We start from the raw sequence: 57671 nt of genomic DNA on the forward strand, positions 1-57671 counted from the left end.
GCTGTTTCAACGGTTGGAACTGAATTTGGAACTACAGGGGAATAGGGAATAGCCTGATGATACTGGAAGATGTGGAAAGAAAGTGTGTGTAGCTTCAAAGCAAACAAAGAAGGCCGGCTTGCTACGCGACAATCGTCACAGTGCAAGCCGACCTTTATTCTGGTCTTATCTATATATCTTATACGTTCTTTACCTTAATCAGATACTCAGCGATCTGCACGGCATTCAGTGCAGCGCCTTTTTTGATCTGATCGCCAACGATCCAGAATGTCAATCCGTTTTCATTCGTAAGGTCTTTACGGATACGTCCTACGTAGACAGGATCTTTGCCTGCAAGGAACAACGGCATCGGATAATCCTTTTCTGCCGGGTTGTCCTGAAGCACCAGTCCTTCGCCTTTGGCGAATGCTTCGCGGGCTTCTTCCACAGAGATCGGACGTTCTGTTTCCACCCAAATGCTTTCAGAGTGAGCACGTAATGCAGGAACACGTACACAAGTTGCGCTGACTTTCACGTCAGAGTGCATGATTTTGCGTGTTTCGTTATACATTTTCATTTCTTCTTTGGTATAACCGTTTTCTGTAAACACGTCGATTTGCGGAATCAGGTTGAATGCCAGCTGATAAGCAAACTTCTCTACAGTCACAGGCTCGTTGGCCAATACCTGACGGTATTGTTCGTACAGCTCGTCCATAGCGGCAGCACCGGCACCGCTGGCAGCCTGATAAGTAGAAACATGCACGGTTTTTATATGAGAAAGCTGTTCGATGGCTTTCAGTGCAACTACCATCTGGATAGTTGTACAGTTAGGATTGGCAATGACGCCACGCGGACGCTCCAACGCGTCTGCGGCATTTACTTCGGGCACTACCAGAGGTACATCAGCGTCCATACGGAAAGCGCTGGAGTTGTCGATCATCACAGCACCATACTTGGTGATTGTTTTCTCGAACTCCTTGGATGTTCCTGCACCGGCAGAAGTGAAAGCAATGTCTACTCCTTTAAAGTCATCGTTGTGTTGTAAGAGTTTGACCTCGATCTGTTTACCGCGGAAAGTATAAGTTGTTCCGGCACTACGTTTAGAACCGAACAAAACTAACTCGTCCATCGGGAAGTTTCTCTCATCGAGCACGCGCAGGAATTCCTGTCCTACGGCTCCGCTTACGCCAACAATAGCTACTTTCATCTTTTTCTTTTGTTAAATGTGAATACTGTATTTATCTTCCAGTTCTGACGAATAGGATAGATTTGGCTGCAAAATTATAACATTTTGCCATATAAACCGCATTTTTGTCGAAGAATTATTATTTCAATCTATCTACCTATGAATTGGAGGTATGCGAACTTTTTTGTTCCTTTGCATTGAAATCCTAAAACCACGGACCTATGAACCTGTTTGAATTCAATTTAGCGTTACCAATAACTGATCCGACGTGGGTGTTTTTTTTGGTACTAATTATAATTCTGTTTGCTCCGATGATTCTGGGGCGCCTTCATATACCTCATATTATCGGTATGATTCTGGCGGGTGTGCTGATCGGCGAACACGGATTCCATGTGCTCGATCGTGACAGCAGTTTCGAATTGTTCGGTAAAGTCGGACTTTACTATATCATGTTCCTTGCCGGACTTGAAATGGACATGGAAGACTTCAAGAAAAACCGGATGAAAAGTGTTGTCTTCGGCTTGCTTACCTTCCTGATTCCTATGGCGTTGGGTATATGGAGCAGTATGAGCATGCTGGGGTATGGTTTTCTTACTGCCGTATTGCTTGCCAGTATGTATGCTTCCCATACCTTGATTGCTTATCCTATTATCAGCCGTTACGGGTTGTCCCGTTTGCGCAGTGTCAATATTACGATTGGCGGTACGGCGATTACGGTCACTCTTGCCCTGATCATCCTTGCTGTCATAGGCGGAATGTTCAAAGGCACTGTCGACGGTCTGTTCTGGGTATTCCTTGTGGCGAAAGTAGCCTTTCTGGGTTTTCTCATCATCTTTTTCTTCCCCCGTATCGGACGTTGGTTTTTCCGGAAGTATGACGACAGTGTGATGCAGTTCGTGTTCGTGCTGGCTATGGTCTTCCTCGGCGGCGGACTGATGGAGTTTGTTGGGATGGAAGGTATTTTGGGAGCTTTCCTGGCAGGCTTGGTCTTGAACCGTTTGATTCCTCATGTTTCTCCATTGATGAACCGGCTGGAATTTGTAGGAAATGCCCTGTTCATTCCTTATTTCCTGATCGGTGTCGGCATGATTATTGATGTCCGCAGTCTGTTTACAGGTGGCGAAGCGCTGAAAGTGGCGATAGTCATGACGGTGGTAGCTACTTTCAGCAAATGGCTGGCAGCATGGCTCACGCAGAAGATTTACCGTATGCAGTCCAATGAACGCAGCATGATCTTCGGATTGAGTAATGCGCAGGCGGCAGCCACACTGGCAGCGGTGCTGATCGGACACGAAATCATCATGGAGAACGGCGAGCGGCTGCTCAATGATGATGTGCTGAACGGTACGGTCGTGATGATTCTTTTCACCTGTGTGATCAGTTCGCTGGTAACGGAACGCTCCGCCCGTCGTTTTGCACTGAATGAAGATACGCAGCCGGAAGATAAGGGCGTGAAGAAAACGATGGAACAGATTTTGATTCCGGTAGCCAATCCGGAAACGATTGAGAACCTTGTCAATCTTGCGCTAGTCATCAAAGATACCAAGCAGAAGAATGGCATGATTGCCCTGAATGTGATTAATGACAATAACAGCTCGGAGAATAAAGAACTGCAAGGCAAGCGGAATCTGGAAAAAGCGGCGATGATTGCCGCTGCCGCCGATGTCCCGGTGACGATGGTGAGCCGTTATGATTTGAACATTGCTTCGGGAATTATACATACCATCAAGGAATATGAAGCTACGGATGTAGTGATCGGTCTGCACCGCAAGGCCAATATTGTCGATTCTTTTTTCGGAAACCTTGCCGAAAGTCTGCTGAAAGGTACTCACCGCGAAGTGATGATAGCCAAATTCCTGATGCCGGTCAATACGCTCCGCCGTATTATCATCGCTGTTCCGCCTAAAGCCGAATTTGAAACAGGCTTCTCCAAATGGGTAGAGCATTTCTGCCGGATGGGAAGTATTCTTGGCTGTCGCGTACATTTCTTCGCCAACGAACGTACACTGATGCGCCTGCAACAACTGGTAAAGAAGAAATTCAGCGGCACTCCGACCGAGTTTTCCATGCTCGAAGAGTGGGGCGATCTTTTGCTGTTGACCGGACAGGTGAACTACGATCATTTATTCGTCGTTATCTCGGCCCGCCGGGGTTCTATCTCGTATGATCCTTCTTTCGAACGTCTGCCGGCACAGTTGAGCAAATACTTCTCGAACAACAGTCTGATTATCCTGTATCCCGACCAGTTCGGTGATCCGCAGGAAATTGTATCTTTCTCCGACCCGCGTGGCTACAACGAATCGCAGCATTATGAAAAGGTGGGCAAATGGTTTTATAAATGGTTTAAGAAAAGCTGATGGAAGAGAACTGGCAACAACGGACGGAACTCCTGCTGGGAGAAGATAAAATGAAGCGTATCCGGGCTTCGCATGTACTGGTCGTCGGTCTGGGAGGCGTAGGGGCGTATGCTGCCGAAATGCTTTGCCGGGCAGGGGTCGGGCGGATGACGATTGTAGACGCCGATACCGTGCAGCCTACCAATATGAATCGCCAGCTTCCTGCCATGCACTCTACTCTGGGGATGCCGAAGGCGGAAGTGCTGGCGGCACGATATAAGGATATCAATCCGGATATTGAACTCACCGTCTTATCCGTTTACCTGAAAGACGAGAATATTCCCGAATTGCTGGACTCTGCCAGATTCGATTTTATAGTGGATGCCATCGACACGATCAGTCCTAAATGTTTTCTGATTTATGAGGCGATGAAGCGTCATATAAAGATTGTTTCCAGTATGGGAGCCGGTGCGAAGAGCGATATAACGCAGATACGTTTTGCTGATCTTTGGGATACCTATCATTGCGGGCTCAGCAAAGCAGTGCGGAAGCGTTTGCAGAAGATGGGGGTAAAGCGTAAACTGCCTGTCGTATTCAGTACCGAGCAGGCGGACCCGAAAGCGGTATTGCTCACCGACGACGAACGGAATAAGAAATCTACCTGTGGAACGGTCAGCTATATGCCGGCGGTTTTCGGCTGCTATCTGGCGGAATATGTCATTAAACGAATCTAAGAAGCTATTATGATCAAATTAGAAGGAATAACCAAGAGTTTTGGCTCTTTGCAGGTGCTGAAAGGCATTGATCTGGAAATAAATAAAGGAGAGATCGTCAGTATTGTCGGTCCCAGCGGTGCCGGAAAAACCACCCTGTTGCAGATTATGGGAACGCTCGACGAGCCGGATGCGGGTACGGTAGCGATTGACGGAACTGTCGTCAGCCGGATGAAGGAGAAAGAACTTTCGGCCTTCCGCAATAAGAATATCGGCTTTGTGTTTCAGTTTCATCAGCTTCTGCCGGAGTTTACCGCATTGGAGAACGTGATGATCCCTGCATTTATTGCCGGAGTATCGTCTAAGGAAGCTACCGACCGTGCTATGGAAATACTGGCTTTCATGGGACTCACCGAGCGTGCGTCTCATAAGCCGAACGAACTGTCGGGGGGAGAGAAGCAACGGGTTGCCGTAGCCCGTGCGTTGATCAATCACCCCGCTGTCATCCTTGCGGACGAACCTTCCGGAAGCCTGGATACACACAATAAAGAAGATTTACACCAATTGTTCTTCGACCTGAGGGACCGTCTGGGACAGACTTTCGTGATAGTCACTCATGATGAGGGATTGGCTAAAATCACCGATAGAACGGTACATATGGTGGATGGCACAATTAAAAAAGATTAATAAGGGAACCAAATTTCTAAAAATGGATACCAAATCACTAGAAGGTTGTGTGAGTTCAATCTTTTAGCTATATATTTATAGTCGCTTCTCTACGTAAGTCTGTGAAGATGTCAGTAGAGTGTTTGTTTTGTTTGTGTGTGATGCATTCTTGTCTGGTGTGATAGGAATGCATCTTTTTTTATATATCACAACAAATGTGTTTCTGCCAACCGTAAATAACGTGGGTGCATATCAGTCATAACAAATATAAGGCATGATTCGTTCGAAATCAGCCGAAGTGAATTCCTCGTAAAGTGCCAGTTGCTTCAAATCTCTTAATTTCCCTTTTTTCTTCCGGTATTCCGCAATCACTTTGGCTTGATAGAAGTTGATGTACGGATGGTGCATCATTCGTTCGACACTTGCCTTGTTGATGTTGATCCGGTGAATCTGTGTGGCATCCACAGAGAACCACGACCGGAGCTTTTCCACTTTCAGGCGAATTTCTTCCAACTGCTCTATCTGATAGAACCCTCCTAATAATCTGCGACGGTTCACTATCGACTGCGCAATCCGGCTTCCGATACCCGGAATCTTTTTCAGTTCGGTGGTATCCGCTTGATTCAGGTCGATGATAATCCCCGGATGGTACTTCATTAAAGTATCATGTTGTGCTGTTGCTTGTACTACTAGTAGCCGGCTGGTATCTGGGGAAATCGGCTCTTCGGCAATGCGGATATAGGGGAGAAGAGTGCGGTATTGTTCCTCTGTCAGCCCGTATATCTTCCGAAAGTCTTCCGGGCGCCGGAACCTGCCTTGCCTGTTGCGGTATCGCAGAATGTTGCTTGCCATCCAGGAAGGTAAACCGAGACTGAGGAAAGTGGTGGAGTCAGCCATATTCGGATCGAATGTGGCAAGCCTGATTTCTTTTTTCGGATGGACTGCTGATGAACGGTTGTTTGTATAATCAGGATATTTCTTGCCTGGCTTTAGTTTCTTCACGGAAGAGATAAAATCACTATATTCCTTTTCGGCTTTTACCTGTTCAGCCGGATTGGTTTTCTCCGGTTGAGAGAAAGCCTGCAAGAGTCGGGGGATAGCATATGCCCCTATAACAAGAACGACAAGGACGATAATGCCTTGTCGTTCGGTTTTAGTGAAGTAAAAAAAGTCTTTCCACATTATAGTTTGATAAGCCCTAACTCATTGATAAAGATCAGGGAGATGGCAATCGGTGCAATGTATCTTAATATAAAGATGATCAGTTTATACACAGGAACTTTCAGCGAACCGTCATTGGTGATCTCCGCCCAGACGATTTTCTTGTCGAGATACCATCCGGTAAAGATGGAGATACACAGACCTCCGAGTGTCAGCATGATCTTCGCTGTGACAAAGTCGAACAAGTCAAAGATGCCTAATCCGAAAACCGTGAATCCTTTCATGACTCCCAGCGACAATGAACAGAGGATACCTAAGAAGATACATCCTCCGGTCACCAGTCTGGCCGCCTTGCCGCGTGTGAAGTTGAACTCTTCGTGCAGATAAGCAGTGACTACTTCGTGCAGGGAGATAGTAGAAGTCAGTGCTGCCATTGCAAGCAATACGTAGAACATCACCGAGAAGATATAAGCCAGTATCGGCACTCCGCTAAACGCTTGTTGAAATACATTAGGCAGTGTGATAAAGATGAGGCTCGGACCCGCATCCGGTTGTATTCCTACGGAGAATGCAGCCGGGAAAATAATGAATCCGGCCAATACTGCTACGATCGTATCTATAATTCCTACACTGAATGCGGTCTTGGTCAGGTTGGTTTCCTTACTGAAATAAGAAGCATAGGTGCAGAGACATCCCATTCCCAGACTTAGGGAGAAGAAAGCCTGTCCCATCGCACTCAGAAATACATTTCCGTCTACTTTGCTGAAATCCGGTTTCAACAGAAACTCGATACCGGCACCTGCTCCGGGCAGGGTAACCGAACAGACCACAAGTATCAATATGATAATGAATAGGGTAGGCATCATAATCTTGGAAGATTTCTCAATCCCTTTCTCGACTCCTTTGACAATAATAAAATGAGTAACCGTCAGAAATATAACCAGCCACAAAACTGGTCGCCACGGATTGCTGGAAAACTGTTGGAAAGAAGAGATGAATTCTGTAGGAGTCTTGCCTGAAAAGCCGTTTGTAAGAGCTTCAAACACATACTCCAACGTCCATCCTGCCACTACGGAGTAATAACTGAGAATAAGGAAAGCGGCGAGAACACCCATGCGTCCTACCCAGCGCCAATGAGTGCCGGGAGCTAATTTCTGATAGGCTCCCGCCGTATTTGCCCTCGAACGGCGCCCGATCAGGAATTCGGCAATTAAAATGGGAAGTCCCAAAAGAAAAACGCATCCTAAATAGATCAGTATAAAGGCTGCGCCACCGTGATTACCCGTCTCATAGGGAAATCTCCAGATGTTTCCCAACCCTACTGCTGAGCCAGCGGAAGCAAGTATTACGCCTATTTTACTCCCGAAGTTCGCTCTATCATTTTTTGTCATAAATCTTGTTTTGTCTTACAAATCGTTATAAAATGTACGTATTAAAATGCAAATATAGAAAATGATAGTTATATTTGTACCGAAATTGTAATTTTATTTAGATATGCTATCTTATATTAAGAAATATCCTATTTCGCTTTTTATAATCTTGACTGTGATTTATCTGTCTTTCTTCAAACCTCCTAAAACGGACTTGAGTGAAATACCGAACCTGGATAAATTAGTCCACATCTGCATGTATTTCGGTATGTCCGGAATGTTGTGGCTGGAGTTTCTGCGGGCGCATCGCCGCGATAATGCACCATTATGGCACGCATGGGTAGGAGCATTCCTCTGTCCCATACTTTTTAGCGGCTGTGTGGAGTTGCTGCAAGAATATTGCACGACTTACCGGGGAGGAGACTGGCTGGACTTTGCCGCCAACTCAACGGGAGCGACATTGGCGAGTCTGATCGCCTATTATGTCGTTCGACCGAGAATGAAGAACTAAAAATGGTCTACTGTCGAGCTAAGCTTGATGCCGTTAGAACCTTTGATGAGGATGGTATAGCCTTTAGGCTTGTTGGTTTCCAGTTCCTTTATTACTTCCTGTACGTTCGGGTAGGTCTTGAAGGAATGTTCTGCTGCTGCAAACTGTTCTCCCACTAGCCATACTTCTTCAAAATCACATTCTTTGATGTAGTCTGCTATCTTTTGATGTTCGGCAGCGCTTTCGGCGCCCAGTTCACGCATATCTCCCAAAAGAAGCATCTTGTGAGGTACCTCCATGTTGCGGAAGTTCTGCAAAGCAGCCATCATGCTGGTCGGATTGGCGTTGTACGCGTCGATAATCAGCGTATTATCATTCGTTTTCTTTAGTTGAGAGCGATTGTTTTGCGGTGTATATCCGGCTAAGGCTTCATTGATTTTTGCGGCTTCCACTCCAAAGAAGAGACCGATGGTGATGGCGGCCAGCGCGTTCGGGAAGTTGTATTCTCCGATCAGTTGCGTCTGTACCTGATAGGTTTCACCGGCTTTGCCGGCTTTCCATTCGAAAGTGAGATAAGGGGAATTGCCGGTGATTCGTCCGTTCACGTAAAGGTCATCCTCCGTGCCGTAAGGAATCAGATTCAGTCCCCCGGCTATATTCATCAGATAGGCGTTGTCATGATGGATAAAGACGGTGGAACCTTCTTTCTTACGGAGAAAGTCATAAAGTTCTCCTTTGGTCTTTATCACTCCTTCGAAAGAACCGAAACCTTCCAGATGAGCTTTGCCTACATTGGTAATGATACCACAGTCTGGTTCTGCGATTTCACTGAGAAACTTGATTTCTCCCGGATGGTTGGCACCCATTTCGATGACGGCAAGGTCGTGTTCCGCTTTCAGGCGGAGCAGGGTGGAGGGTACACCGATGTGATTGTTCAGATTCCCTAATGTATAAAGAATGTTGTGGCTTTGCGAGAGTACGGCGGAAATCAGTTCCTTCGTAGTTGTTTTACCGTTGGTTCCGGTGATGCCAATGACCCGGGTACCCAGTTGACGGCGGTGGTAATTGGCAAGCTGTTGCAGTGTTTGCAGACAGTTGTCTACAAGTATATATCGTTGGTCTCCTTCGACCGCATATTCGGGTTCGTCGATGATGGCATAAGCGCAACCGGTTTCCAATGCCTTTCCGGCAAATGCATTTCCATTGAAAGACTCGCCTTTCAAAGCGATAAACAGTGACCCTTCCGGACAGTTCCGGCTATCGGTAGTCACCAATTGGCAATCCAGAAAAATCTGGTAAAGAGCAGAAAGATTCATAGCCTGGGCTTTTATTTTAAACGCTGCAAAGATAGGCTATTCTTTCGGATTTGGTATCGGTTGGAGTCGTTTTTTACTCAGGTATATATCAGGGGAAGAGTCAGCACCATCCGACAGCCGTCCGTATAGAAAGGGTCGATCCGGAGGCTTCCTCCTGACTTCTCGGCAATCGTCCGGCAGATCGACAGTCCGAGGCCCGTACCCTGTGAGAAGGAGTTCATCTTGAAGAAGCGCTCGAATACCGCTTCCTGTTTCTCCTTCGGTATCCCTATACCTGTGTCGGTAATGCTGATTTCAAGTTTCTTTTCTGCTTCCAACACCGAATAAGCTAATTCGATGCTGCCATGATCCGTGAACTTTATCGCGTTATGTATCAAGTTGGTCAGTAACTGTGATATGCGCTCCGGATTGCTGAGTATAATCAGATTCTCCCTTTCCGGCCTGAAATGAAACGCTACGGTATCCCGTTCCTGCATGCCGGCAGCTTCGATGGACATCTGGCAGACTATATTAATATCCGTCCGGATGTCCGTAGGGAGTTTGTCGTATTGGTCGAGTTCTGACAGAGTCAGCACATCGGTAACCAGCCGGAGCAGGTCGTCGGTGTTGGCTTTGATGATGTTGACGAATTCTTTCGTTTCCTCATTGCCATAGTGGTCACTTAATACTTGCGAGAAACCTATGATCGAATTGAGCGGTGTCCGTATTTCATGAGACATACTCTGAATAAAAGTTGTTTTCATCTGGCTGTTCGCTTCTGCCAGGTCTCTGGCTTTGCGCAACTCCTCTCTCGAATGAGTCAGTTCCTCATTCTTAATCTTTAGTTCACTTTCCGAAGTTTTCAGTTTCCGGTTCAGGCGGCCTTCCCGATATAAGAACAGGAAAAGGATACCTAACAGGATAATCAATGAAATAATCAGCGTCGTTTTATTGCTCAACTCTTTTTCTTTCGCCTGGAGCATTAATTCTTTTTTCTCCGCATTGAGCTTTTCCACATTCAGCAGGGTGGCAAATTCACTGCTGGCGAGTCGCTCGTTGGCAATTTTTAAAGAATCGTCCACTCTTATGTATTTTTGCAGGAACTTAATCGCTTCCTCCGGTCTGCCCATCTGCTTGTAGATTTCTCCTTTGATACGGTATTGTTCGCCGTTCATGGCATATTCATTCAGCCGTTGCTCTTCCGCTTCCTGTTTCTCGGTAGCTTCCAGTGCTTTCACGAACTGTTTGCTACGCTGATAGTAGAAAGATTCCGTGCGGTAAAACCTTTTTTTGAGCGAGTCGAGCCTTTTGTCCTGGTCAAACAGCTCCCTGCATTCCTTCAGCATCTTCTCGGCTGCCGGAAAGTCACCGGATTCACTGTAATAATCCACGTATGCCAGCTTTGCCAGTATCTTGTGGCTGGCAGAATTAGCTGTTCTTACCGCTTTTTCCAGAGCTTTTACTGCCAGCTCCGGCTGGTGATGCGTAGTATAGTAACTGGCAAGTTGGGCATATGTATTACTGATGTTATAGTTTTCTAATTTATATTTCTCGGTCAGTTCGATTTCTTTTTGGCGCCATTCGGAGGCCATGACATCAAAGTTCTTGATCGTGTAAATCTGCGACATGATGTTGTAGCAGTACAGAAGTCCGGTCTTGTTGTCTTCTTCCTGTGCCTCTTTCAGCATTTTCTCGGCTTCGTAGAGGGCGATGTTGCTTCTCCCTGTTTTCAGGTAATACAGGATCAGCCGGTTTGCCCAAGCGAAGTAATAGTACTTGGGTTGCAGGGTTTCCTTTGCGAATTGTTTTACCTTACTGGTATGAAAAACCACGCTGTCTTCATTGTTCCCCTGGTAATAATAATAGTCTAACCGGGTAGAGAGAGCCACTGCCTGCATCCGCTGGTCGTTTTGCTCTGCGGCCATGTGGAACAGCGTATCAGACATGCTGAGTACGACAGGCTCCAGCAGATTTTCCTGGCAGCGCTGATAGTAAGCATACAGGGAAGAATCCACGTTATAAACTTCAGCCTCTTTCTGGGCTTTTGCAGGAATAACGATGAACAAAAGGGAGAAAATACATCCTAAGATAATTCGGTACAATTGGCTCATGGCACTCGTTTTCGGTCATTCTATTGATTGCAAATATACGTTTATTTCCTAATTTTAATACGAATACTTGCATTTTTTATCTACATTTGCAACAGTCTAACTGGAATATAATCAAGAATGAAATTGATCTCTCCAACTTATATAAATGTGAAAGGGCGCCTGCTCGATCTGACCACTCCGCAAGTGATGGGTATTCTCAACGTGACGCCTGATTCTTTTTATTCCGGTAGCCGGATGCAGACGCAGGAGGAAATTGCGGTGCGGGCACGGCAGATTATCGATGAAGGTGCTTCTATCATTGATATCGGAGCTTATTCTTCGCGTTCGAATGCCGAACATATCACTGCCGGGGAAGAAATGAACCGCTTACGCACCGGACTGGAAATTGTGAACCGTAACCATCCGGACGCGATTGTTTCGGTAGATACGTTCCGGGCGGATGTAGCCGAGCAGTGTGTGAAGGACTATGGTGTAGCTATTGTGAATGATATCGCTGCCGGTGAGATGGACGACCGGATGTTTGAAACGGTTGCCCGACTGGGAGTGCCTTATATCATGATGCATATGCAGGGAACTCCCCAAAACATGCAGAAAGAACCTCATTATGACAATCTGATCAAAGAAGTTTTCATATACTTCGCACGCAAAGTGCAGCAGCTTCGTGACTTGGGCATGAAGGACATTATACTCGATCCGGGATTTGGCTTTGGAAAGACATTGGAACATAATTATGAACTGATGGCCCATCTGGAAGAATTCAGCATTTTCGAACTTCCGCTGTTAGTCGGCGTTTCCCGGAAATCAATGATTTATAAACTATTGGGAGGAACTCCGCAAGATGCTTTGAATGGAACTACCGTACTGGATACAGTGGCTTTGATGAAAGGAGCGAACATTCTTCGGGTGCATGATGTGCGCGAAGCGGTGGAAGCTGTCCGGATTGTGGAGAAACTAAGATAAATTACTAACTTATAATTAGAACGAATACCGTGTTTTTTGACGTTGGCATAAAAGATTTTATCGATGTACTGCTGGTTGCCCTGCTGTTGTATTACACTTACAAGCTGATGAAGGCATCCGGCTCTATCAAGGTTTTTACCGGCATTCTGGTGTTTATCCTGATCTGGCTGGTCGTTACGCAGATCCTGGAAATGAAACTGCTGGGTTCCATATTCGATACCTTGATGAATGTGGGGGTGATTGCTTTGATTGTTCTTTTTCAGGATGAGATTCGCCGTTTCCTGTTGACATTGGGGTCTCATCGGCATGTCAGTGCGCTGGCGCACTTTTTCAGCGGATCGAAGAAAGAAGCTTTGAAACATGACGATATCATGCCGGTGGTAATGGCCTGCCTGAGTATGGGAAAGCAGAAAGTAGGTGCATTGATCGTGATCGAGCATACCACTCCTTTGGACGAAGTGGTCCGGACGGGGGAAATAATAGATGCGACTATCAGTCAGCGTCTGATTGAGAATATATTTTTCAAGAACAGTCCTCTGCATGACGGGGCAATGGTCATCAGCAAAAAGCGGATCAAAGCGGCGGGTTGTATCCTTCCCGTATCGCACGACCTGAATATTCCGAAGGAACTGGGCTTGCGTCACCGTGCGGCTATGGGTATCTCGCAAAAGTCGGATGCGCATGCCATCATCGTCTCCGAAGAGACCGGATCTATTTCTGTGGCTTATCGCGGACAATTCTACCTTCGTCTGAATGCCGAAGAACTGGAAAGTCTGCTGACAAAAGATAACTGAAACTAAAATATAAGTGAACATGGACAGACGAAATTTTCTAAAAACCGGAGGGATAGCTTTACTCGGCTCATTGACGACAGGTTCTGCTATGGCTCTGGCCACCCCAGGTGCATTGGGCGGCGAAGGAGCTGACAAGAAGGCAACAGTTGCTTTGGCTATGAATCATTTCGGAGTGAGTGAGGCAGACTTGAAAAAAGTGCTCGCTGCAGCATTGGAGAAAGGAGGCGACTACGCCGATCTTTTCTTTGAACACACCATTACAAACAGTATCCGCCTGATGGATGGAGCGGTGAACAACAGTTATTCGAATATAGACTATGGAGTCGGAGTCCGTGTGCTGATTGGAGACCAGAGCGGCTATGCCTACGTGGAGAATATTACATTGGAGGATATGCTGAAAGCTGCCCGCACAGCCGCCCGCATTGCTTCTGCCAACAAAGGCAATAAACCTCTGAATCTCACCGAAAAGGTACTGAAAAAGAACTATTATACCGTAGCTTCCCCTTGGGAGGAAGTGAGTCTGAAGGATAAGATGCCTTATCTGCAAAAACTGAATGACCAGATATTTGCTTTGGACAAGCGGGTACATAAAGTGCAGGCAAGCCAAAGCGACACCACCTCGCATATCTTCTTCTGCAATTCGGAAGGCGTGATGTTCTACGATTATCGTCCGATGGTGACGCTGGGGGCAGTGTGCATCATGGAAGAAAACGGAAGGACGGAGAACGGCTATGCTGCCCGTGCCTACCGCAGAGGGTTCGATTTCCTGTCGGACGAAGTGGTGGACGTTATCGCCCGCGAAGCGGTAGACCAGACCTCTCTTCTGTTCAAGGCCATCAAACCTAAAGGAGGTGAAATGCCTGTAGTTATGGGTGCCGGAGGATCGGGTATCCTGCTTCACGAGGCTATCGGACATACTTTTGAAGCGGATTTCAACCGGAAGAACGTTTCCATATTTGCCGACCAGCTGAACAAGAAAGTCTGCAGCGAACATATCAACGTGGTAGATGACGGTACTATTCCGTTCAATCGGGGGTCGGTGAACTTCGACGATGAAGGTGCGGAAGGACAGAAAACCTATCTGATTAAAGACGGAGTGCTGACCAGCTATCTCCACGACCGTATCAGCGCGAAGCATTACGGAGTGGAACCGACCGGCAACGGACGCCGTGAGTCGTTCCGCAATATGCCGATTCCCCGTATGCGCGCCACATATATGGAGGCCGGAAATGTGAATGAATCGGATATTATATCTTCTGTAAAGAAAGGAATCTTTGTAGATAACTTTACGAACGGTCAGGTACAGATCGGTGCCGGAGACTTTACATTCTTTGTGAAGTCGGGCTACATGATTGAAGATGGTAAGCTGACACAACCGGTCAAGGACATTAATATCATCGGTAATGGTCCGAAAGCTTTGGCGGACATCACGATGGTAGCGACCAACGCAAAGATCGATAATGGTACATGGACTTGCGGCAAAGACGGACAATCCTGTCCGGTAACTTGCGGTATGCCTTCAGCTTTGGTTAGCAAACTGACTGTCGGCGGAGAGAACTAAAAGTAAATGTTTACTTTAAAAAGACGAACCTATGATTACAGACGAAAATAAAAAACTGGCACAATGGGCAATGGACTATGCCCTGAAGAATGGCTGCCAGGCAGCAAAAGTCCTTTTATATTCCTCTTCGAACACTTCTTTTGAGCTGCGCGATGCGAAGATGGACAGATTGCAGCAGGCATCGGAAGGCGGACTAAGCCTTTCCCTGTATGTAGACGGGCGTTACGGCAGTATCTCTACCAACCGCCTGAACCGGAAAGAACTGGAAACATTTATCAAAAACGGAATAGACTCTACACGCTATCTGGCTAAAGACGAAGCACGTGTATTGGCAGACCCTTCCCGTTACTATAAAGGAGGGCAGCCGGATCTGAAACTGTATGATGCCAAATTTGCATCATTCGACCCGGATGATAAGGTAGCCATGGCAAAAGCCGTAGCGGAAGAAGCCTTGGGTAAGGATGAACGGATTATCTCTGTCGGTTCCTCCTACAGTGATGGCGAGAATTTTGCTTATCGTCTGATTAGCAATGGCTTCGAAGGAGAGACGAAAAGCACGTGGTATTCACTTTCTGCCGATATTACGATTAAGGGGGAAGGAGAGGCACGTCCTTCTGCTTACTGGTATGAGTCGTCGCTTTATATGAACGATCTGATCAAGAAAGGAATCGGACAGAAAGCGCTGGAACGTGTGTTGCGCAAACTGGGACAGAAGAAGGTACAGTCCGGCAAATATACGATGGTGGTCGATCCGATGAACTCCAGCCGTTTGCTGAGTCCGGTGATGAGTGCGCTGAACGGTTCGGCTTTGCAACAGAAGAACTCTTTTTTACTGAACAAACTGAATGAAAAGATAGCCGGCGACCGGTTGACACTGACGGACGAACCTCATCTGGTAAAAGCCTCCGGTGCCCGCTATTTCGACAATGAAGGGATTGCTACGGAACGTCGTTCCATCTTCGATAAGGGGGTGCTGAATACTTATTTCATTGATACCTACAATGCTAAGAAGATGGGAGTTGATCCGACTATCAGCGGTTCTTCCATTCTGGTGATGGAAACGGGAGGTAAGAATCTCGAAGGACTGATTGCCGGAGTGGATAAAGGGATTCTCGTGACGGGCTTTAATGGTGGCAACAACAACAGTTCGACCGGAGATTTCTCTTATGGTATCGAAGGCTTCCTGATTGAGAACGGCAAGCTGACACAACCGGTATCCGAAATGAATGTTACCGGTAACCTGATCACTTTGTGGAACTCACTGGTTGCAACAGGAAACGACCCGCGCCTGAACTCCTCCTGGCGTATCCCTTCGCTGGTATTTGAAGGGGTTGATTTTAGCGGATTGTAGACGTCGGGTATCGATAGACTTGGATAATGGTCAAAAGATGATGGTCATTTTATGACCATCATCTTTTGACCATTACTTTTTACTACCCCTCATGTAATTTAGTACATTAATCTGGTTGAAACATTCCATTTCGCGGTATTTTGCTTTATTTCTAACCTTTTTTGAATGATAATTATCCCTGCCGATTTAGGTGGATGCCCTATCTTTGCCGTATACTATTAAAATACTATATTTGGAGTGGACATGAAAAACAAATTAATTGCTTTACTGGTACTTTTTACAGTCATCTTTTTCAGTAGTGCAGAGGCACAGACTACTGCCCGCAAATTTGAGGCAGGCAAGAACACATTCCTGCTGGACGGGAAACCGTTTGTAGTGAAAGCTGCCGAGTTGCACTATACCCGTATTCCGCAAGCCTATTGGGATCATCGCATCGAGATGTGCAAGGCGTTGGGGATGAATACTATCTGCATCTACATCTTCTGGAATATACACGAACAGGAAGAAGGAAAGTTTGACTTTACAGGTCAGAATGATATCGCAGCCTTCTGTCGTGCGGCACAGAAACACGGTATGTATGTCATCGTCCGCCCCGGTCCGTATGTGTGTGCGGAATGGGAAATGGGCGGACTGCCTTGGTGGCTGCTGAAAAAGAAAGATGTGGCACTTCGTACGCTCGATCCTTACTACATGGAGCGTGTGGGCATCTTCATGAAAGAAGTCGGTAAGCAACTGGCACCGCTACAGGTGAACAAAGGCGGAAATATTATCATGGTACAGGTAGAAAACGAATACGGTTCTTATGGCACTGACAAGCCTTATGTTTCAGCCGTACGCGATCTGGTGCGTGAATCCGGATTCACCGATGTGCCTCTCTTCCAATGCGACTGGAGCAGTAACTTTACCAGGAATGCGCTCGATGACCTGATCTGGACCATCAACTTCGGAACAGGCGCCAATATAGACCAGCAATTCAAGAAATTAAAAGAACTACGTCCGGAAACTCCGCTGATGTGCAGCGAATTCTGGAGCGGATGGTTCGACCACTGGGGACGGAAGCATGAAACCCGCCCTGCCAAAGATATGGTACAGGGTATCAAGGAGATGCTCGACCGTAACATTTCTTTCAGCCTGTACATGACTCACGGAGGAACGACCTTCGGACATTGGGGCGGTGCCAACAATCCTGCTTATTCCGCTATGTGCAGTTCTTACGACTACGATGCTCCGATTAGCGAAGCCGGATGGACGACGGAGAAGTATTTCCTCCTCCGCGATCTGCTGAAAACTTATCTTCCGGCTGGTGAAGCATTGCCGGAAGTACCTGATGCACTGCCTGTTATTGAGATTCCTGAATTTCATTTTACCAAAGTAGCTCCGCTTTTCTCTAATTTACCGGCTGCCAGACAGTCAGTGGATATCCAGCCGATGGAACAATTCAACCAGGGCTGGGGAACGATCCTGTATCGTACTACATTGCCCGAAGCCGTGAGCTCAGGCACTACATTAAAAATCACGGAAGTGCACGACTGGGCGCAAATCTTTGCTGACGGCAAACTATTGGCACGTCTCGACCGCCGCAAGGGAGAGTTTACCACTACCTTACCGGCCTTGAAGAAAGGTACGCAACTGGATATTCTGGTGGAGGCAATGGGACGTGTAAACTTTGACAAGTCCATTCACGACCGGAAGGGAATCACGGAGAAGGTAGAACTCCTTTCAGGCGACCGGACGAAAGAACTGAAAAACTGGACTGTCTATAACTTCCCGGTAGACTACTCATTTATCAAGAATAAGAAATACAAGGATACGAAGATATTACCGACTATGCCCGCTTACTATCAGTCATCTTTCAAACTCGACAAGGTAGGTGACACCTTCCTCGACATGAGTACATGGGGCAAAGGGATGGTATGGGTGAACGGTCATGCGATGGGGCGTTTCTGGGAAATCGGGCCTCAACAGACACTTTTCATACCGGGCTGCTGGCTGAAAGAAGGCGAGAATGAAGTCCTCGTTCTTGACTTGAAGGGGCCTGCCAAGGCTTCGATGAAAGGATTGAAGAAACCCATCCTCGACGTACTCCGTGAGAAAGCACCGGAAACCCACCGCAAGGATGGAGAAAAGCTGAAACTGGCAGGAGAGAAAGTGGCGCACGAAGGAGCCTTCACTCCGGGTAACGGCTGGCAGGAAGTACGTTTCGCGGCTCCGGTAAAAGGACGTTTCTTCTGCCTGGAAGCACTCTCTCCACAGGCTAATAACAATATCGCCGCCATTGCAGAATTTGATGTGCTGGGTGCCGACGGCAAACCTGTATCCCGTGAACATTGGAAAATCCGTTATGCCGATAGCGAAGAAACACGCAGCGGCAACCGGACGGCAGACAAGATATTCGACTTGCAGGAATCTACCTTCTGGATGACTGTAGACAATGTCGCTTATCCTCATCAGCTGGTAATCGACCTGAGCAAGGTGGAAACAGTGACGGGCTTCCGCTATCTGCCCCGTGCCGAAAAGAACTACCCGGGCATGATCCGTGAATACCGCGTGTATGTCAAACCGTCTGATTTTAAGTATTAACCCTCAAATGAATATGAAAAAGTATATTTTCCTTCTGGCACTCCTCTTTACAGGAGTGCTGACAGGATACAGCCGGCAATCTGCCTATCTGTTTGTCTATTTTACCGGAAACAGGATGAGTGAGGAAGCCATTCGTATGGCTGTCAGCCCCGATGGATACAATTACTATGCGCTCAACAGAAACCAGCCGGTCATCGACTCCCGCGAGATCAGTTCTACGGGAGGAGTACGCGACCCGCATATCCTTCGTTGTGAAGATGGAAAAACATTCTATATGGTCGTTACCGATATGGTTTCTGCCAACGGATGGAGTTCCAACCGTGCCATGATTCTGCTGAAATCGAAGGACCTGATCAACTGGACTTCCAATGTCGTGAATATCCAGAAGAAATATCCGGATCAGGAAGACCTGAAACGGGTATGGGCACCGCAAACCGTCTATGACCGGGAGGCGAAGAAATACATGGTATACTGGTCGATGCAGCACGGTAATGGGCCGGACATCATCTACTACGCATATGCCAACAAAGACTTCACTGATATAGAGGGGGAACCGAAGCCCTTGTTTATTCCGGAGAATAAAAAGTCCTGCATTGACGGAGACATCATCTACAAAGACGGACTTTACCATCTGTTCTATAAAACGGAAGGACACGGCAACGGTATCAAGAAAGCTACGACCGCTTCTCTGACCTCCGGACAATGGAAAGAATCGGAAGATTACAAGCAACAGACGAAGGAGGCGGTAGAAGGCTCCGGCATTTTCCCGTTGATAGGTACGGACAAGTATATCTTGATGTACGATGTATATATGAAAGGCAAGTATCAGTTTACGGAAAGTACGGATCTGGACCACTTTAAAGTGATTGACCATGCGATCAGCATGGACTTCCATCCGCGTCACGGCACCGTAATGCCGATTACCGACAAGGAACTGAAACGCCTGTTCAAAGCATACGGCAAACCCGATAAGATGTAACCTTGCAAATAAATACCATGAAAAAACTCCTGTTCCACCTTTTTAGTGAATATGCGCTCTTTTTTTGCAGAGATTGTAGTTGCCGGACAAGCCGGAAAGATCTTATCTTTGCCGTTATAATGATCTTATATTATAAATTATACCATGAAACATTTACTTCTGCTATTTAGTGTATTATTAGTATCGTTGCAGCAGCCCCTGTGTGCCGCAACTCATGAGACCACCAGTACCCCCGATTCGGTATCCCTCTTTGCTTACGCCACCCGGGGGGACGACGGACGAAGCGGACTCCGCTTTGCCTGGAGCGTGGACGGGAAGCATTGGTTTGAGATCGGGCCGGGACACGGTTATATTCGTTGTGACTATGGTCGTTGGGGATCGCAGAAAAAGATGCTCGACCCGAATCTGAAACAACTTCCCGGCGGAGAATGGCTCTGTATCTGGAAGTTGAATGACCACGACGGATACGGTCAGGCTAAATCAAAAGACCTGATCTACTGGGAAGCCCAGCAATATCCCCGTACTACATCCGATTTTGAAGGAACCAGAGTCAAAGCAAAGATTGCCGGACAGGAAGAAACGGGAACTGTCAACCGGGTAGCCTGGTCGGTAGTGGACGAACTGACGAAAACTTACGAGCGCAATCAATACCGTAACTCCCTGTATGGCGAACGACCTGTGCAGGACAAAGAACGTTTTGCCGGCTTGAAACCGGTGAAGGCTACCGTCACAGCACAACCGGAAGAAACCAAAGAAATCAGCGACTTACTGATGGGTATCTTTTTTGAGGACATCAACTACTCCGCCGATGGCGGCCTGTATGCCGAACTGATTCAGAACCGGGATTTCGAATACACCCCGTCCGACCGGGAAGGAGATAAGAACTGGAACAGTACCCACTCTTGGAGCCTGAAAGGGGAGAAAGCTACCTTTGCGATAGAAACCTCCGACCCTGTCCATCCGAACAACTCGCACTATGCAGTCCTGAATGTCGACCGCCCGGGAGCTGCGCTGACCAATACCGGTTTCGATGGAATCGCCCTTAAAGCCGGTGAGAAGTATCATCTTTCATTGTTCGGTCGCATCCCCGAAGGCAGTAAAACCAATAAGATACTGGTACGCCTTGTGGATGCCGACGGCACTGTGCAGGGCGAAACGACAGTTACTGTCTCTTCCCGTTCGTGGAAAACTTATCAGGCGGTATTGACAGCGAAGGCATCGGCTGACACCCATCTGGAACTCCAGCCGCAATCAGCCGGTACGGTGGAGCTAGATATGATTTCCCTGTTTCCGCAGAACACCTTCAAAGGCAGAAAGAACGGTTTGCGTGCCGACCTTGCACAGACACTTGCCGATATGCACCCGCGCTTTGTCCGTTTCCCCGGTGGCTGTGTGGCACATGGAGACGGCTTGAAGAACATTTATCAGTGGAAAAATACCATCGGGCCGTTGGAAGCCCGCAAATCTGCCCGTAACCTTTGGGGATATCATCAAAGCATGGGGTTGGGTTACTATGAATATTTCCAGTTCTGTGAAGATATAGGCGCAGAACCGCTTCCGGTGCTCGCAGCAGGTGTTCCTTGTCAGAACTCCGCCTGTCATGGTGATTTGAGAGGCGGTCAGCAAGGCGGTATCCCGATGAGCGAAATGGATGCTTACATTCAGGATATCCTCGACCTGATAGAATGGGCGAACGGAGATGCGAAGAAAACAAAATGGGGTAAAATACGTGCCGAATCCGGACATCCGAAACCTTTTAATCTGAAATATATCGGTATCGGTAATGAAGACCTGATCACCGACATTTTTGAGGAACGTTTCACGATGATCTTTAATGCCATCAAAGAGAAGTATCCGGAGATCATCGTTGTCGGCACGGTAGGTCCTTTCAACGAAGGTACGGACTATGTGGAAGGCTGGAAACTGGCGGACAAGCTCGGTATCCCGATGGTGGACGAACATTATTATCAGTCTCCGGGATGGTTCCTTCACAATCAGGACTTCTACGACAAGTACGACCGTTCCAAAAAGACGAAAGTATATCTGGGTGAATATGCCACCCATATTCCCGGACGCAAGGCGAATATGGAGACAGCTCTGACCGAAGCACTCTATCTGACAGCGCTGGAACGCAACGGGGATGTGGTACACATGACTTCCTATGCTCCCTTGCTGGCAAAAGAAAGACGCACGCAGTGGAATCCGGACCTGATTTACTTCAACAACCGGGAAGTGAAACCGACAACAGGATACTATGTGCAGAAACTGTACGGTCAGCATGCAGGCGATCATTATATTCCTTCACAAATCAGTCTGGACAATCAGGACAGCCGTGTGAAACTTCGCGTTGGGTCTTCCATCGTTCGTGACAGCAAGACCGGTGATGTGATTGTGAAGCTGGTCAATATGTTGCCGGTCAGCATAGAGACGGAGGTTCAGTTACCGGGAATTGACGGTATCCAGTCTTCCGCTACGCGCACTGTATTGGCAGGTGCACCGGAGACTACTCCGCTTCCGGTGACAGATACGATAGAGGCAGGGGCCAACTTCAAACAGCAACTGCCGGCTTATTCGTTCACGGTCATCCGCTTGAAGACACAAAAGGCTAAATGATAAGGTAATAAACAGGTTTTCAATAGAGGTTTGTCTATTTGTTACGGCTAGTCTGATTCTCTTTCATTCGATTGAAGGAAATCAGACTAGCTTTTTTTGTTAAGGGGGGGAGGAAGTCATGGTAAGTAGGAGGAAGAATTATACCATGTAGTTCCAAGATTAGTTTCAGGCGGGTGAAACTAAAGTTTCAAATAGGAGAAACTCTAGTTTCAAGCATTGGAAACAATAGTTTCATACCTTAGAAACTAAAGTTTCAAGCGCTTGAAACTTTCTGGAGCACCTGTCGCTTTGCTTCAATCAACCGCATGATTGGTTTTAATCAACCGGTCAATTGTTAATGGGTGACATCTCAGGTATTAATAGCCTGAGAATGGTATAACACTTGGAAAGTGACAATAAGAAGGATGATATGCGGTATTATCACTCTATTATCACCGGCTATTGTCACCGATAAATATTTTGTAATCAGTGACTTATACCTAAAAGTGATAAGTGACAATAAGAAAACGTGTTTTATTCTGAAGAGAGAAGTATGTAGTTTGCCATTATTTAGGCACGGATTACACGGATTAACACGGTTTTTAATAGTCTATCCAATCTCTTAAAACCGTGAAATCCGTGTAATCCGTGCCTAAATATTTGTTACTTGTCAATTTATAACTTTGCAACCACCTTCTTTCCTCTGTAAGAAACGGACTTGTCGAATGTAGCTGAGTCACCGTCACCACAGCCTTTTCCCGGTTCCACTACTATCAAGTTGAACTTACGGTTCTTCAGCATTCCCTTGTAGCTGCCTTGTCGGTCGTCAATGGTTAGTGTACGGTCTTGGTCGTTCCATTTCAGAGTGATGGTGGAATAGGCACCCTTTTCGTAATTGTAATTGTCGAACTCATCTTCGTAAAGGGTAAATTCAGCATCTGCTCCCGGATAAATACGGATGGTCAGATTATCCCATTTCTTTTCCGTAGAGTATTGTACAGCGGGCCCCCAGGGGAGGATAGAACCGGCACGAACGTAGATCGGCATAATGTCAATCGGTACTTCACGCTGGAGTGTCTGTCCGCCTTCCAGTGTTTGTCCGGTCCAGAAGTCGAACCAGCGGGCACCTTGGGGAAGGTAAACATCGGTTTTTCCGATCCTGCTCATGTCTTTCTGGTGACCGTTCTGTTTTTCGTCTTGCCAAGTATACAGAGAATCTGTTACCGGGCGAACCAGGAAATTACGTCCGAACATATACTCAGTGTCCATATCGAGCACCTTTTTGTCTTTCGGGAAGTCCATCATAAGCGGGCGCATGATGCTGCCTGCCTTGCTGGTCACTTCCCAGGAAGTGCTGTAAATGTAGGGTAACAGGCGGTAACGTAAATGAGTGTATTTTTCCAGTGCGTCATAAGACCAGTCGCCCTTCTTGCCGAACTGGTATATCTCCACGGCTACCGGGCTGGAGTTGTGCGAACGCATGATAGGCTGGAATACTCCCCACTGATACCAGCGGACGTGCAATTCATGATAAGCGATGTTGTTGACATTATTGTTATATCTCCATGCGAAGAAGCCGCCTAAATCTGTGTTCCAGTAGGGGATGCCGCATAATGTATAGTTCAGTCCTGCAGCTAACTGCTTGCGCATCACGTCCCAGGTCGAAACGACGTCACCGCTCCATGAATGCGAAGCATAACGTTGCTGTCCCAAGAAAGAAGAACGGGTGAGCAGGAATACGCGCTTGTCGGAAGTGGTGGCGCGTTGGTGTTCGTATACCCCTTTGTTGGACATTAAGGGGAAGGCGTTGTGTACTCTGCGGAAAGACCCCAGATAGGTCTGTGTATTGAAGTCCTGGTCTTTGATATCCATATGGTCCGGTTCGGTGGAGTCGAGCCACCATGCATCCATACCCAGATCGAAGATGTTCTTTTTCATCGCCGCCCAGTAGATATCCCGTGCTGCCGGATTATATGGATCGTAAGGTTTGACTCCGGCTTTGGGCGGCCACGTCTCGAAGTGGAGCAGTGCTTTCAGACTGTCCATCTTCTGGTACATTTCCGTCCACGGTCCGAAGGAGGCCCATACTGAGATCATGATATGTGCGTTCTGCTTGTGTACATAGTCTATCATCTCTTTGGGGCTTTTAATGCGGGGAGTTCCGTAGTTGGCGTTCTTGTCCTCTCCGTTGGGGAGGAACTTCATGTATTCCGGATCACCCATTTTGTTGATGTAGCGGGGATTCTGGAATTTCATGGAATTCCAGTTTTCGTTGCAACCCCAGTATTGCCAGTCCTGGATAATTCCGTCCAGAGGAACTTTCAGTTCACGGTATTTGTCTACGACTTCGCATAGTTCATCCGGACTTTTGTAGCGTTCGCGACATTGCCAGAATCCGAGAGTCCAGAGAGGATACAAAGGAGCTTGACCTGTCAGGTCGCGTACTCCGGCTATGACTCCGTCGGCGTTGCCGCCGTAGATGAAGTAGTAGTCGGCACAGTCACCGACTTCCGAGTCGAAGGAAGTCTCTTGCGGGTTGTCGAGGAAGGTGGTGGGAGAGTAATTGTCCCAGTAGAGGGCATAGCCTTTGATAGAGTGAATGAAAGGAATGCAGATACTCATGTTCTGGTTGCGGAGGAAGAGTTTCTGATTACGCTGGTTCACTTTCCCTGTCTGCTGCTGCCCCAAACCGTAGATGACTTCGTCTTTATCCAGCAAGAAAGCCTGCCGGACATTGTACGACGGAACGCCGGCATCGTTGAAAGGAGTAAACTGCGTTCCGTAGTCTTTGTCTGTCAGCAGTCGTTGTCCTGCCGTATCGAAGAAGTGGATACCACCTGTTGCGGGGTTCACTTCCACTTGGATGGCATTGCTGCTCAATGTCACATTTTTCCCCTTTTCACCGAAAGAAACCGAGGTCTGTTCCGGTGTTTTGGTGACGACGAGGCTTTCCTTGTCGGAAGCCGTTTCGCTTAGTGTTTTATATACCCGGACGATAGTAGGCGAATAGAATTCTATACTGACGTCCATCCCTTGTGCTGCATACTTGATGCCTTGGGAGGTGCGTTGTACGTTTTGTGCCGTACCGTTTGCGGCAATGATCGTTGCCCATGCCAGCAGGATGCCTGTTTTTCTAAGATTCATTTTCATGGTTTTCAAAAGTGCTTTATGATACGGCAAAGGTAGGGCAGAAGGGCTTCTCGCTGACAATAGCCAGGTTGAAACAAACAACAATCAGGTTGATTTCTTCGCTTTCTCCGCATATTCAGACGGACGGCACCCGTACATTTCCTGAAAACATTTGCTTAGGTAGCTGGAACTGCTGAAACCGGTACGCTCCGCTATTTCAGTTACGCTCAGTTGGCCTTCGGCAAGCAACTGTGCTGCCCGTTGAAGACGGATGTTACGGATGAACAGGCTGGGAGACTGGTCGAGCAAAGTCACTAGCTTGCGGTAAAGTCCGGTACGTTCCATGCAGAGGTCACGGCTCAGTTGCTCTACGGAGTAGCCGCTTACGTCAAGGTTCTTTTCCACCAGTTCGATGGCCTGTACCAGGAAGGCTGAGCCATTATCAGATGCTGTCGCGTTCGTATCGCAGGCAGGATGGGGGCAGTCCTTTTTCTCCGAACGGTTTTTCTGTTCGGCCTCATAGTTATTGCATTGTTCTATCAGGTTGCGGATACGGAGCAGCAGAATTTCTTCTTTATGTTGCTGTTCCATCTTTTTCTTTGTCTGATAGATATAGAGGCGGATGCTGCCTGAGACGATCAGTAATAGGGCGACTGTATACAGAACGTAGGCAGTAGTCGTTTTCCACCAAGGGGCGTGGATGGTGACCTGTATCTTTGTGATGTTTTCGTTCCATTGCAACAGGTTGTCGGATGCGGCAACCTTGAATGTATATTCTCCGGGTGGCAGATTGGTGTAAGATGCCTGCAGGATACCATTGCCGACGGTTGCGTTCCCTTGTCCGCTTGCGAAGGCGTTCATCCATTGTTTGTCGATTCCTTCCAGTTGGTAGCGGTAATAGGTACGTTCACTGTTCACGTAGTTCAGTGCCGAACATTCGAAGGTCAGAAAGTTCTGGTTGTAGCCCAGTTCTATCTTCGTGGTATAAGGAGCAGCTTGGGGCAGGATGATGCGGTTTCCGTACCTTTCTCCCGTGTTGACTTTCTCACCATATAGACGCAGGGTGGTGAAGACCGGTCTGTAGGGCAGTCCCGGAGTGGCGAGTTCCTGGTCGGGGCAGAAAATGGTAAAGCCGTCGATGCCTCCGAAATAAAGTGTGCCGTCGGAAGATTCGAAGACGGCTCCTTGCATATATTCTCCTTCCAATGCGCCGTCTAACTGGTTGAAATTGGTAAAACCGACCTCCTGATTCTCCGGATGGACATGAATACGCGAAATACCATTGCTGGTAGTCACCCAGATATTGTTATTCTTATCCTCGATGATTGCCTGCACGAAGTTGTTGCTCAGTCCGTTTTCACGATAGAAGACACGGGGGGAGGCTGTGTGGTCCGGCGTTTGCCCGTTATCAGTGAAAAGCTCCAGTCCGTCGGCTGTTCCTGCCCATGTCCATCCTCGTGAATCGGTGCATAAAGCGGTGTACGATTGGTTTCTGTACGATTGGTTTCCACTTCCCCGGTTCAGCGCTCTTGCAGTTTCTGTAGAAATCGATGAGGCTGATACAGGCACTAGGATACGGGCACCTTCTTTGTCGGTCGTCAGCTGATAGATTTTAGAATGACTTTTCAGATAAATGTGGTGGTCGTCGTCTTCCGCAAAGGCTTCGACGGTTACATCCTCTTCCGGTGATACGGGGAAAGAAGTACGGCTGACGTTCAGCAGTTTGTGCATGGCAGGGTGATGATAGAGCAATCCCCGATTGAATGTGCCGACCCACAATCCGCCCTGAGCATCCTGAAAGATAGTGCTGACTTCGGTCGAAACGAGCTGCCCTTTCTTTGTTTCCAGTACGGGAATATACTGTTGTTCCCCGTTTTTGAGGTCGATGATCCAGAAACCGTGGTAACAACTGACGTATGCTTTCTCGCTCTGTGGGGTGACGATTAAGGTGTTGAGCGTGTAGTCTTGCTCGAACAGCTTTTGCCATGTCCGGTTTTGCGGATTAAAGTAGAATAGTCCTCCTTTGCGTCCATTGCGCAACTGGTAGAATCCTTTCTCGCTTTTAACGACAAGAGAGGTATACCCGAAGTTCTCCCGTTCGGATGCGGGGTAAGCTGCCCGTTCGTACAGTCGTTTGCCGGTTTTCGGATCGTAGCATGCTACTTCGCCCGTGTGATAGAATAAATAAATCGCGCGTTCGTCTGAATTTACGTCTTGTAGCTTTCGCTGCTCATGCTCCGGCAGAGACATGCGGATGCCTGTTTTCAGTTCCTGCAATGTCCGGGAAGTAAGCAGCCAGATACGTCCCGAATGGTCAACGAAAAGGTCTTCTACCGGTTCGTGTATATCTCTTTCCCGAAAATAAGAGTCGAGGTCGGCAATGTATTCTTCTTGAGGGAGATGGATGCACATCAGTTTATGACGATCTTTGATCCACAGAAGAGAATCCCCGCATTGATAGATGCGGTAGTATCCGTCATACTGTTTCAGCGGATAGACGTTTTCTGCCTTGCGGTGGAGGTAGCTGAAATGCACGCCGTCATACAGATTGACGCTCCCGTTGGTGGTAAACACCATTCTTCCGTCGGGTAGCTGGAGCATGTAGCGTATTTGGTTGTCACTCAATCCTTGAGCCGTATTGACCGACGTAAACAGAAAGTCGCCGGCACTCACAGTCAGCGTCATCCTGATACATAGGATGAGGAATAGGAGTATTCTGGTGTTTTTCCGGTTATTTGCCGTCATTAGGATACGGATTATGGTTATCGATGACAAAGATAGAAAAAGTCGGGATTATACTTAGTCAAACGATTCTTTTTATAAGGAGTTTCGGGAGGGGATGTCTGTATATCAATCAAAGAGGGGGGAGAAATCATGCAAACGCCTGAAGCCTGTGTGCGGAGATAATTATATTTCCTATTTTTGCTTTCGGTATAATAGGAAAGCATTTTAATTATAAAACGAAGAATAATATTATGAAGAAACTTGTAAGTGCTTTGGTGGCAATTCTTGGTATGGGTACTCTTGCAGCGCAGGATGTAGTTGTAAAGGGACCGGACGGAAAGTTGCAGTTGGCGGTATTTGCTCAGAACGAGACGAAACCTTGCTATTCTGTCAGTTATAACGGACAAACGATGCTGGAGAAGTCCCCTTTGGGTATGGATACCAATATCGGTGATTTTACGAAGAATCTCAAACTGGCCGGACATTCCGTTGACAAGATCGACACTGTCTACCGGCAGACGCGTATTAAGGTCTCCGAAGTACATTACCGTGCGAATGAACTGACTTGTCATTTCGAGAATGAGAAAGGGCAGAAACTTGGAGTTGTCTTTCGGGTGAGTGATCATGATGTGGCTTTCCGTTATACTTTGCCGCATCAGGGTGGAAGAGCCAGTGTGACGGTGAATGAGGAAAAGACAGGTTTCCGCTTTCCCGAACAGACTACTACTTTCCTGTGTCCGCAGAGCGATGCGATGATAGGCTGGAAACGTACGAAACCCAGCTATGAGGAAGAATATAAGGCAGATGCTCCGATGAGCGAACGTTCGCAGTATGGACATGGATATACCTTCCCTTGTTTGTTCCGTGTAGGGGATGCCGGCTGGGTACTGGTCAGCGAGACGGGTGTGGACAGTCGCTATTGCGGTTCCCGGTTGAGTGACGTGAGCGAAGGAAATCTATATACGGTTGCTTTTCCGATGGCGGAAGAAAATAATGGCAACGGGACGGTCGCTCCTGCTTTTGCATTGCCCGGTGCTACTCCGTGGCGTACGATCACGGTGGGAGATAATCTGAAACCGATTGTAGAAACGACTGTTCCGTGGGACGTGGTAAGTCCGCTTTATGAAACGGAACATGAGTATCGTTTCGGTCGCGGTACATGGAGCTGGATTCTTTGGCAGGACGGAAGTATTAACTATGATGATCAGGTGCGTTATATTGATTTGGCTTCGGTGATGGGATATGAGTACGTGTTGATAGACAACTGGTGGGATACGAGAATCGGACATCAGCGTATGAAGTCACTGGTTGAGTATGCACGTAGTAAGGGAGTGGAATTATTCTTATGGTATAGTTCTTCCGGTTATTGGAATGACATTGAACAGGGACCGGTAAACCGGATGGACAATGCGATCATCCGTAAACGTGAAATGAGATGGCTGCAAAGTTTGGGTGTGAAGGGAATCAAGGTCGATTTCTTCGGAGGTGACAAGCAGGAGACGATGCGGTTGTATGAAGATATCCTGAGTGATGCGGACGATCATGGATTGATGGTTATCTTCCATGGCTGTACATTGCCTCGCGGATGGGAACGTATGTATCCGAACTATGTAGGTAGTGAAGCGGTGCTGGCATCGGAGAATATGGTGTTCAACCAGCATTTCTGCGATGAGGAAGCATTCAATACATGCCTTCATCCGTTTATCCGCAATACGGTGGGATCGATGGAGTTTGGCGGTTGTTTCCTGAACAAGCGTCTGAACCGTAATAATGACGGCGGTACGACGCGCCGGACTACGGATGTGTTCCAGTTGGCGACTACCGTTCTGTTCCAGAATCCGGTTCAGAACTTTGCATTGGCTCCGAACAATCTGAACGATGTTCCGGCTGTCTGTATGGACTTTATGAAGCAAGTACCCGCAACATGGGATGAAACACGGTTCGTCGATGGTTATCCGGGTAAATATGTGGTGTTGGCACGTCGGCATGGAGATATCTGGTATTTGGCGGCTGTGAATGCCGGAAAGGAACCGTTGAAACTGAAATTGGATCTGGAGATGTTTGCCGGAAAGACGGTGGCTCTTTATAAGGATGACAAGAAGGGGGAGCCGCAACTTACATCGCTGAAGGTGAAGGAGAATGGTAAAGTGCAGCTGGAGATTCGGTCGCAAGGAGGTGCTGTACTGGTAGCGCGTTGATATTTTTTTCATTATGTGAAAAGAAACAGACGAATCTTGCTGTGTTTCAATAAAAATACACTATCTTGCGGTAATTGTTTAACCTTTAAATATGATAGTTATGAACACAAAATTATTCGGTCTGTTTCTCGTATTATTGGTATGCCTGCCTTCGTTTGCCCAGCAGAAGCCTGTGGAGAAGGTGGATAGTGATGGAGTTTATCTGATGCCCGATCAACTGCCGGAATTTCCGGGAGGGATACAAGCTATGATGAAGTTTCTGTCTACAAACATCAAGTACCCTGTGGAAGCACAAAAGAAGGGGATTTCCGGTCGTGTGATTGTGCAGTTCGTCATTATGGAAGACGGAACATTGGATCAGGCCAAAGTTATAAGAGGAGTCGACCCCTTGTTGGACGAAGAAGCGTTACGTGTAGTGAAATCAATGCCTAAATGGAAACCGGGAATGGATAGAGGTGAGGCGGTGAAAGTACGTTTCACTGCTCCGATCATGTTTAATCTGTCTAAAAAGGATACACCGAGGCCTAATTTCCCCGAACTTGTGGTGCCGTTGGGACAGGAAGTGGAAAACAGGTCTTTGCAAGGAGTATGGCAAAGTTGCTCCGTACAGCCGGGCGAACATGGATATAAAATACTGTTATTTCCTGTATTAAAGATTGTGTCGGCTGACCAAACATTCATGAATATAATGACAGCCGGTATGGATGGCAAGTCAAATGCAGTTATTTATTGTCAAGGTGAGTACAGTCTGCCGTCGGATAACACTTATGTGGAAATGGTGGACAGATCGCTTGATCCTACTTTTACACAAGGAACAAAGAATGAAATCAGTGTGGAACGACTGCATGATAATCTAATCAAATTATCTTTTACGGTTCCGGGACAGGAAAGAAGATGGACGGAATATTGGTTCCGGGTTCCTTCGCCGAATGTGAGGATATTGGCTGATTGATTTTTTCCTCTGTTTATATAAGATTTTGCTTGTCAGGCGACGTAGGCTTGAAAACTGCGTGGAAATGAAGAATGAAGAATGATGAATGAAGAATGAAGAATTGGCTGCGCTATCATGCTGCAAAGTAATTCTTCATTCATCATTCTTTATTTCAAAACGTTCGTATTAATTCTTAAAGAATCCGTTATCCTCCCATACTCCTGCTTCCTGTAGCTGTGTTGAAGTGGCACTTACATCGATGGGTAGCCATACTTCCATATCACCTTCACCACGGTGCGCCCAGGCATAATATGGAATTAGAGTGAGTTCTACGTCTTTAGCTACCAACTTTCCTGCCATGTCATAGCTTAATGCCTGTGCATCGGTTGTTAGTTGATTGATACCGTAAAGTAACTCAGGTTTTTCTGTTACTTTGAATTGCGGATGTTGGTTGAGAAGTACGCTGTGTATATTGAATCTGTTGTCCGGCCATTCTGCACAATACACGATGGGCCCGCGTTCAACGGCAACGCGACCGCGGTCGGCTTCTACCTTCGGATTTGCTTTTACTATTCGGGGAAGCATATCGAAATGTACTTCTACTACATCTCCTTTTTTCCATTTGCGGGCGATACTGAGATAGCCGTTGTTCACGTCGCTTTCTACTGGCTGTCCGTTGACGGATACCCGGTAAACCGGTTTTTGATTGTCAGCGTAAGCGTACAGGTCACCGGGCAGTACATTTCCACGTACCCAACCGGGAATACGGAGCTTCATCGTAAAGTTCTGATTGCCTTGCGCTATTTTCAGACGGATGTCTCCCTTCCATGGGTAATCGGTTTCCTGTTCCAGAATAATCTTTTTCTTATCCACTTTCAGCTCGGCCTTGTTAGAGAGGAAGAGGTTCACGTATACCTGATCGTCCTTCACGGCATACACATATCCCGGTAACGACGGGATGAAACGGCTGACATTGGAAGGGCAGCAGGCACAACCGAACCAAGGTTTGCGACTGTATTTTCCGCTGGAAGACAGTGGGTTGGGGTAGAAAAAAGAACCTCCGTCCAGTGATACACCCGATATCAGACCATTGTACAAAGTGCGTTCCAGCACATCGAAATACTTGGCATCTCCATGAAGCAGGAAGAGACGGTAGTTCATATACACATTGCCGATAGCCGCACAAGTTTCGCAATAAGCGGACAGGTTGGGGAGTTCGTAGTTGTTACCGAATGCTTCGCCTGCGTGACGTGCACCGATACCTCCGGTTATATAAATCTTTTTAGAGACGATGTTGTCCCAGATTTTGTCAATCGCTTTAATATAGCTGCTATCGCCGGTGATGGCTGCCACATCTGCCATGCCGGAATACATATAAACGGCACGCACGGCATGTCCTACGGCTTCATCCTGCTCTACTACGGGTTTGTGTGCCTGACTGTAAGCGTCTTTCCGGCTTGTGTATCCACGGGTATCCAGGAAGAACTTTGCCTGATCGAGATACTTTTTATCTCCTGTCACCATGTAGAGCTTGACTAGAGCCATCTCGGCTATCTGATGTCCCGGTACATATTTCTTTTGTTCGGGCCCGTTGCCGATTTCGCGGCAGACACAATCGGCATATTTAATGGCAATATCAAGGAAGTTTCGCTTTCCGGTAGCCTGATAATGCGCTACGGCTCCTTCGACCATGTGCCCCAGATTGTAGAATTCATGGCTCAGGTTCTCTACGGCTACCCAGCGTTCTTTTCCTGCCCAGTTGTGCGGATGCTTCGGGTTCATGGTACGGGCGGTATAGAGATAGCCGTCCGGTTCTTGGGCTCCGGCAACAATGACGAGTATACTGTCGATGTATTTTTGCAGCTTCTTGTCCGGATAGGTCTGCAGGGAGTAACTGGCTCCTTCTATTGTTTTGTATACGTCGGTATCGTCGAAAGAGAATCCTTCTACTTTATATGTATCGCTGGGATGGGCCGCTTTTATAAAGTTTTCGTAACGCCCTGTCTCTTCGCATTTGCTGAATGCCAGAGGAATAGTTACTTCACGGCTCGCCTGAAGGCGCTGTCCCCAGAAACTGTCCGTCACTTTGACGGAGGTAAAAGGTACAGGGTCAATAGGATACCCATGATTAATTTGTGCATTTCCTGTGATGCAGAGGCAAGTCAGGAATGTTGCAGTCAGAATGTTTTTCATCTTGGTATTATTTTAGAATGAATAGCTCGTTTCTTTGTTATGGGGTGGGAACGACCGGTTTGATTGTTCCGTCCGGATTGAATTCCATCCGGTCGATGCATACTTCACGGTGCCAGCCCGGTCCGTCTTTCAAGTGATTCTTGTTGATACGGTGGTATACGATATACCATTTATCTTTTCCGGGTATTTGCAGGATAGAATTGTGGGCAGGGCCGTAGATCTCTTTTTCCGGATTCTGGATGAGTATGATCGGTTCTTTGGCTACCTCAATCGGGGCGAGTGGTGACCGGGCAGTGCCGTAAGCCACATGATAGTTCGGTGAACCGGTATCGTCAACAGACCAGAAGAAATAGTAAACTCCTTTTCTGTAAATCACGTAAGGTGCTTCACGGTAGGCATAAGTTTGCAGGGTTCCCCCTTTGGGCGTTAAAACTTTGATGGTCTCTTCTTTGATGGACAGCATATCGTCGTTGAGTTCGGCTCCTGCCATATAACCGTTGCCCCAATAAAGGTAGCTTTTGCCCGATACAGGGTCGGTGAATACATCCACATCAATCTGCTGTCCTCTTCCTGTGGGGGAGGAGGTGATAATTGGTTTACCCAGATCGGTGAAAGGTCCGGTAGGGGAATCTGCTACGGCGACCCCTATCTGTTTGCCTTTGTTGGTCGTTGGATTGGCACTGTAATAGAAGAAGTATTTATATTTTCCGTCTATTTTCTTTTCTTCGATACAAGGAGCCCAGGCATTTCCATTTGCCCAGGAGACATTTTTGCCCATCTCAAGAATAACTGTTTCTTCTTTCCACGTCTTTAAATTCTTCGATGAAAAGACCTTAAAATAACTTCCGCCCCATCCCGGAAAACCATCGCTGGTAGGATAAATATAATAACGTTTTGTCAGATGGGAATACAATACTTCGGGGTCGGCATGGAATCCGGGCAGAATAGGATTGCCTGATTTTTTATTCTGTGCTACGCCTTGCATTGTTCCGATAAGGAACAAACTAAATAGAATAATTCTGATGAATGAATGTTTCATGATAGGTAGATATAATTATTAGTTCGTATGCTACAAAGATAGGTCTTATCTGAATAAAAGAAGGGTCACATATCTGTCAAAGGGGGATAATTATCATTCATAATAGAAGTTGTGAACTAAATTTAGACTTTAATGAACGGTATTCGGATATCCTTTTGATTATAAAGCACTATTTTTGCACTGATCTAAAAATATATTATTACTATGAGAGCGAAACTGATTTTACCTTTTCTGATTTTATACTTATTCTGTCATTTATGGCCGGCACAAGGGCATGAAGTAACTGCCGAAGGAGCCTGGTGCTGGTTTGCCGATCCGCGGGCTTTGCATTATGAAAATAAAAAAGGTACGATAAACAAGACATATATCGGTTATATTGATGTACATGGCAATATTAAAGCTATGCAGTATGACTTTAAAAAGAAGCGGCAGGATGAGGTGTTGATCCGCTCTTATTTTCAGCCGGATGACCATAATAATCCGACGTTTCTGGTATTGCCGGACGAACGGATCATGATCTTTTATTCGCGCCATACGGATGAGTCTTGTTTCTATTATCGTATCTCCCGCACTCCCGGAGACATAACGACACTGGGAGATGAAAAGGTGATTAAAACGAAGGATAATACCACTTATCCGTCTCCGTTTATCTTGTCGGATGATCCGGAGCATATCTATCTGTGTTGGCGGGGGATTGGCTGGCATCCTACTGTTGCCCGCTTGTCGTTGCCCGATCAGGATGATCAGGTAAAGGTAGACTGGGGGCCTTATCAGATAGTGAAGTCTACAGGTGCCCGTCCTTATGCCAAGTATATGTCGAATGGAAAGGATAAGATTTATTTTGCTTATACGACCGGACATCCGGACAATGAGGAACCTAATTTTCTGTATTTTAATTATATCGACATCCGCTCTTTGCAGCTGAAGGATGTCAGGGGAAATATTCTTTCGGCTATTGCCGACGGTACCTTTAAAGTGAACAAGACGACTGACTATGTACGCCGGTATCCATCTACTTTGGTCGATCATTCGTCGGCGCGTGATTGGGTGTGGCAGGTTGCTTCGGATGAGAATAATCATCCGGTTATTGCCATGGTACGTATCAGCAGTGATAAGAACTCCCATGATTACTACTATGCGAAGTGGAACGGGCACGAATGGAAGATGACATTTCTAGCCAATGCCGGCGGTCATTTTCATCAGACCCCTAATCTGGAAAAATGTTATAGTGCCGGTATGGCTATAGATCCGTCGAATACTAATCATGTGTATTGTTCGCTGCCTGTGGAAGGAAAACAGGGGAAAGTCTACGAGATTATAAAATTTGTGTTGAATGAAGACGGGGAGATTGCTTCTACAGAAGCAGTCACGAAAGACTCGCAGTATAATAATGTCCGTCCTTATATAATACCTGGTTCGGAAGATTCACCTTTGAGACTTACGTGGATGTTCGGCAATTATTATGATTGGATTGTCAGCTCACGTTATCCGCAAGGTTACTGCACGGGAATTGCTTGTGATTTTAAAGGCTTTCCGGATGCAAAGAAGAAAAAGAATCTTGTAACGGAGAAGAATTTCAAGTTCAACCCGAAGAAGGCTTTTACACTGGAACAAACGGTCACTCTTGATGCCGCTCATTATCAAGGCACACTTTTGCAACTGGGTGATCTTGAGTATTATCTGGATGGGAAAACGATGAAGCCGGAAGTGAGATATAAAGGAAAGGTGTATACCAGTTCCAATATACTCGGAACATCTGATTGCTGGAAAACAACTTCGCGCAGTACAGGTGGCAAGTGGTACACTCCACAAAAGTATGAAAGCTTCAAGCTAAAGTGGGAGTATAATAAAGGTGTATTATGTGTATATATTAACGGACTGTTGGATCAAAAAATAGAAATAAAATGAGAAGGAGAGCTTTAAAAAATAGTGTGGCAGGAATTCTTGCATTGTTTGTTCTCCCTTTGTTGGGGGGATCAGTTGCTGCACAAGAAAATGTGTTTACCGTACAGCAACCGGATTATCAAAGAAGTCCTTATACAGGAATGACACGCCAACACTGGATACAGGCGGGCGAATATTTGCTGCAAGGTGCATTCAATTATATTCATACATTGGACGATCAGATGTACTTTCCGAAGCAACTGGACAAAACATATCCCAATAATGACGGACAAGTTCCGGTTGCCAAGCTGGAGGGACTGGCACGAACCTTGTTTGTGGCTGCTCCTCTTTTGAAAGATAACCCGGATTTAGTGATGAACGGAATAAAGGTGGCAGACTATTATCGGCATCAATTGGTGAATCTCTCTAATCCGAAAAGTAAGAGTTATATTCCTCATCGTAAGGGAGGTCCCAGTCAGACTTTACTTGAGTTAGGCTCTTTGGCTATTTCAATGAAAGCAGCCCAGGCTATTTTGTGGGACCCGTTGACGAAATCACAAAAGGATTCGCTTGCTGCGACCATGCTGAGTTATGGAGAGGGACCGACTATCGGTTCCAACTGGATGTTCTTCAATGTGTTTATCTTAAGTTTTATGAAAGATCAGGGCTATGTCGTGAATGATGATTATTTAGAATCAAACTTAAAGAAACTCCTGGCACGTTATCGTGGAGAAGGCTGGTACAACGATGCTCCGGCTTATGACTATTACAGTGCATGGGCATACCAGACCTATGGCCCTATCTGGGCGGAGATGTTTGGGAAGAAGCAGTATCCTCAGTTGGCACAGCAATTCTTGGCAAATCAACATGATATGGTAGCTAACTATCCGTATATGTTCAGTCGGGATGGTAAGATGAATATGTGGGGACGAAGTATCTGCTATCGTTTTGCGTCAGTTGCCCCACTTGCTTTGCTTGAATATGATCAGAGCGGTGAAGTAAATTATGGGTGGATAAGAAGAATAGCATCTTCTACTTTATTACAATTTCTGGAAAGACCGGAATTTCTAGAAGATGGTGTTCCGACAATGGGCTTTTACGAGCCTTTTGCTCCTGCCGTACAGATCTATAGCTGTCGTGGTAGCGTATACTGGTGTGGTAAAGCTTTCCTAAGTTTGTTGCTGCCGGAAGATGCTGAGTTTTGGACTGCTAAAGAAAATACTGGCCCTTGGGAAAAAGAGCTGAAAAAAGGAAATGTGTATAATCAGTTTCAACCGGGAACCAATTTGCTAATAACGAATTATCCGAATAGTGGTGCTTCCGAGATGCGCTCATGGTGTCATGAAACGGTTGCAAAGGACTGGCAAAAGTTCCGTAGTACAGAAAACTACAATAAGTTGGCTTACAACACGGAATTTCCGTGGATGGCGGACGGAAATAACGGGGAAATATCCATGAATTACGGAACAAAGAATAAGAAAGGTGAATGGGAGGTATTACGGCTTTATACATTCCAGAGTTTTAAAGATGGTATTTACCGTCGTGATGCTGTGCTCGAAACAGATAGTACTGTAAAGTACCAACTGGCTGATATTCCGCTGCCAAACGGAATACTGAGAGTGGATAAGGTTTCAGTATCTGAGCCGACAGAGATATGTTTAGGACATTATTCTCTTCCCCGTCTGAATACAAATATCCAAGAAACATCCCGGAAAGTAGATAGACAGGAAGTGCCAGTTTTGTCTAATGGAGAATATGAGCTTGCAATGATACCATTGGCTGGTTGGAATAAAGTATATACAATGTATCCGGAGGGATTACATCCGGTAAGTAATCAGTGTGGCTTGATTATGACTTCTGATAAACTAACTGACAGTAAAATCTATGTAATGCTTCAATTATGGAAAAAGAATGATGGTAAGAATACCTTTTCCAAGAAGGAATTGAGTCCTGTCAAATCTATTCGTATCTCGGAGGATAAGAAACAGGTAATAATTCAATTATCTGCAAAAGAAACAAAAACAATTCTATTTCAGTGATATTATAAAAATGAAAGAAGAGACAGTGGAGGCATGCTTTCACTGTCTTTTTTTGTAGGAATAATTGCTATTAGTGGTTGCTTACTAAGGCGAATTTTCCTTCAAAATGTTCTACTTATCAGTATATCTGTCTATACTATTATTTAGTCGTTGTTTATTAATCTTTTTATTCATAATTTTGGTCGTATATATAAATTAAGATTATTATATTTGCGTTTGAACGAACAAAATCTGGTTATATGAAAAACACAAGAATTACTACTTTCTTATATAAGTTAGGCTTCTTCATTTCATTCATGCTCTTTAACTTCACTTTGCTGTCGGCAACTGAAGAAGTTATCTATAACTTGAAATTTAAGCAACTTTCCGCTCCACATTCACTGCCAACCAATGAAGTTCAAAAAGTATATCAAGATAGAGATGGATTTATTTGGTTCGCTACTCGTAATGGATTATGCCAATATAATGGATATGAAACGACGCTTTATAAATCCAATCTTTATTCTCCGGATTTATTGACCACTAATAGCATCACTTGCCTGGTTGATGATAATAATAATAATCTTTGGATTGGTACATCGGAAGGATTGAATGTGATGGATAAGAGAACAGGAGAGATCAAAAAGTACAAAGCGCCATCCATATCTAATAATGTAGTGTCTGCACTATGTGTGACTCGTGATAATACTCTTTGGGTAGGTACTGATAATGGCTTATGCCGCTATGTTCCGGAGAAAGACACTTTTGTTGTCTGTGGAGATGAATTTGGAGATGGCAGGCTACGATATGTTACAATCAAATCTTTATTAGAAGATTCAGATGGCGATCTTTGGATTGGAACTTGGGCACAAGGGTTATTTCGTTATTCTCCATCTACAGATAAAGTAGTAGTATATCCCAAAATTAATGAGCAATATTCTTCTCATGTTATTTATGAAGATAGTAATAAAGATATTTGGGTAGGAAGCTGGGGCTATGGACTTTTTAAACTACGGAATCCTAAAGATATGGAGAATGTGTCTTACCAAAGTTTCCTGCATGAAAATGGCGATGATTCAAGTTTATCCGATAATATAGTATATGATATAGCTGAAGATATAAATACTCATACTTTATGGGTTGGTACACGCAGTGGATTAAGTATTTTAAGACTTGATGAGTCGAGTTCCTTTATTAATTATAAATCAGGGAAATCTGATTATCGTATTCCTTCTGACGAAGTAAATTCAATTATGCGTGATAGTCAGAAGAATATGTGGATAGGAGCCATTGGCGGTGGAGTTTTGATGGCTGATACACGGCAACCTGCATTTGCTTTGCATACACTTAATTTCGGTGATGAAGATATTCCGGTAACTTCTGTTCGTACGTTATTTGCCGATTCAGATCAAAATTTATGGATTGGAGTTGGAACTTACGGATTAGCGCGTAGAGAGTATGTGACGGGCGAACTAAAGATGTATTCACATATACCGGAATTTTCAGGTGTAAAAGATTTGCCTTCTCTTTTTGCGGTTGTTCAGCGTAAAAAAAGTGGTGATATCTGGTTTGGTATGTATAACGGAGGAATTTACGTCTATCGGAAAGGCGAGAAGGTGAAGCACTTAACAACGAAGAATAGTGCTTTTCTCACTTCAGATTGTGTATCGGCTTTATATGAAGATTATGAAGGGAATTGCTGGATTGGTACGCGTGGAGGAATAGGAGTCCGTTTATCTGATGGTACTGACTATCGCTTCGAAACAATGAATTTTAATGATAGCTTGTCTGCTGGATGGATATATGTAAGAGATATCGTGCAGGATATGGATAACAGTGTTTGGTTGGCTACATCCAATTTTGGTGTGATTCATATAACGGGAGATGTTCGGCAACCTTCAACGCTGAAGTATGAGAATTATAGTTTTCATAACCGTAAATTAATCACGAATACAGTTCTCTGCATGCATATTGACCGTTTTGGACGATTATGGGCGGGGACAGAGGGAGGAGGATTATACCTTTATAATCGTAGCACGGGACAGTTTGAAGAAAAGACACGGACATATAGCATTCCGGGAGATGTTATCGTTAGTATAGAAGAAGATAAAAGTGGAAATTTATGGCTGGGAACAGTTTCCGGACTGGTGAAACTTTATGTGGTTGCTGTTGGAAATGATTTTTCGACTCGTATATATACTTCTGCTGATGGACTACAAGATAACTTTATTGTCAATTCGTCTTGTAGCCGTGATGGAGAACTCTTCTTTGGAGGCCATAAAGGCTACAATAGTTTTTTTCCCGATAAAATGGAAATCCCATCTCAGGAAACTAATTTCCTGATAACAGATATTAAAATATTCAACCACTCTTTTAAAAACTTGCCGGTTGAGCTACAGCAGAAGATTTCTCCGGTAATGCCTACCTATACAAGTAAGATTGAACTTCCCTATAAATACAATAATTTTAGCATTGAATTTGCTGCTCTTACTTACAAGAATCCTGAACTGAACAGGTATGCTTATCGTCTCCAGAACTTTGACCGGGATTGGCAGTATACGGATGCAGATCGTCGTTTTGCCTATTATAACAATCTGCCAAGTGGAACGTATACGTTTCAACTGAAAGCAACGAATGAAAACGGAGAATGGAGTGGTTATGTACGTGAATTCACAGTGGTAGTCCTTCCTCCGTTTTGGGCAACTTGGTGGGCTTATCTATTATATATGGTATTGGTATTGGTTATTGGTGTCTTAATTTACCGTACAATTAAAAAACGTATATTGCTTCAGAATGCCTTACGGCTTCGTGAAATGGAGAAGGCAAAGGCGGAAGAATTAAATCACGCTAAGTTGCAGTTCTTTACTAATATTACCCATGAATTATTAACTCCATTAACAATTATTTCGGCAACAGTTGATGAGTTGAAAACACAGGCACCTAGTCATAATGACTTATATACTGTAATGAATAGTAATATTCAGCGACTAATTCGATTGTTACAACAAATTCTTGAATTTCGTAAAGCGGAAACTGGTAATTTGAAGTTACGAGTCTCTCCAGGAGATCTTGCTGCTTTTGTAAGAACAGGGACTGAAAGCTTTAAGCCTTTAGTGAAAAAACGTAAGATACATTTTTCACTTCTTTGTGACCCTGAATCTATTGTTGGTTACTTTGATATAGATAAGTTAGATAAAATCATGTATAATTTATTGTCAAATGCCGCTAAATATAATAAAGAAGATGGATTTATCCAAGTAACTTTATCTTATGATGAAGAAGATAGAGAGTTTGTGTTATTGAGGGTTAAAGATAATGGAAAGGGTATCTCAAGAGAGAAACAAGCAACTCTTTTCAAACGATTCTATGAGGGGGATTATCGTAAATTTAATACTATTGGTACGGGCATCGGACTTTCATTAACAAAAGATTTGGTTACATTGCATGGGGGAACAATCTCAGTAGAAAGTGAGGTAGATCATGGTACCGAGTTTATTGTACGAATCCCTATTGAGCGTTCTTATTATGATGAAGAGCAAATTGATGACGAAGTTATTTCTTTGAGGCAAACAGCTATTGATTACGAGGATACACCGGAAGATGTTATTGCTGAAGTCCAAGAATTGGCGACAAAAGCCAATTCCATATTGTTAGTGGAAGATAATGAGGAATTACTAAACCTGATGACAAAACTATTGGGCCGCGAATATAATGTTTTCACTGCGGAAAATGGGAAGGAAGGTATTATAGTATTAGAAAATGAAGATGTTGATTTAATTGTATCTGATATAATGATGCCTGAAATGGATGGGATAGAATTTTGTAAATATGTGAAAGGGCATTTGGAGATTAGTCATATACCGGTCATTTTATTGACTGCTAAGAATAAGGAAGAGGATAGAGCGGAAGCTTATGAAATTGGTGCGGATGCATTTATTAGTAAACCTTTTAATTTGACAGTTCTTCATGCACGTATTCGCAATTTGTTAAAGTATAAAGCACGAATGGCACATGATTTTAAAAATCAAATTGTATTTGAAGTGAAAGATTTAAATTATACCAGTTTGGATGAGGATTTTATTCAACGTGCTATTAATTGTGTAAATAACCACTTAGAAGATCCCAACTTTGATCAAGCGCAATTTGCGGATGAAATGTTAACTAGTAAATCTACTTTATATAAAAAGTTGAAGTCTTTAGCAGGTTTGAATACTTCTTCTTTTATACGTAATGTTCGTTTGAAAGCAGCCTGTAGGATTATGGAAGAAAAAGGGATCAATATTCGTGTTTCCGAATTAGCTTATGCAGTAGGTTTTAATGATCCTAAGTATTTTAGTTCTTGTTTTAAAAAGGAGTTTGGTATGTTACCGTCTGAATATATTGAACGATTTATTATCGAGAAAGAAAAAGACTAAGTAAAATTGCCTTTTGAATTATCTTTTTTAAGTTTATTGTAAACCTCTCTCTGTATCAGAATGAGGTAGTGTGTTAATAATAAAGGATATTATCTTCAGGTACACAAATTGTTTCGTAGGGCTGTGGTCTTTCTTTCGGAGACTATACTTCTATGAAAGATTGATTATAGTGCTTCTTTCGAAGGAGTATAATCATACGAACTAAAATATGGACTTGAAGATATTAGAGTAGACTTGATTCTAAGTTAATTATGCTATAATTAGATATGTAGATATATTAGTGAACTATGTTTTTGCTGTAATATAACAGGGGAGAATATAAATAAACCTTCTATGTCGAATTATAATTCAAATATGTCGAATATCTCAAATTCGACCTTGTAGAGCTATCTTTAGAGTAAAGTGCAGATGTTCGCACCTATATTTGCATTGTGATAACGGAGAAATATCTCAATACTACTTTCAATCATTTTTTCGGTAGAATAGAAAATAACTTTATTAACCTTTTAAAAAAAAATAGCATGAAAAGAAAGAAATCCAGTATGAATGTGGGGTATGTACTTAAGACGGTCTTATCCACATTTAGTGTTTTATTTTTAGTCGGTCTTCTTTTTTCTTGTAAGGAGGACTATGCTTATGTTACTCCGACTTATGTCAGTACAGCCTATGATTCGAGTAAACCTGTGGAAATAACTGCAATATTACCTGATTCTGGTGGATATAAAACTCCTTTTGTTATAAAAGGAAGCAATTTTGGCAATGACTTATCAAAAATTAAGGTAATTTTTAATGGTGATCGTGAAGCTGTACTCGTCAGTACAAACGGAGAGACTTTATATGGGATTATGCCTAAACAAGAGGATGGCTTTAATGAGGTAGTTGTTACTGTAGACGGAAAGGAAAGTAAATCTCCACAAACTTTTCGTTATGTGAAAGTGGAGCAGGTATCTACAGTTGCTGGCAAATCGGGAGTTGGAGGCTATACAGATGGGACATTGATTGATTCACGTTTTGGGAAGATTTCTGGTATTGCTTCAGTGGTAGGAAATAACTTGATAGTTTGTGAAGGAGATGATGGACGTGTTCGTATGGTTTCTATTGATGACAACAAGGTTTCAACCCTGTTCTCAGGTTTTAAACTAGGTCAACCTGCTGTCACAAAAGATCGTACTAGAGTTTATGTTATTCAAACAGTTAGCCCTCATGCTATTTATTATTTTGCGAGGGAAAACTCATGGACTTCTAAACGTTTGACTTCTGGAATAGCAAACGTCACAGGGCAAATTCATTCTTGTGCGTTAGATAATGATGAAAAATATCTTTATTTCCGCGACCATAATGGTAAATTTGGAAGAGTCGAAATTGCTAATCCGCAGAATGTTGAAATTTTGAATTCAAATTGTGGAAAGGTTGATAAAGAGACTTCTTACTTGGCATTTAATCCTGTTGAAAACTGCTTTTATCTTTCTCTACAAAATGCGCAAGGGATTTATAAAGTTTCTCATGATGGGCAAACTGTGGAGGATTATGCCGGATTTAATTCGATTGGCGGGAAAGATGGACCTCGCCTGGAAGCTACATTGAGAAACCCGGCAGGTATTACTTTTGATAAAAGTGGTAACTTATATTTTTGTGATTCGCAGGGTTATACTTTACGAAAAATTTCTCGTATTGATGGAATGCTTACTACTGTTGCTGGACAATATCAGAAAAGTGGCGGCGTTGATGGATTACCTTTAGAATCTACTTTTAATTATCCTTATGTTGTTTGTATGGATGATGAAGAAAATTTCTTTATCGGTGAGCGTTGGGGATGTGTAGTGAGAAAATTTGCAGTAGAATAATCTTAAATTAAAATATATATGAAACAATTATTAATTGTTATTTCGCTTTTGTTTTCATGTATTTCGATGTCGTGGGGACAAAATGGATTTATGGTCGCTGGAACAGTGATGGACGAAAACGGTGAACCTTTAATAGGGGTAAGTGTGGTTAATCAAGCAAATACTTCCCAAGGAACAGTCACTGATTTGGACGGTAAGTTCCGTTTACCGAATCTTCTTAATAAAACAACATTGCTTTTTACTTATGTAGGTTTTAAAAATGAGAAGTATGTTGTAACAGGCAACAAAGAGCAAATCAAAATTGTAATGAAAGCCGATGTTAGTGACCTGGATGAAGTTGTAGTTGTTGGACAGGCTAACCAAAGAAAGGTTTCTGTGACGGGGGCAATTACAGTGGTGAAACCGGAAATTCTGGACCAACCAGGTACTTCTATCTCTAATATGTTAGGTGGAAATGTCCCAGGTATTATTGCTGTGACTCGTAGTGGTGAGCCTGGAGATGACTTTTCAGAATTCTGGATTCGTGGTATTAGTACTTTTGGAGCCAATGCCTCTGCTTTGGTATTGGTGGATGGTGTAGAAGGAAATATAAATGATCTTGACCCTTCAGATATAGAAAGTTTTTCTGTATTGAAAGATGCCTCCGCAACTGCTGTGTATGGTGTACGTGGTGCGAATGGAGTGGTGGTAATAACAACAAAAAGTGGTAAGGCGGGAAAGCTGAGAATTAATTTTAAAACAAATTTGATAATGAGTGAGTCTGCACGTATGCCAGAATATGCAGATGCTTATTCGTACGCTCAATTAGCAAATGAAGCTCGTCTTTCTCGTGGTAAAGATCCTATCTATTCTGATGTCGCAATGGAATTGATTCGTACAGGCATGGATCAGGACTTGTATCCTAATGTGAACTGGAGGGATGTGATTTTGAAAGATCATGTATGGCAGAATCAACATTTTTTAAGTGTTGCTGGTGGTGGTACTGCAGCTCGTTACTATATGTCATTGAGTATACAGAATAAAGATGCAGTTTTTAAGCAGGATAAATCAGCAAATAAATATGATACGAACGTTAGCTATCATAAGTATTCATTTTTGGCGAACATGGATGTAAACTTGACAAAAACAACCAATTTGGGGCTTAAACTAAATCAAGTGATTGTAAATCAAAATGCTCCGGGGTTTGGTGATAATAATGATGCTTTGTGGCAAGCACAGGCAAACTTGACTCCACTTACAACTCCGGTCAAATACTCTGATGGTTCATTGGCTACTTATGGAGCTAATGCTGATGAACTTTCTCCTTATGTTCAATTAAATTATACGGGATTTAAAGAAAATAGACGTTTAAATACGGGATTATTGGTAACTCTGAAACAAGATTTATCTTTTATAACAAAAGGCTTAGATATTAAAGGTGTGTTTTCTTACAATGGTGAATCGCAGCATAATATTACTCGTACAAAGATGCCAGATCTTTATTATGCTGATGGTAGAAATGCTGATGGAAGTTTGAATTTGAAAAGGACTCGTGAGAAGAAAGATTTGTCTTTTGGTAAGGATGTTTATAGCGCACGCTCCTATTATTGGGAATTAACAGGAAACTACAACCGTACTTTTGGTGAGCATAGAATTGGTGGATTGGTTCTTTTTTATTTGCAAAGTAATTCAAATTCAGATGCTAATGATAATTTGGCAGCGATTCCTACACGTTATGAGTCTTTATCTGGTCGTGTAACTTATGGTTTTAAGGATACTTATTTTGCAGAATTCAATATTGGCTATACGGGTTCTGAACAGTTTCCGACAGGTGAACGTTTCGGCTGGTTTCCAGCGGTCTCTGGTGGTTGGGTTCCTACTCAATATGACTTCCTAAGAGAAAAAATCCCGTTTTTGAATTTCCTTAAAATACGTGCTTCTTATGGTTTGGTAGGCAATGATCGTATTGGAGGTAAACGTTTTCCATATTTAACAACTATTTATTCAGGAATGTCAGGAACTTCCTGGGCTAGTGGCGGGGTTTTAGGAGAAGACCAAATTGGTACTGACGGCTTGACTTGGGAGACCGCCCATAAATTTGATATTGGTATAGATGCTCATTTATTTCATGAGAAAGTACAGTTTACTGTTGACTATTTCAATGATAAACGTACTGGAATATTCCAACAACGTGCTACTATTCCAACTGAAGTAGGATTAGTCAATTTTCCATGGGCCAATATGGGAAGTATGAGAAGTCATGGCTTTGATGGTAACATTTCTTTTGATCATGCATTTAATAAAGATTGGAGAATGACTTTACGTGCCAATTTTACTTACTCGCGAAATAAAGTTACTAATTGGGAAGAATCAGGTATTCGTTATCCTTATCAATCGCGAATTGGCATTCCTAATGGTGTACAAAGAGGTTTGATTGCCTTAGGTTTATTTAAAGATGAAGCTGATATTGAAAGTAGTCCCAAGCAGACTTTTGAGAGTGTAGTTCTACCGGGTGATATCAAATATAAAGATGTGAATAATGATGGAGTTATTAATTCTGATGATGAAGTGCCACTTTCGTATTCTGCAACTCCTGAATTGCAATATGGATTTGCTGCAGAAATTAGATGGAAGAAATTTTCATTAAGTGCTCTTTTCGAAGGGGCTGGGCACAGCAATTATTTTTATGGTGGTACTGGTTTTTATCCTTTTGCATGGGAAAGCCGAGGTAATTTGTTGAATATTGTAACAGAGCCATCTAATCGCTGGACTTCACGTGAAATTTCTGGAAATCCTTCAACAGAGAATCCAAATGCTCGTTTTCCTCGTTTAACATATGGAGAGAATAAGAATAATAATCGTGCATCTACTTTTTGGTTAGCAGATAATCGTTACTTGCGTTTTAAGAATCTTACGGCACGTTATTCTTATGCACATCCGTGGTTGAGTAACGTTATAGGAGTAAGTGGTATTGACATAAGTTTTATTGTTAATAATATATGTACATGGGATGATATTAAGTTATGGGACCCGGGACAGGCTAGTGGTAATGGAACTAAATATCCTATTCAGCGTACTTATACATTGCAGTTGAATTTTAATTTTTAATGAGGACAAAAAATATGAAAAATATAAGAAGTATAGTTATTGCAGGCATTACTGCTGTCATGGCTTTTAGTGTGTGTTCTTGTGACTCTTATCTGGATGTAGATCGCTATATTTATGATATGACTAGTCTTGATTCTATATTTAAACGTAAATCTTTGCTCGAGCAATATATAAATGGTGCTTCTATGTATTTACCGCGTGAAGAAATCTTGTGGTGGAAAGGTGAAGATCCTTTTGCGTTAACTACTGATGAAGCTTTTTGTTCTTTTAAAATGACTCCTGTTGATTATGCTCAGGGTAAAATCGATCGTTTTAGTAGTTCATATGATTATTATAATAGATTTTATAAAGGTATTCGGCGTGCCAATCAAGTAATTCAACGAATTCACGAATGCGAAGATATCTCGGAGGTAGATCGTCGTGATTTTACCGGACGTGCTCACTTCTTACGTGCTTATCTATATTATAGTTTATTGAGACAATATGGTCCTGTACCCATTTTGCCGGATGATCCGTTGCCGACTAATGGTTCGACTGAATCTTTAAGTTTTCCTAGAGGAACTTATGATGAATGTGTAGATTATATTTGTGAGAATTTGGAATCTGCTGCTGCCATGTTGTTAGATGAACGTCCAGATGTATCTACTTATCGTGTTCCTACAAAAGGTGCTGCATTGTCTATAATTTCTCGTATTCGTTTAGAGGCTGCTAGTCCGTGGTTTAATGGTAATCCTTATTATTATGATTTTATTCGTCATATAGATGGTGTGCCATATATTTCTCAAACAAAAGATTTACAGAAATGGGGAATAGCTGCTGCGGCAGCAAAAAGAGTGATCAATTTAGATAAATATGCTCTATTTACAGTGCCAAAAGATGCAGATACACCAGAACTACCTAAAAATGTGCCAAATGGAAATTTTCCTAATGGTGCTGGAGACATTGATCCTTTTAGATCTTATAATGATATGTTTACAGGTGAAGAGCTAGCGTTGAATGTTTCAGAATATATTTGGACAGCTGGTTTTAATAATGATGTTTTATATGTTGCCTTTCCTGCAGTAATGGGAGGAGGTAATGGATTGAATGTGAGCCAGCAATTAGTGGATGCCTACAAAATGGTTGATGGGTATGATATTAATGAATCAAGTCAAGAATATCCTTATCCTGTTGAGGCAGAAGCATGGAAACCTATTGGAAATAATGGGAAAAGTTTTTCAGGTTATCAAATGCCTGCTCAGGTTGCAAAGATGTATGATAATCGTGAAATGCGTTTTTATGCTACTATTGCTTTTAATCACCGCTATTGGGAAGCGAGTTCCTATGCTGGTACTGAACCTAACAAGAAGAATCTGGAGGTGACTTACTATATTGATGGCACTGGGGCTGCTTGGGGAGATCATCCTGACGATAAGAGTTTTAGTGGCTATAATTGTTGTAAATATGTTCATACTTCGGATAGTCCAAAAGGAGGTTATAGAAGTAAATACTTCCCCCTTATTCGTTATGCTGAAATCTTGCTTAACTATGTAGAAGCCATGAACGAGATGGAAGAAGGGGTTGTGTATACAGATGAGGATAATAATATTACGGTGAAAAGGGATAAGGATGAAATGAGAAAATATTTCAACATGATTCGTTTCCGTGCTGGTTTACCAGGAGTAACAGATGCAGAATTAAATGATCCTGCAAAAATGCGTGAGATAATAAAAAGAGAGCGTCAAGTAGAATTTGCTTTGGAAGGTAGGCGCTTTTTTGATTTACGTCGTTGGGGAGACTTGACTAAGAATGTAGGTACTTTTTATGGTATGAATGTGAATGCAAAAAGTAGTAACAGAGAGGCATACCATAAGCGGACGGCAATGACTTGGCAATACTCAATTTATACTATATCCAATAAATTGATGTTCTATCCGATTATTCAGACCGTAATGGATAAAAATGTGAAACTTGATCAAAATCCAGGATGGTGATCAGAATGATAATGTTAAACTATAAAAGAACGAAAAATGAAACTATTTAATTATACAAGATGCTTGTGTCTCAGTTTTTCTCTACTTGTATTAGCTTCATGTAATGTTGAAAATCCAATAGATGGAGAACAATATATAAAGCAGGTTTATTTGGTTGGTGCTTATGATAAACTGCAAGGAAAGGAGGTTGCTTATGGTAGTGAACGGGAGATATTTGTGTCTGTGGCAATAGGGGGAACTGTTTCTCTAGATCATGATGTAACTATAAGACTGGAGCAAGCAGACTACATTAATATTGATAATTATAATAAGAAAAATGTGGTAGGAGATGATATCCCTTATGAAGCTATGCCTCAAGAGTTATACAATATTCCTTCATGGGAAGGCACTATTAAAGCTGGAGAAGAGTATGTACGTATTCCTATCCATATTTATGCAGATCAGGTAAATTGTGATAAGCGTTATATTATTCCGTTGAGAATAGCAGAAGTGAGTGATTATGAACCAACCCCAACTGATACAGTTTTAATGGTGAATCTCAAAATGGTCAATGAATACTCAGGAACATATATCATCAGTGGAACAAATGTCAGATATGAAAATGATGAACCAATCGTAAGTGAAACATCTTCTTTAAATACACCGCGTACAATGATTGCGGTCGACCAGTATACAGTTCGTCTATTTCATAAAGTTGAATCGGAAGAGTTAACTAATGCTGATAAAGCAGCGATGAAATTAATTGTTAATCCGACGGATAATACGGTTACAATAGAACCTTGGAAAGATCTTCCTATTCTTAAAGGAGGGGGGACTTTTGATGTAGAGAAGCATACATTTACTATTTGGTATCATTATATGGAGAATGGTAAAGAATATCGAACAGAAGCTACTATCGTAAAGAATAAAAGCTAGTAGATGACTCTATGTAAGGTACATCTAGGAAATAGGTGTACCTTACTATAACAGCACAATTTGGCTTTGTTGATAATTTCTAAATTTTTATATTGTGAAATTGAGATATGTTACTTCTCTAAGTTTTTTGTTTATGACGATGATAGACATATCCGGATATTTGTCGATATAAAGTGCATGCTAGATCTAGTCTATAAATCGTTCAAATAGAATCGAATATCGGTCATTTAGGTAGGCTTTATTTAAAGTTCGACCTAATTGCATGATTTCTGTACCTTTATTTATTATTGAACTCTTATTTTTGTCGATAATGAATACTACTAATTTATCTTTCGGAGGATAAATTAATCAATAGGTTTTGGAACCCCAAAGAAAAACAGACTTGTATGAAGATAGTAAAGATTGTAAATTTAATGATGGGCTTGTCATTTTCACTATGTACATTAGCGGAGAATGATTGGCGATTAGTTTGGAGTGATGAATTCGAAACGGATGGTCCTTTGGATTCTTCTGTGTGGAACTTTGAACAGGGATATGCACGTAACGAAGAAGCCCAATGGTATCAACAGGATAACGCAATCTGCAGAAATGGATATCTCATAATAGAAGCTCGAAAGGAGAAAGATAGAAAGAATCCCCTTTATGTAGCAGGAAGCAAAGACTGGCGCAAAAAACGAGAGTTTGTAGAATATACTTCTTCGTCAGTCACTACTGCCGGGAAAAAAGAGTTTTTGTATGGGCGTTTTGAAATAAAAGCACGTATTCCGGTGGCGAAAGGTGCATGGCCTGCTATCTGGGCTTTGGGACGTGATATGGAATGGCCTTCATGTGGTGAAATTGACATTATGGAGTATTACCAAATCAAAGGAGTACCTCATATTCTTGCAAATGCTGCATGGGGAACAGATCGGCAATGGCATGCAAAATGGGATAGTCAGGCAACTCCTTATTCACATTTTACCGATAAAGATCCGGATTGGGCTTCAAAGTTCCATATCTGGCGAATGGATTGGGATGAAGAAGCGATCAAACTCTATCTGGACGATGAACTTTTAAATGAGATACCTTTAAAGAATACCATAAACGGTAAAATAGGAAAGGGAACCAATCCTTTTACAAGACCACAGTATCTTTTATTGAACTTAGCCATTGGAGGCATTAATGGAGGACCGATTGATGAGGCCGCCTTGCCAATGAAATATGAGATTGATTATGTCAGAGTCTATCAGAAAGAGAAAAAAATAGCTTCTGGAGAAGTCTGGAGAGATATGGATGGTGAGCTGATCAATGCACACGGCGGAGGGATACTTTTTCATGAAGGCAAATACTACTGGTTTGGAGAACATCGCCCGGCTACTGGTTTCGTCACAGAAAAAGGCATAGCCTGCTACTCATCCACTGATTTACTTAACTGGAAAAATGAGGGAATTGTTTTTGCAGTTTCCGAAGAAGCAGGAAGCGATATTGAGAAAGGATGTATCATGGAGCGTCCGAAGGTTATTTATAATAAGAAGACCGGAAAGTTCATCATGTGGCTGCATCTCGAACTGAAAGGACAAGGATATGGACCTGCCCGTACGGCTGTTGCTGTAAGTGATTCGCCTGTCGGACCATATCGCTTTATTCGTTCCGGGCGTGTGAATCCCGGCATTTATCCTTTGAATATGACTAAGAAAGAACGCAAGCTAAAATGGAATCTTGAACAATATAAAGAATGGTGGACACCAGAATGGTATGAAGCAATTCGGAAAGGTATGTTTGTGAAACGTGATCTGGAAGGTGGACAGATGTCCCGGGACATGACTTTGTTCGTAGATGATGATGAAAAAGCTTATCACATTTATTCTTCAGAAGAGAATCTTACTTTGCAAATTGCGGAATTAACAGACGATTATCTCAACCATAGTGGTAAATATATTCGGATTTTTCCCGGTGGACATAATGAAGCTCCTGCTATATTCAAAAAGGATGGGATTTATTGGATGATAACATCCGGCTGTACAGGATGGGACCCTAATAAAGCTCGTTTGTTGACTGCAACTTCTATTCTTGGAGAATGGAAGCAACTTCCAAATCCTTGTATAGGCGAAAATGCAGATAAAACATTTGGCGGACAGAGTACCTATATACTTCCTTTACCGGATAAAAAACAGTTCCTTTTTATGGCAGATAACTGGCGCCCGAAGAGTCTGGAAGACTCACGTTATATCTGGTTGCCTATCCAATTTAATGAAAAAGGTACTCCTTTTATCGAATGGGTTGATAGGTGGAAAATCGATTGATATCGTATATAATAGAACTTGAGTTCAATGGGTAGATAAAGTGAAATAAGGTAAAGAATTTCCCAAATAGCTTATAATTCGTGAATATTGGTCGTTTTTTGGTCCCTTTTTGACACAATTCTGAACCCTTTTCTTTAATGTATCCAGTATCTTTGTGGGCGAGAAATCTTAAATAATATCATGAATAATTTGAAAGTATGGTGTATATAGTTAGATTCTTATTGCCGGTAGTCATGTTTATAGGGCTGCTGCCGATACAAGCGCAAGCGCAGAAAAATACAAGTTTCATACCCGGTGAAGTATGGAAAGATACGGATGGTAACCCTATTAATGCTCATGGTGGGGGACTGCTTTATCATGAGGGCACTTACTATTGGTACGGAGAGTATAAAAAAGGAAAAACGATATTACCGGAATGGGCTACATGGGAATGCTATCGTACAGATGTGACGGGAGTAGGTTGCTATTCTTCCAGAGATTTACTGAACTGGAAATTTGAAGGCATTGTCCTGCCGGCAGTAAAAGACGATCCGAACCATGATCTCCATCCGTCTAAAGTATTGGAACGCCCCAAAGTAATTTATAATAAGAAGACTGGTAAGTTTGTGATGTGGGCGCATGTGGAGAGTGCAGATTATAGCAAGGCGTGTGCAGGAGTGGCTGTTTCCGATTCTCCTGCCGGGCCATTTACTTATCTGGGAAGTTTCCGTCCGAACGATGCAATGAGCCGTGACCAGACCGTATTTGTAGATGACGACGGACGAGCTTACCAATTTTACTCGTCAGAAAACAACGAGACTATGTACATCAGTCTCCTGACGGATGATTATCTGAAACCAAGCGGACGTTTTACACGTAATTTCATAAAAGAATCTCGTGAAGCTCCGGCAGTTTTTAAGTATAATGGTAAATATTATATGTTAAGTTCCGGTTGCACAGGGTGGGACCCGAATATTGCAGAAATTGCTGTTGCTGACTCCATTATGGGCACATGGAAAACAATAGGCAATCCTTGTACAGGACCGGATGCGGATAAGACCTTCTATGCACAGAGTACATATATGCAGCCGATAATTGGAAAGAAGGATGCATATATTGCCATGTTTGACCGTTGGAAAAAGAAGGACCTGGAAGATTCACGCTATGTATGGCTGCCTGTATTGATAAAGAACGGAGCGATTACGATACCCTGGCATGAAAAGTGGAACTTGGAAATCTTTGATAAATAGAAGAAATAGATGATGAAACGGATACTACTACTAACTTTCTTGCTGATCTCTGTTTCTGCTGTGTGTCTTTCACAGAGATTGGTGGAAGTGGCTAAGGGATATAGTTGTACTTCTGTCAATACAGCGGTATTCCGTAACAATTCCTTGGTGACACATAAGGGGGAGCAGTATATTAGCTACTACGATGCCGAAGGGTATCTGGTACTTGGCAAACGGAAGCTGAAATCTAAAAAATGGACAATACACCGTACACAATACAAAGGTAATGTAAAAGACGCTCATAATATTATTAGTATGATGGTAGATGGGGAAGGATACTTGCATGTTTCTTTCGATCATCATGGGCATAAGTTGAATTATTGCCGGGGGATAGCTCCCGGCTCTCTGGAGTTAGGAGAAAAAATGCCGATGACCGGGGTAGATGAAGGTAATGTCACTTATCCGGAATTTTATCCTTTATCCGGAGGGGACTTGCTGTTTGCCTATCGTTCCGGTTCTTCCGGTCGCGGAAATCTGGTGATGAATCGTTATTCTTTGAAGAATCATGCCTGGACTCGTGTACAGGATGTTCTGATTGATGGAGAGAATCAGCGGAATGCTTACTGGCAACTGTATGTGGACGAGAAAGGAACCATCCATCTGTCATGGGTATGGCGCGAGACTTGGCATGTAGAGACCAATCATGATCTTTGCTATGCACGTTCTTTTGATAATGGGGTGACTTGGTATCAATCGAATGGAGAAAAATATCAGCTTCCTATCACTGCTTCAAACGCAGAATATGCCTGTCGCATCCCTCAAAACAGCGAGTTGATTAACCAGACAAGCATGAGTGCCGATGCCGATGGAAAACCTTATATTGCAACTTACTGGAGAGAACCGGGGAGTGATGTTCCTCAATACCGTATTGTCTGGAATGATGGAAAAACATGGAAGTATCGTCAGGTGACTGATCGTAAAACTCCGTTTTCATTGAAAGGAGGCGGCACGAAGATGATTCCTGTTGCCCGTCCCCGCATTGTAGTGGAGGATAAAGAGATATTCTATATTTTCCGTGACGAGGAACGGGGAAGCCGTGTGTCGATGGCACATACAACCGATGTCAGCCATGGTAAATGGTCGGTAACGGATTTAACTGATTTTTCAGTGGATGCCTGGGAACCGTCTCATGATACCGAGCTATGGAAGGAACGGCGGAAACTGCATCTGTTTGTACAGCATACCCGCCAAGGAGATGGTGAACGTACGGCAGAAATCGAGCCGCAAATGATTTATGTGCTGGAAACAAATACGAATACAAATAAATAAAGATATGAGAAAAATATACGCAACGTTATTATCGGCATTCCTCTTAGGAAGTCTGGTGTGTGCTGGTTGCACAGATAAAAATAAGACTGCTTCGAAAGAAGTTATTGATATCATTCATAAAGTAAATGGCTATTGGCAAACAAACCATCCGGAGCATGGGCGTTCTTTTTGGGACAATGCCGCTTATCATACCGGAAATATGGAAGCCTATTTCCTGACGGACAAGCCGGAATATCTGGAATATTCGAAAGGGTGGGCGGAACATAACGAATGGAAAGGTGCCAAGTCTGATAATAAAGCCAACTGGAAGTACAGTTATGGTGAAAGCAATGATTATGTACTTTTCGGCGATTATCAGATTTGTTTTCAAACTTATGCCGATTTATATAATTTAGAGCCGGATACAAACAAGATTGCCCGCGCCCGTGAAGTGATGGAATATCAGATGAGTACCCCTAATAATGATTATTGGTGGTGGGCAGATGGCTTGTATATGGTGATGCCTGTAATGACAAAACTGTATAACATTACTAAGAATCCACTCTACCTGGAGAAGTTGCATGAGTATCTTGCTTATGCTGACAGTATCATGTATGATGCAGAAGCCGGACTTTACTATCGGGATGGAAAATATGTATATCCTAAGCATAAAAGCGTAAATGGAAAGAAAGATTTTTGGGCTCGTGGAGACGGGTGGGTGCTGGCTGGACTGGCAAAAGTCTTGAAAGATCTTCCCGAAACAGATAAATATCGTCCGGAATATGCAGATCGTTTCTGTACATTGGCAAAGTCTGTTGCTGCTTGTCAGCAACCTGAAGGATATTGGACACGCAGTATGCTTGATCCTCAACATGCACCGGGACCTGAGACTAGCGGGACAGCTTTCTTTGCTTATGGATTGCAGTGGGGGATTAATAATGGTTTTCTCGATTCCCGCCAATATCAACCTGTCGTAGACAAAGCGTGGAAATATTTGTCAACAGTCGCTTTACAACCTGATGGGAAGATTGGCTATGTGCAACCTATTGGTGAGAAAGCTATACCGGGACAAGTAGTAGATGCAAATTCTACTTCTAACTTTGGGGTCGGCGCTTTTCTGCTGGCCGCCTGCGAACGGGTGCGCTATTTGAATGGCGACAAATAGAACTTCTCGGGGCAGGAGCATATTTCAATTCAGCATTAAATTCATATAAGGTTGGAACGATTGAAATACTCTGTCGGTTAGTTCGCTGATATTCATTTTGATATGTGCACCGGGTAAACGCTCGGTGCTATACATACATTTCCCGTTGCATAAGTAATAATAACCATTGTTTACGGATAACTGTTTATCCAGCACTTCCAGCTGCATCTCATCTTCCGGGAATGCCGATGCATATAATTGCATCACTTCTTTGGCGTTGATTATACGTGCCATACCTAGCGGAGATAGCGTCAGTGAACTATCCGGAGGAAGTAGCTGAAGCATCTCTTTGCATCCTGTATGTTGCTTAATGTGATGCAATAAGCTATGTTCGGCATCTTTAGTCTCTGCAAAAAGTTCATTGATAACAATTTGCTTTTCTCCTCTATATACGATAGCCATACCGATGATCCGGTTCTCTTGTCTGGCTATAAATAAAGCTCCGTTACCCAGAATCAGGTCGGCTATAATAACCTGAAAATCTTCGAAAGTATGCTGAATACAGCAGGGGCGTTCAGTTAGTTTCTTATTTAGATATTGATAAACTTCCTCTTGACAATTGATTTCTGCTGTAACTGTAATCTCTTTCGAGGGGATAAATTCAGGAACAGTAAATTCTCTGGTCGAATACCGGAATACAGGAGCGTATCCCATCCGTGCATAATAATCGAATAACCACGGTTCAGCAGGAATCAATGTACTGAAATGCGTTCCGTTGCGAAGCATCCGTGCAAAAGCCTGGGAAAGTAATTCGCGCATCACTCCGTTTCCGCGGAAATCCGGATGAGTGCATGCACCCGAAACATAAGAGGTCTGTACTGTATTTCCACAAAAAGTCATGGGATAAGGGATCATCTGGAGAGCAGAAATCACTTCGTCCCCGCTTTCAATAGTCACATTTATTTCATTTTTATAGCGCAGTCTGAAATACATTTCGACGAATTCTTCACTATCGTCGAAACATAACTGCCATAATGCCTTAACCTTTTCTTTTGTCGTCATACCTTATATTATTACCATCTGATTATGTCCATTGGGTGATCTTTCAGACAAGCCATATACTTTTCAAGAATAGTCACCGGCTGATAAGACAGCTTTGCCTTGCGCAAACCTTCAAGACCTAAGTCTTCTTCCCGGTTGATATAGATATACTGTTCGGGAATGTGATTGGCGAACTCATTATTAATCATGGCAT

At 43.7% G+C, this 57671-nt stretch carries 35 protein-coding genes (1 of these 35 running past the window's edge); 24 read left to right on the plus strand and 11 right to left on the minus strand.

Annotated features, from left to right (window positions below; genetic code table 11):
- Positions 1-178 precede the first annotated feature (178 nt).
- A complete protein-coding gene (locus tag HMPREF2794_RS11945; RefSeq protein ID WP_070751579.1) occupies positions 179-1186 on the minus strand; it encodes an aspartate-semialdehyde dehydrogenase in 1008 nt (335 codons plus the stop codon).
- Positions 1187-1386: 200 nt separating this feature from the next.
- Between HMPREF2794_RS11945 and HMPREF2794_RS11950 the strand changes: the two genes are divergently transcribed.
- The 3 genes from HMPREF2794_RS11950 to HMPREF2794_RS11960 are packed head-to-tail and all read left to right on the plus strand — an operon-like array spanning position 1387 to position 4901.
- On the plus strand, positions 1387-3522 hold the full coding sequence (locus HMPREF2794_RS11950) for a cation:proton antiporter domain-containing protein (protein WP_010536317.1): 2136 nt from the start codon (positions 1387-1389) through the stop codon (positions 3520-3522).
- Complete coding sequence (locus HMPREF2794_RS11955) at positions 3522-4235, plus strand: tRNA threonylcarbamoyladenosine dehydratase (RefSeq protein ID WP_070751580.1); 714 nt, start codon at positions 3522-3524, stop codon at positions 4233-4235. The genes HMPREF2794_RS11950 and HMPREF2794_RS11955 overlap by 1 nt, the downstream gene beginning before the upstream one ends.
- 9 nt (positions 4236-4244) lie before the next feature.
- A complete protein-coding gene (locus HMPREF2794_RS11960; protein ID WP_010536319.1) occupies positions 4245-4901 on the plus strand; it encodes an ABC transporter ATP-binding protein in 657 nt (218 codons plus the stop codon).
- Positions 4902-5132: 231 nt separating this feature from the next.
- Here the strand turns inward: HMPREF2794_RS11960 and HMPREF2794_RS11965 are convergent, their stop codons facing one another.
- Positions 5133-6062: a ComEA family DNA-binding protein gene (locus HMPREF2794_RS11965; RefSeq protein WP_070751581.1), complete on the minus strand. Its 930-nt coding sequence runs from the start codon at positions 6060-6062 to the stop codon at positions 5133-5135.
- Positions 6062-7432 carry a sodium-dependent transporter gene (locus HMPREF2794_RS11970; RefSeq protein WP_070751582.1) on the minus strand — a complete coding sequence of 457 codons (1371 nt, stop codon included), beginning with the start codon at positions 7430-7432 and terminating at the stop codon, positions 6062-6064. Before HMPREF2794_RS11970 ends, HMPREF2794_RS11965 begins: the two co-directional genes overlap by 1 nt.
- A 103-nt stretch (positions 7433-7535) precedes the next feature.
- Between HMPREF2794_RS11970 and HMPREF2794_RS11975 the strand changes: the two genes are divergently transcribed.
- Positions 7536-7922 (plus strand): VanZ family protein, encoded by a 387-nt coding sequence (locus tag HMPREF2794_RS11975; RefSeq protein ID WP_022300878.1) that lies wholly within the window; start codon positions 7536-7538, stop codon positions 7920-7922.
- Here HMPREF2794_RS11975 and murF read toward each other — a convergent pair.
- Both murF and HMPREF2794_RS11985 read right to left on the minus strand, forming a co-directional pair.
- Positions 7919-9217: a UDP-N-acetylmuramoyl-tripeptide--D-alanyl-D-alanine ligase gene (gene murF / locus HMPREF2794_RS11980; RefSeq protein ID WP_055269106.1), complete on the minus strand. Its 1299-nt coding sequence runs from the start codon at positions 9215-9217 to the stop codon at positions 7919-7921. The two genes, HMPREF2794_RS11975 and murF, sit on opposite strands and share 4 nt — an antisense overlap.
- A 77-nt stretch (positions 9218-9294) precedes the next feature.
- Complete coding sequence (locus tag HMPREF2794_RS11985) at positions 9295-11307, minus strand: tetratricopeptide repeat-containing sensor histidine kinase (protein WP_070751583.1); 2013 nt, start codon at positions 11305-11307, stop codon at positions 9295-9297.
- A gap of 117 nt (positions 11308-11424) precedes the next feature.
- Here HMPREF2794_RS11985 and folP point away from each other — a divergent pair, with 117 nt between their 5' ends.
- From folP to HMPREF2794_RS12020, 7 genes are all read left to right on the plus strand, one after another.
- Complete coding sequence (gene folP / locus HMPREF2794_RS11990) at positions 11425-12267, plus strand: dihydropteroate synthase (protein WP_070751584.1); 843 nt, start codon at positions 11425-11427, stop codon at positions 12265-12267.
- 29 nt (positions 12268-12296) lie between these two features.
- Positions 12297-13061, plus strand: coding sequence for a diadenylate cyclase CdaA (cdaA, locus tag HMPREF2794_RS11995; protein ID WP_010536326.1), 765 nt, complete (start codon positions 12297-12299; stop codon positions 13059-13061).
- Between the two features lie 19 nt (positions 13062-13080).
- Positions 13081-14622, plus strand: coding sequence for a TldD/PmbA family protein (locus HMPREF2794_RS12000; RefSeq protein WP_070751585.1), 1542 nt, complete (start codon positions 13081-13083; stop codon positions 14620-14622).
- Positions 14623-14653: 31 nt separating this feature from the next.
- Positions 14654-15973, plus strand: coding sequence for a TldD/PmbA family protein (locus tag HMPREF2794_RS12005; RefSeq protein ID WP_010536328.1), 1320 nt, complete (start codon positions 14654-14656; stop codon positions 15971-15973).
- Between the two features lie 243 nt (positions 15974-16216).
- On the plus strand, positions 16217-18553 hold the full coding sequence (locus tag HMPREF2794_RS12010; protein WP_070751586.1) for a beta-galactosidase: 2337 nt from the start codon (positions 16217-16219) through the stop codon (positions 18551-18553).
- A 7-nt stretch (positions 18554-18560) separates the two neighbouring features.
- Positions 18561-19532, plus strand: coding sequence for a glycoside hydrolase family 43 protein (locus HMPREF2794_RS12015; RefSeq protein WP_070751633.1), 972 nt, complete (start codon positions 18561-18563; stop codon positions 19530-19532).
- Positions 19533-19676: 144 nt separating this feature from the next.
- On the plus strand, positions 19677-22145 hold the full coding sequence (locus HMPREF2794_RS12020; protein WP_070751587.1) for an alpha-L-arabinofuranosidase C-terminal domain-containing protein: 2469 nt from the start codon (positions 19677-19679) through the stop codon (positions 22143-22145).
- Positions 22146-22799: 654 nt separating this feature from the next.
- Here HMPREF2794_RS12020 and HMPREF2794_RS12025 read toward each other — a convergent pair.
- Entirely contained in the window at positions 22800-25274 is a 2475-nt protein-coding gene (locus tag HMPREF2794_RS12025) for a glycoside hydrolase family 31 protein (protein ID WP_083312068.1), read from the minus strand.
- 84 nt (positions 25275-25358) lie between these two features.
- On the minus strand, positions 25359-27998 hold the full coding sequence (locus tag HMPREF2794_RS12030; protein WP_070751588.1) for a two-component regulator propeller domain-containing protein: 2640 nt from the start codon (positions 27996-27998) through the stop codon (positions 25359-25361).
- 230 nt (positions 27999-28228) lie between these two features.
- Between HMPREF2794_RS12030 and HMPREF2794_RS12035 the strand changes: the two genes are divergently transcribed.
- Both HMPREF2794_RS12035 and HMPREF2794_RS12040 read left to right on the plus strand, forming a co-directional pair.
- Positions 28229-30175 carry a glycoside hydrolase family 97 protein gene (locus HMPREF2794_RS12035; protein ID WP_070751589.1) on the plus strand — a complete coding sequence of 649 codons (1947 nt, stop codon included), beginning with the start codon at positions 28229-28231 and terminating at the stop codon, positions 30173-30175.
- A 100-nt stretch (positions 30176-30275) separates the two neighbouring features.
- Positions 30276-31127, plus strand: coding sequence for a TonB family protein (locus tag HMPREF2794_RS12040; RefSeq protein WP_055269173.1), 852 nt, complete (start codon positions 30276-30278; stop codon positions 31125-31127).
- Between the two features lie 165 nt (positions 31128-31292).
- Here the strand turns inward: HMPREF2794_RS12040 and HMPREF2794_RS12045 are convergent, their stop codons facing one another.
- Both HMPREF2794_RS12045 and HMPREF2794_RS12050 read right to left on the minus strand, forming a co-directional pair.
- Positions 31293-33299 (minus strand): glycoside hydrolase family 127 protein, encoded by a 2007-nt coding sequence (locus tag HMPREF2794_RS12045; RefSeq protein WP_010536335.1) that lies wholly within the window; start codon positions 33297-33299, stop codon positions 31293-31295.
- Positions 33300-33336: 37 nt separating this feature from the next.
- Positions 33337-34338: a family 43 glycosylhydrolase gene (locus HMPREF2794_RS12050; protein WP_070751590.1), complete on the minus strand. Its 1002-nt coding sequence runs from the start codon at positions 34336-34338 to the stop codon at positions 33337-33339.
- 204 nt (positions 34339-34542) lie between these two features.
- On the opposite strand from HMPREF2794_RS12050, the gene HMPREF2794_RS12055 reads away from it, so the two are divergent.
- The 11 genes from HMPREF2794_RS12055 to HMPREF2794_RS12105 all read left to right on the plus strand — a co-directional run bounded on the left by HMPREF2794_RS12055 (position 34543) and on the right by HMPREF2794_RS12105 (position 56437).
- Positions 34543-36246 (plus strand): BNR repeat-containing protein, encoded by a 1704-nt coding sequence (locus HMPREF2794_RS12055; protein WP_070751591.1) that lies wholly within the window; start codon positions 34543-34545, stop codon positions 36244-36246.
- Positions 36243-38261 (plus strand): exo-beta-galactosidase/exo-beta-(1,6)-glucuronidase, encoded by a 2019-nt coding sequence (locus HMPREF2794_RS12060; RefSeq protein WP_070751592.1) that lies wholly within the window; start codon positions 36243-36245, stop codon positions 38259-38261. Before HMPREF2794_RS12055 ends, HMPREF2794_RS12060 begins: the two co-directional genes overlap by 4 nt.
- A gap of 239 nt (positions 38262-38500) precedes the next feature.
- Positions 38501-42655: a hybrid sensor histidine kinase/response regulator transcription factor gene (locus HMPREF2794_RS12065; RefSeq protein ID WP_070751593.1), complete on the plus strand. Its 4155-nt coding sequence runs from the start codon at positions 38501-38503 to the stop codon at positions 42653-42655.
- A 521-nt stretch (positions 42656-43176) separates the two neighbouring features.
- Positions 43177-44499, plus strand: a complete 1323-nt coding sequence (locus HMPREF2794_RS12070; protein ID WP_070751594.1) for an IPT/TIG domain-containing protein — start codon at positions 43177-43179, stop codon at positions 44497-44499.
- 18 nt (positions 44500-44517) lie between these two features.
- Positions 44518-47586 (plus strand): SusC/RagA family TonB-linked outer membrane protein, encoded by a 3069-nt coding sequence (locus HMPREF2794_RS12075; RefSeq protein WP_022301195.1) that lies wholly within the window; start codon positions 44518-44520, stop codon positions 47584-47586.
- Positions 47587-47600: 14 nt separating this feature from the next.
- Positions 47601-49559 (plus strand): RagB/SusD family nutrient uptake outer membrane protein, encoded by a 1959-nt coding sequence (locus HMPREF2794_RS12080; RefSeq protein WP_010536343.1) that lies wholly within the window; start codon positions 47601-47603, stop codon positions 49557-49559.
- Between the two features lie 36 nt (positions 49560-49595).
- Entirely contained in the window at positions 49596-50474 is an 879-nt protein-coding gene (locus HMPREF2794_RS12085; RefSeq protein ID WP_010536344.1) for a BT_3044 domain-containing protein, read from the plus strand.
- A gap of 386 nt (positions 50475-50860) precedes the next feature.
- Positions 50861-52756 carry a family 43 glycosylhydrolase gene (locus tag HMPREF2794_RS12090; protein ID WP_070751595.1) on the plus strand — a complete coding sequence of 632 codons (1896 nt, stop codon included), beginning with the start codon at positions 50861-50863 and terminating at the stop codon, positions 52754-52756.
- Between the two features lie 197 nt (positions 52757-52953).
- A complete protein-coding gene (locus tag HMPREF2794_RS12095) occupies positions 52954-53985 on the plus strand; it encodes a glycoside hydrolase family 43 protein (protein ID WP_070751596.1) in 1032 nt (343 codons plus the stop codon).
- A 12-nt stretch (positions 53986-53997) separates the two neighbouring features.
- Entirely contained in the window at positions 53998-55293 is a 1296-nt protein-coding gene (locus HMPREF2794_RS12100; protein ID WP_070751635.1) for an alpha-l-rhamnosidase, read from the plus strand.
- Positions 55294-55297: 4 nt separating this feature from the next.
- The gene (locus HMPREF2794_RS12105) at positions 55298-56437 is read left to right on the plus strand and encodes a glycoside hydrolase family 88/105 protein (RefSeq protein ID WP_010536348.1); all 1140 of its coding nucleotides are present in this window, start codon (positions 55298-55300) and stop codon (positions 56435-56437) included.
- 24 nt (positions 56438-56461) lie between these two features.
- Here HMPREF2794_RS12105 and HMPREF2794_RS12110 read toward each other — a convergent pair whose 3' ends face one another.
- On the minus strand, positions 56462-57478 hold the full coding sequence (locus tag HMPREF2794_RS12110) for a GNAT family N-acetyltransferase (RefSeq protein ID WP_022301191.1): 1017 nt from the start codon (positions 57476-57478) through the stop codon (positions 56462-56464).
- Positions 57479-57489: 11 nt separating this feature from the next.
- Positions 57490-57671 carry the 3' portion of a DUF2156 domain-containing protein gene (locus HMPREF2794_RS12115; RefSeq protein WP_022301190.1) on the minus strand. The gene runs 736 nt beyond the window's last position, so 182 of the gene's 918 nt are visible here — the last part of the coding sequence; the start codon falls outside the window, past its right edge; it ends in the stop codon at positions 57490-57492.

Origin of the sequence: Bacteroides sp. HMSC067B03 (assembly GCF_001811315.1) — a bacterium.
Taxonomy (GTDB): Bacteria; Bacteroidota; Bacteroidia; order Bacteroidales; family Bacteroidaceae; genus Bacteroides; species Bacteroides faecis.

Coding starts and splice junctions, on each gene's coding strand:
- HMPREF2794_RS11945 (WP_070751579.1), bottom strand. CDS start 1,186: ATGAAAGTAGCTATTGTTGGCGTAAGCGGAGCCGTAGGACAGGAATTC.
- HMPREF2794_RS11950 (WP_010536317.1), top strand. CDS start 1,387: ATGAACCTGTTTGAATTCAATTTAGCGTTACCAATAACTGATCCGACG.
- HMPREF2794_RS11955 (WP_070751580.1), top strand. CDS start 3,522: ATGGAAGAGAACTGGCAACAACGGACGGAACTCCTGCTGGGAGAAGAT.
- HMPREF2794_RS11960 (WP_010536319.1), top strand. CDS start 4,245: ATGATCAAATTAGAAGGAATAACCAAGAGTTTTGGCTCTTTGCAGGTG.
- HMPREF2794_RS11965 (WP_070751581.1), bottom strand. CDS start 6,062: ATGTGGAAAGACTTTTTTTACTTCACTAAAACCGAACGACAAGGCATT.
- HMPREF2794_RS11970 (WP_070751582.1), bottom strand. CDS start 7,432: ATGACAAAAAATGATAGAGCGAACTTCGGGAGTAAAATAGGCGTAATA.
- HMPREF2794_RS11975 (WP_022300878.1), top strand. CDS start 7,536: ATGCTATCTTATATTAAGAAATATCCTATTTCGCTTTTTATAATCTTG.
- murF (WP_055269106.1), bottom strand. CDS start 9,217: ATGAATCTTTCTGCTCTTTACCAGATTTTTCTGGATTGCCAATTGGTG.
- HMPREF2794_RS11985 (WP_070751583.1), bottom strand. CDS start 11,307: ATGAGCCAATTGTACCGAATTATCTTAGGATGTATTTTCTCCCTTTTG.
- folP (WP_070751584.1), top strand. CDS start 11,425: ATGAAATTGATCTCTCCAACTTATATAAATGTGAAAGGGCGCCTGCTC.
- HMPREF2794_RS12000 (WP_070751585.1), top strand. CDS start 13,081: ATGGACAGACGAAATTTTCTAAAAACCGGAGGGATAGCTTTACTCGGC.
- HMPREF2794_RS12005 (WP_010536328.1), top strand. CDS start 14,654: ATGATTACAGACGAAAATAAAAAACTGGCACAATGGGCAATGGACTAT.
- HMPREF2794_RS12010 (WP_070751586.1), top strand. CDS start 16,217: ATGAAAAACAAATTAATTGCTTTACTGGTACTTTTTACAGTCATCTTT.
- HMPREF2794_RS12015 (WP_070751633.1), top strand. CDS start 18,561: ATGAATATGAAAAAGTATATTTTCCTTCTGGCACTCCTCTTTACAGGA.
- HMPREF2794_RS12020 (WP_070751587.1), top strand. CDS start 19,677: ATGAAACATTTACTTCTGCTATTTAGTGTATTATTAGTATCGTTGCAG.
- HMPREF2794_RS12025 (WP_083312068.1), bottom strand. CDS start 25,274: ATGAAAATGAATCTTAGAAAAACAGGCATCCTGCTGGCATGGGCAACG.
- HMPREF2794_RS12030 (WP_070751588.1), bottom strand. CDS start 27,998: ATGACGGCAAATAACCGGAAAAACACCAGAATACTCCTATTCCTCATC.
- HMPREF2794_RS12035 (WP_070751589.1), top strand. CDS start 28,229: ATGAAGAAACTTGTAAGTGCTTTGGTGGCAATTCTTGGTATGGGTACT.
- HMPREF2794_RS12040 (WP_055269173.1), top strand. CDS start 30,276: ATGAACACAAAATTATTCGGTCTGTTTCTCGTATTATTGGTATGCCTG.
- HMPREF2794_RS12045 (WP_010536335.1), bottom strand. CDS start 33,299: ATGAAAAACATTCTGACTGCAACATTCCTGACTTGCCTCTGCATCACA.
- HMPREF2794_RS12050 (WP_070751590.1), bottom strand. CDS start 34,338: ATGAAACATTCATTCATCAGAATTATTCTATTTAGTTTGTTCCTTATC.
- HMPREF2794_RS12055 (WP_070751591.1), top strand. CDS start 34,543: ATGAGAGCGAAACTGATTTTACCTTTTCTGATTTTATACTTATTCTGT.
- HMPREF2794_RS12060 (WP_070751592.1), top strand. CDS start 36,243: ATGAGAAGGAGAGCTTTAAAAAATAGTGTGGCAGGAATTCTTGCATTG.
- HMPREF2794_RS12065 (WP_070751593.1), top strand. CDS start 38,501: ATGAAAAACACAAGAATTACTACTTTCTTATATAAGTTAGGCTTCTTC.
- HMPREF2794_RS12070 (WP_070751594.1), top strand. CDS start 43,177: ATGAAAAGAAAGAAATCCAGTATGAATGTGGGGTATGTACTTAAGACG.
- HMPREF2794_RS12075 (WP_022301195.1), top strand. CDS start 44,518: ATGAAACAATTATTAATTGTTATTTCGCTTTTGTTTTCATGTATTTCG.
- HMPREF2794_RS12080 (WP_010536343.1), top strand. CDS start 47,601: ATGAAAAATATAAGAAGTATAGTTATTGCAGGCATTACTGCTGTCATG.
- HMPREF2794_RS12085 (WP_010536344.1), top strand. CDS start 49,596: ATGAAACTATTTAATTATACAAGATGCTTGTGTCTCAGTTTTTCTCTA.
- HMPREF2794_RS12090 (WP_070751595.1), top strand. CDS start 50,861: ATGAAGATAGTAAAGATTGTAAATTTAATGATGGGCTTGTCATTTTCA.
- HMPREF2794_RS12095 (WP_070751596.1), top strand. CDS start 52,954: ATGGTGTATATAGTTAGATTCTTATTGCCGGTAGTCATGTTTATAGGG.
- HMPREF2794_RS12100 (WP_070751635.1), top strand. CDS start 53,998: ATGAAACGGATACTACTACTAACTTTCTTGCTGATCTCTGTTTCTGCT.
- HMPREF2794_RS12105 (WP_010536348.1), top strand. CDS start 55,298: ATGAGAAAAATATACGCAACGTTATTATCGGCATTCCTCTTAGGAAGT.
- HMPREF2794_RS12110 (WP_022301191.1), bottom strand. CDS start 57,478: ATGACGACAAAAGAAAAGGTTAAGGCATTATGGCAGTTATGTTTCGAC.